The sequence below is a fragment of the Pseudarthrobacter sp. RHLT1-30-1 genome, from assembly GCF_059383415.1.
On sequence record NZ_JBWZCG010000015.1, the window covers coordinates 56,118 to 106,478 of the forward strand.

Annotated in this window: 51 protein-coding genes (1 of these 51 cut by a window edge); 31 read left to right on the forward strand and 20 right to left on the reverse strand. The window is 65.4% G+C overall.

Features of this window, described 5'->3' with window-relative positions; genetic code table 11:
- Positions 1-794 carry the 3' portion of a carbohydrate kinase family protein gene (locus tag AC50YM_RS12310; protein ID WP_494957235.1) on the forward strand. Its footprint begins 181 nt before the window's first position, so only the last 794 of its 975 coding nucleotides appear in the window; the start codon falls outside the window, past its left edge; it ends in the stop codon at positions 792-794.
- 73 nt (positions 795-867) lie between these two features.
- On the opposite strand, the gene AC50YM_RS12315 is transcribed toward AC50YM_RS12310, so the two are convergent.
- Together AC50YM_RS12315 and AC50YM_RS12320 are read right to left on the reverse strand one after the other, a co-directional pair.
- Complete coding sequence (locus tag AC50YM_RS12315; protein WP_494957236.1) at positions 868-1,071, reverse strand: hypothetical protein; 204 nt, start codon at positions 1,069-1,071, stop codon at positions 868-870.
- A 310-nt stretch (positions 1,072-1,381) separates the two neighbouring features.
- Positions 1,382-2,791, reverse strand: a complete 1,410-nt coding sequence (locus AC50YM_RS12320) for a trimethylamine monooxygenase (protein WP_494957237.1) — start codon at positions 2,789-2,791, stop codon at positions 1,382-1,384.
- Between the two features lie 508 nt (positions 2,792-3,299).
- Here AC50YM_RS12320 and AC50YM_RS12325 point away from each other — a divergent pair.
- The 3 genes from AC50YM_RS12325 to AC50YM_RS12335 all read left to right on the forward strand — a co-directional run bounded on the left by AC50YM_RS12325 (position 3,300) and on the right by AC50YM_RS12335 (position 5,844).
- Entirely contained in the window at positions 3,300-4,433 is a 1,134-nt protein-coding gene (locus AC50YM_RS12325) for an FtsX-like permease family protein (protein WP_494957238.1), read from the forward strand.
- Between the two features lie 140 nt (positions 4,434-4,573).
- Positions 4,574-5,305: an ABC transporter ATP-binding protein gene (locus AC50YM_RS12330; protein ID WP_494957239.1), complete on the forward strand. Its 732-nt coding sequence runs from the start codon at positions 4,574-4,576 to the stop codon at positions 5,303-5,305.
- 101 nt (positions 5,306-5,406) lie between these two features.
- Complete coding sequence (locus tag AC50YM_RS12335; protein WP_494957240.1) at positions 5,407-5,844, forward strand: DUF2871 domain-containing protein; 438 nt, start codon at positions 5,407-5,409, stop codon at positions 5,842-5,844.
- Between the two features lie 165 nt (positions 5,845-6,009).
- On the opposite strand, the gene AC50YM_RS12340 is transcribed toward AC50YM_RS12335, so the two are convergent.
- Positions 6,010-6,780: a DeoR/GlpR family DNA-binding transcription regulator gene (locus AC50YM_RS12340; RefSeq protein WP_494957241.1), complete on the reverse strand. Its 771-nt coding sequence runs from the start codon at positions 6,778-6,780 to the stop codon at positions 6,010-6,012.
- 191 nt (positions 6,781-6,971) lie between these two features.
- Here AC50YM_RS12340 and AC50YM_RS12345 point away from each other — a divergent pair, with 191 nt between their 5' ends.
- The 10 genes from AC50YM_RS12345 to AC50YM_RS12390 all read left to right on the forward strand — a co-directional run bounded on the left by AC50YM_RS12345 (position 6,972) and on the right by AC50YM_RS12390 (position 19,589).
- Positions 6,972-8,018 carry a substrate-binding domain-containing protein gene (locus tag AC50YM_RS12345; protein ID WP_494957242.1) on the forward strand — a complete coding sequence of 349 codons (1,047 nt, stop codon included), beginning with the start codon at positions 6,972-6,974 and terminating at the stop codon, positions 8,016-8,018.
- Positions 8,019-8,076: 58 nt separating this feature from the next.
- Positions 8,077-9,591 carry a sugar ABC transporter ATP-binding protein gene (locus tag AC50YM_RS12350; RefSeq protein WP_494957243.1) on the forward strand — a complete coding sequence of 505 codons (1,515 nt, stop codon included), beginning with the start codon at positions 8,077-8,079 and terminating at the stop codon, positions 9,589-9,591.
- Entirely contained in the window at positions 9,588-10,643 is a 1,056-nt protein-coding gene (locus AC50YM_RS12355; protein ID WP_494957244.1) for an ABC transporter permease, read from the forward strand. The genes AC50YM_RS12350 and AC50YM_RS12355 overlap by 4 nt, the downstream gene beginning before the upstream one ends.
- A complete protein-coding gene (locus tag AC50YM_RS12360; protein ID WP_494957245.1) occupies positions 10,640-11,713 on the forward strand; it encodes an ABC transporter permease in 1,074 nt (357 codons plus the stop codon). Before AC50YM_RS12355 ends, AC50YM_RS12360 begins: the two co-directional genes overlap by 4 nt.
- Positions 11,714-11,799: 86 nt before the next feature.
- The gene (locus tag AC50YM_RS12365; RefSeq protein ID WP_494957246.1) at positions 11,800-12,801 is read left to right on the forward strand and encodes a dihydroxyacetone kinase subunit DhaK; all 1,002 of its coding nucleotides are present in this window, start codon (positions 11,800-11,802) and stop codon (positions 12,799-12,801) included.
- Between the two features lie 3 nt (positions 12,802-12,804).
- Positions 12,805-13,428, forward strand: a complete 624-nt coding sequence (locus AC50YM_RS12370) for a dihydroxyacetone kinase subunit L (protein ID WP_494957247.1) — start codon at positions 12,805-12,807, stop codon at positions 13,426-13,428.
- Between the two features lie 146 nt (positions 13,429-13,574).
- A complete protein-coding gene (locus AC50YM_RS12375) occupies positions 13,575-14,459 on the forward strand; it encodes an NAD-dependent epimerase/dehydratase family protein (RefSeq protein ID WP_494957248.1) in 885 nt (294 codons plus the stop codon).
- A 108-nt stretch (positions 14,460-14,567) separates the two neighbouring features.
- The gene (locus AC50YM_RS12380; protein ID WP_494957249.1) at positions 14,568-16,046 is read left to right on the forward strand and encodes an FGGY-family carbohydrate kinase; all 1,479 of its coding nucleotides are present in this window, start codon (positions 14,568-14,570) and stop codon (positions 16,044-16,046) included.
- 359 nt (positions 16,047-16,405) lie between these two features.
- A complete protein-coding gene (gene galT, locus AC50YM_RS12385) occupies positions 16,406-17,569 on the forward strand; it encodes a galactose-1-phosphate uridylyltransferase (RefSeq protein WP_494957250.1) in 1,164 nt (387 codons plus the stop codon).
- 70 nt (positions 17,570-17,639) lie between these two features.
- Entirely contained in the window at positions 17,640-19,589 is a 1,950-nt protein-coding gene (locus AC50YM_RS12390; RefSeq protein WP_494957251.1) for an ATP-binding protein, read from the forward strand.
- Between the two features lie 17 nt (positions 19,590-19,606).
- On the opposite strand, the gene AC50YM_RS12395 is transcribed toward AC50YM_RS12390, so the two are convergent.
- From AC50YM_RS12395 to AC50YM_RS12405, 3 genes are all read right to left on the reverse strand, one after another.
- Entirely contained in the window at positions 19,607-19,930 is a 324-nt protein-coding gene (locus AC50YM_RS12395; RefSeq protein WP_494957252.1) for a DUF202 domain-containing protein, read from the reverse strand.
- 26 nt (positions 19,931-19,956) lie between these two features.
- Positions 19,957-20,433 (reverse strand): YidH family protein, encoded by a 477-nt coding sequence (locus AC50YM_RS12400; RefSeq protein ID WP_494957253.1) that lies wholly within the window; start codon positions 20,431-20,433, stop codon positions 19,957-19,959.
- 202 nt (positions 20,434-20,635) lie between these two features.
- Positions 20,636-21,199: a TetR family transcriptional regulator gene (locus AC50YM_RS12405; protein WP_494957254.1), complete on the reverse strand. Its 564-nt coding sequence runs from the start codon at positions 21,197-21,199 to the stop codon at positions 20,636-20,638.
- A 132-nt stretch (positions 21,200-21,331) separates the two neighbouring features.
- On the opposite strand from AC50YM_RS12405, the gene AC50YM_RS12410 reads away from it, so the two are divergent.
- The gene (locus AC50YM_RS12410; protein WP_494957255.1) at positions 21,332-22,111 is read left to right on the forward strand and encodes an SDR family NAD(P)-dependent oxidoreductase; all 780 of its coding nucleotides are present in this window, start codon (positions 21,332-21,334) and stop codon (positions 22,109-22,111) included.
- Positions 22,112-22,371: 260 nt separating this feature from the next.
- Here AC50YM_RS12410 and AC50YM_RS12415 read toward each other — a convergent pair whose 3' ends face one another.
- On the reverse strand, positions 22,372-23,715 hold the full coding sequence (locus AC50YM_RS12415; protein ID WP_494957256.1) for a hypothetical protein: 1,344 nt from the start codon (positions 23,713-23,715) through the stop codon (positions 22,372-22,374).
- Positions 23,716-24,374: 659 nt separating this feature from the next.
- A complete protein-coding gene (locus tag AC50YM_RS12420; RefSeq protein ID WP_494957286.1) occupies positions 24,375-24,521 on the reverse strand; it encodes a hypothetical protein in 147 nt (48 codons plus the stop codon).
- Here AC50YM_RS12420 and AC50YM_RS12425 point away from each other — a divergent pair.
- The 4 genes from AC50YM_RS12425 (at position 24,493) to AC50YM_RS12440 (ending at position 29,322) form a co-directional block, all read left to right on the forward strand.
- A complete protein-coding gene (locus AC50YM_RS12425; protein ID WP_494957257.1) occupies positions 24,493-25,245 on the forward strand; it encodes a glycosyltransferase family 2 protein in 753 nt (250 codons plus the stop codon). The two genes, AC50YM_RS12420 and AC50YM_RS12425, sit on opposite strands and share 29 nt — an antisense overlap.
- A gap of 1 nt (position 25,246) precedes the next feature.
- Positions 25,247-26,254, forward strand: a complete 1,008-nt coding sequence (locus tag AC50YM_RS12430) for a glycosyltransferase family 2 protein (protein ID WP_494957258.1) — start codon at positions 25,247-25,249, stop codon at positions 26,252-26,254.
- A gap of 486 nt (positions 26,255-26,740) precedes the next feature.
- Complete coding sequence (locus AC50YM_RS12435; RefSeq protein WP_494957259.1) at positions 26,741-28,429, forward strand: long-chain-fatty-acid--CoA ligase; 1,689 nt, start codon at positions 26,741-26,743, stop codon at positions 28,427-28,429.
- 260 nt (positions 28,430-28,689) lie between these two features.
- The gene (locus AC50YM_RS12440; protein WP_494957260.1) at positions 28,690-29,322 is read left to right on the forward strand and encodes a DnaJ family domain-containing protein; all 633 of its coding nucleotides are present in this window, start codon (positions 28,690-28,692) and stop codon (positions 29,320-29,322) included.
- 23 nt (positions 29,323-29,345) lie between these two features.
- Here the strand turns inward: AC50YM_RS12440 and AC50YM_RS12445 are convergent, their stop codons facing one another.
- The 3 genes from AC50YM_RS12445 to AC50YM_RS12455 form a co-directional block, all read right to left on the reverse strand.
- Positions 29,346-30,785: a S8 family peptidase gene (locus AC50YM_RS12445; protein WP_494957261.1), complete on the reverse strand. Its 1,440-nt coding sequence runs from the start codon at positions 30,783-30,785 to the stop codon at positions 29,346-29,348.
- A gap of 185 nt (positions 30,786-30,970) precedes the next feature.
- The gene (locus tag AC50YM_RS12450) at positions 30,971-31,288 is read right to left on the reverse strand and encodes a DUF6221 family protein (protein WP_494957262.1); all 318 of its coding nucleotides are present in this window, start codon (positions 31,286-31,288) and stop codon (positions 30,971-30,973) included.
- 65 nt (positions 31,289-31,353) lie between these two features.
- Positions 31,354-31,575, reverse strand: coding sequence for a hypothetical protein (locus tag AC50YM_RS12455; protein ID WP_494957263.1), 222 nt, complete (start codon positions 31,573-31,575; stop codon positions 31,354-31,356).
- Positions 31,576-31,783: 208 nt separating this feature from the next.
- Between AC50YM_RS12455 and AC50YM_RS12460 the strand changes: the two genes are divergently transcribed.
- Positions 31,784-32,536, forward strand: a complete 753-nt coding sequence (locus AC50YM_RS12460) for a GAF and ANTAR domain-containing protein (RefSeq protein WP_494957264.1) — start codon at positions 31,784-31,786, stop codon at positions 32,534-32,536.
- Positions 32,537-32,593: 57 nt separating this feature from the next.
- Here the strand turns inward: AC50YM_RS12460 and AC50YM_RS12465 are convergent, their stop codons facing one another.
- Positions 32,594-33,328 carry a GAF and ANTAR domain-containing protein gene (locus AC50YM_RS12465; RefSeq protein WP_494957265.1) on the reverse strand — a complete coding sequence of 245 codons (735 nt, stop codon included), beginning with the start codon at positions 33,326-33,328 and terminating at the stop codon, positions 32,594-32,596.
- A gap of 227 nt (positions 33,329-33,555) precedes the next feature.
- Between AC50YM_RS12465 and AC50YM_RS12470 the strand changes: the two genes are divergently transcribed.
- Positions 33,556-34,647 carry an LLM class flavin-dependent oxidoreductase gene (locus AC50YM_RS12470; protein ID WP_494957266.1) on the forward strand — a complete coding sequence of 364 codons (1,092 nt, stop codon included), beginning with the start codon at positions 33,556-33,558 and terminating at the stop codon, positions 34,645-34,647.
- Here AC50YM_RS12470 and AC50YM_RS12475 read toward each other — a convergent pair.
- Both AC50YM_RS12475 and AC50YM_RS12480 read right to left on the reverse strand, forming a co-directional pair.
- Complete coding sequence (locus AC50YM_RS12475; RefSeq protein WP_494957267.1) at positions 34,636-35,628, reverse strand: CapA family protein; 993 nt, start codon at positions 35,626-35,628, stop codon at positions 34,636-34,638. The genes AC50YM_RS12470 and AC50YM_RS12475 overlap by 12 nt on opposite strands.
- Before the next feature lie 51 nt (positions 35,629-35,679).
- Positions 35,680-35,931 (reverse strand): DUF2630 family protein, encoded by a 252-nt coding sequence (locus AC50YM_RS12480; protein ID WP_494957268.1) that lies wholly within the window; start codon positions 35,929-35,931, stop codon positions 35,680-35,682.
- 224 nt (positions 35,932-36,155) lie between these two features.
- Between AC50YM_RS12480 and AC50YM_RS12485 the strand changes: the two genes are divergently transcribed.
- Positions 36,156-36,722 carry a type 1 glutamine amidotransferase domain-containing protein gene (locus AC50YM_RS12485; protein WP_494957269.1) on the forward strand — a complete coding sequence of 189 codons (567 nt, stop codon included), beginning with the start codon at positions 36,156-36,158 and terminating at the stop codon, positions 36,720-36,722.
- Positions 36,723-36,922: 200 nt separating this feature from the next.
- Complete coding sequence (locus tag AC50YM_RS12490; protein WP_494957270.1) at positions 36,923-37,342, forward strand: VOC family protein; 420 nt, start codon at positions 36,923-36,925, stop codon at positions 37,340-37,342.
- Between the two features lie 126 nt (positions 37,343-37,468).
- Here the strand turns inward: AC50YM_RS12490 and AC50YM_RS12495 are convergent, their stop codons facing one another.
- Complete coding sequence (locus AC50YM_RS12495; protein ID WP_494957271.1) at positions 37,469-37,714, reverse strand: hypothetical protein; 246 nt, start codon at positions 37,712-37,714, stop codon at positions 37,469-37,471.
- Positions 37,715-37,996: 282 nt separating this feature from the next.
- Between AC50YM_RS12495 and AC50YM_RS12500 the strand changes: the two genes are divergently transcribed.
- From AC50YM_RS12500 to AC50YM_RS12525, 6 genes are all read left to right on the forward strand, one after another.
- Positions 37,997-38,206 carry a hypothetical protein gene (locus tag AC50YM_RS12500; protein WP_494957272.1) on the forward strand — a complete coding sequence of 70 codons (210 nt, stop codon included), beginning with the start codon at positions 37,997-37,999 and terminating at the stop codon, positions 38,204-38,206.
- Between the two features lie 78 nt (positions 38,207-38,284).
- Positions 38,285-39,085, forward strand: coding sequence for an alpha/beta fold hydrolase (locus tag AC50YM_RS12505; RefSeq protein WP_494957273.1), 801 nt, complete (start codon positions 38,285-38,287; stop codon positions 39,083-39,085).
- Complete coding sequence (locus AC50YM_RS12510; protein ID WP_494957274.1) at positions 39,082-39,801, forward strand: esterase/lipase family protein; 720 nt, start codon at positions 39,082-39,084, stop codon at positions 39,799-39,801. Before AC50YM_RS12505 ends, AC50YM_RS12510 begins: the two co-directional genes overlap by 4 nt.
- Before the next feature lie 30 nt (positions 39,802-39,831).
- Entirely contained in the window at positions 39,832-42,528 is a 2,697-nt protein-coding gene (gene mgtA / locus AC50YM_RS12515) for a magnesium-translocating P-type ATPase (RefSeq protein WP_494957275.1), read from the forward strand.
- Between the two features lie 127 nt (positions 42,529-42,655).
- Entirely contained in the window at positions 42,656-44,008 is a 1,353-nt protein-coding gene (locus tag AC50YM_RS12520; RefSeq protein ID WP_494957276.1) for a phosphoribosyltransferase family protein, read from the forward strand.
- Positions 44,009-44,012: 4 nt separating this feature from the next.
- Complete coding sequence (locus tag AC50YM_RS12525) at positions 44,013-44,426, forward strand: DUF302 domain-containing protein (RefSeq protein ID WP_494889460.1); 414 nt, start codon at positions 44,013-44,015, stop codon at positions 44,424-44,426.
- Between the two features lie 27 nt (positions 44,427-44,453).
- Here the strand turns inward: AC50YM_RS12525 and AC50YM_RS12530 are convergent, their stop codons facing one another.
- The 4 genes from AC50YM_RS12530 to AC50YM_RS12545 form a co-directional block, all read right to left on the reverse strand.
- Complete coding sequence (locus tag AC50YM_RS12530; RefSeq protein WP_494957277.1) at positions 44,454-45,191, reverse strand: hypothetical protein; 738 nt, start codon at positions 45,189-45,191, stop codon at positions 44,454-44,456.
- A 125-nt stretch (positions 45,192-45,316) separates the two neighbouring features.
- Positions 45,317-46,003: an SRPBCC family protein gene (locus tag AC50YM_RS12535; protein ID WP_494957278.1), complete on the reverse strand. Its 687-nt coding sequence runs from the start codon at positions 46,001-46,003 to the stop codon at positions 45,317-45,319.
- The gene (locus AC50YM_RS12540; RefSeq protein ID WP_494957279.1) at positions 46,000-46,479 is read right to left on the reverse strand and encodes a hypothetical protein; all 480 of its coding nucleotides are present in this window, start codon (positions 46,477-46,479) and stop codon (positions 46,000-46,002) included. The genes AC50YM_RS12535 and AC50YM_RS12540 overlap by 4 nt, the downstream gene beginning before the upstream one ends.
- Positions 46,480-46,507: 28 nt before the next feature.
- A complete protein-coding gene (locus AC50YM_RS12545; protein ID WP_494957280.1) occupies positions 46,508-46,972 on the reverse strand; it encodes a universal stress protein in 465 nt (154 codons plus the stop codon).
- Positions 46,973-47,110: 138 nt separating this feature from the next.
- Here AC50YM_RS12545 and AC50YM_RS12550 point away from each other — a divergent pair, with 138 nt between their 5' ends.
- The gene (locus tag AC50YM_RS12550; protein WP_494957281.1) at positions 47,111-47,983 is read left to right on the forward strand and encodes an NAD-dependent epimerase/dehydratase family protein; all 873 of its coding nucleotides are present in this window, start codon (positions 47,111-47,113) and stop codon (positions 47,981-47,983) included.
- Between the two features lie 79 nt (positions 47,984-48,062).
- Here AC50YM_RS12550 and AC50YM_RS12555 read toward each other — a convergent pair whose 3' ends face one another.
- Entirely contained in the window at positions 48,063-48,818 is a 756-nt protein-coding gene (locus AC50YM_RS12555) for a FadR/GntR family transcriptional regulator (RefSeq protein WP_494957282.1), read from the reverse strand.
- A gap of 139 nt (positions 48,819-48,957) precedes the next feature.
- Between AC50YM_RS12555 and AC50YM_RS12560 the strand changes: the two genes are divergently transcribed.
- A complete protein-coding gene (locus AC50YM_RS12560; RefSeq protein ID WP_494957283.1) occupies positions 48,958-50,253 on the forward strand; it encodes an ABC transporter substrate-binding protein in 1,296 nt (431 codons plus the stop codon).
- Positions 50,254-50,361 lie beyond the last annotated feature (108 nt).

Sequence of the window (50,361 nt, forward strand, 5' to 3'; positions counted from 1 at the left end):
GCACCAACCTCATCACCCACTTTGCCGAGGACGCGTACGGGCAGCTGATCGCCGACCATTTGCGGAGCAACGGTGTCGATGCCACGGCCGGCGGCTCCCGGCCGACCTCCACCGCGGTCGCGTCCCTGGATGCCGCCGGGGCCGCGGAATACACCTTCTCCATCAGCTGGGATCTCAACGGAGCGTCGATTCCCGCCCTGGCGGCGGTGGAGAGCTCACTGCATATCCACACCGGATCCATCGCGTCGGTGCTGTCGCCGGGCAGCGAGTCCGTGCGGCGGCTGATCGAGGCGGCACGTCCGCACGCCACCGTCAGCTTCGACCCCAACTGCCGGCCCGCCGTCAGCCCCGACGCGGCGGACGCCCGGGACCGGGTCGAGGATTTTGTTGCCGCCAGCGACATCGTCAAGGCCAGCGACGAGGATCTCCGGTGGCTCTACCCGGACAGGACGCCGGACGAGTCGATGGCAGCGTGGCTCGAGCTCGGACCGGCGTTCGTGGCGCTCACCCGCGGCGCGGCCGGGCCCCTGCTCCTGACCCGGCGGGGCCGGGCGGACCTGCCAGCGGAAGCCGTCACGGTGGCGGACACCGTCGGGGCGGGGGATTCGTTCATGGCGGCGCTGATCGCCGGACTCGCGCAGCTGGATGCGCTGGGCGCCAAGCAAGGTCGCGCCTGCAGAACCTCACGCCGGACGAGCTGCCCGCCCTGGCCGCCTATGCGAACCGGGCCGCCGCCATCACCTGTTCCCGGCCAGGCGCCAATCCGCCCACGTCGGCCGAGCTGGGGATCCTGACCGGCACCTGAAACACCACGACGACGGCGGGAAAGTCCCGCCGTCGTCGTGGTGTTGTGCTGATGCCGTGGAGTTAGGAGGCGGCCGAGTCGAGGTTGGCTGCTCCCTGGTTCAGGCTGAGCGTGAAGGTGTTGGGGCCGCTGGCGTGGACCGCGATGTTGCTCTTGGAGGTGTTGTGGCGCACCGAGTGGTCGTGGATCAGGGCGTCCAGCTCGTGGTGCATGTTGGAGCGGTCCCAGAGCTTGTGGGTGACAGAGGTGGCAGTTTCAAACGTCATTGTTCAGTGCTTCCATTCGTGGTTCCGGGGTCCGGCTGCCGCACCGATGCGGAGCCGCCGAGGGGCCAACCGGGAACGCCCGAGACCTTGGCCAGCTCTGCGAGCTCACCGGTATGGCCTCATTGCGTCCACCAGGATGGTAAATCTTTGCCTTTTCATAGTGCATGGAGCGGCGGCGGCGACTCAAGCTGATGTCGCATTTATTGCCCGTGAGACTCATCACAGGCAGTTCGGCCGCAACGGGGGACGACGGCGGATGATTCCCGCCGTCGTCCTCCGGATGGTTACCGCTGCAAGCGGAGGTCGGGGTCTACCCGTGCTGTCCCGCGGGAGCCGCCGCGGTGAGGGCGGCAAGGGCTCCGGTGTCCACATTCTCTGACGGGCCCTGGAGGTACCGCCCCAGGCTGTCATCCATGGCATTGATCCAGCGCGTGTGGTGCTTTGCAGCCATCGTGCCGGTCATCACCGAGCGGTGCACGTTGTCCCGGTACCCCAGGATGTTGTCCTGCTTGTCGCGCATCCACTGCTTCAGCAGCTCGGAAACGGTGTCCAGATCGAACTCGGGGTAGTCCGTCAGCGCGATCAGCCCGCGCAGATACTCCGTCTGGTAATCGGCCTCGGCATCGTGGTCCGCCAGGGCGGACTGCCGCTCCAGCCAGACCGCGATGTCGGCTGTCCGCGCCGCGGCATCCGGCAGCGCGATGCGGCCGAGCATCACGTCGCGGGCGAACCAGGCCTGCGCGTCGAACATGTTGAACGTGTAGTACTGGTCCTGCGCGCCGAGGTAGAACAGGTTGGTGTTGTCCTGCCACACCACGCCCTTGTAGAGGTGGTCCGGGTAGAGCACGTTGCGCGACTTCAGCGAGAGCTCGCTCGGCAGGAACGGGTATTTGTGCTGGTAACCCGTGCACAGGACGACGGCGTCGAAGTCTCCGCTGGTGCCGTCGCTGAACTGCGCCGTGCTGCCCTCGAAACGTGTCACCAGGGGGCGTTCGGTCGTGTTCTCGGGCCAGTCGAAGCCCATCGGGGCGCTGCGGTAACTGAACGTCACGGAGTGAGCGCCCATTTTGTGGGTCTGCATGCCTATGTCCTCGGCGGAGTAGCTGCTGCCGATCAGCAGGACGTTCTGGCCGGCGAACCGTTCGGCGCCGCGGAAATCGTGGGCATGCAGCACTTCGCCGGGGAAGCTGCCGATGCCTTCGAACTCGGGAACATTGGGGAAGGAGAAGTGACCGGTGGAGACCACCAGCTTGTCGAAGACGTGGGTCTCGGTCGTCTCGGTGATCAGATCCTCGACGGTTACGGTGAATTCCTGCGCCTGCGCGTCATACGAGACCCAGCGGGCGGCCGTGTTGAAACGCACGTATTTGCGCACGTCGGATTTTTCCACCCGGCCCTTGATGTAATCGAAGAGGACCTCGCGCGGGGGATAGGACGAGATCGCCCGGCCGAAATGCTCGTCGAAGGTGTAATCGGCGAACTCCAGGCACTCTTTCGGACCGTTGGACCACAGGTGCCGGTACATGCTGCTGTGGACGGGTTCACTGAACGCGTCCAGGCCGATCCGCCAGCTGTTGTTCCACTGGCCGCCCCAGTCATCCTGCTTTTCGAAGCACATGATCTCCGGGATGCTGGCTCCTGCCTGCCGTGCCGACTCAAATGCCCGCAGCTGTGCCATCCCGCTGGGGCCAGCCCCGATGATTCCGACTCGCATTGACATGCCTACTCCTGTTCGTTGGATCTTCTCCATCAGATTCGACGCCCGGAAGGCATGTGGCCGTGAGGCCTACCCGCCGCACCGCAGGCGGCGCAAGGCACACGGCGGGTGACGGCTTCTTCAATGACACACAGTCGGCGCGTCTGCGCGCCGGGCCTCGATTATCGATCCCTGCGGGCCTGTGCCTGCACCGGGAGAAGGGGCAATAGGTGTCTGCCGTCAGCAGGAAATTGTTCTGCATGGCTGTTCCGGGCGGTCCGCCTACGATCCAATAAGGTCGGCGGTCCTCTTGCATTATGCTCATCCGGGCTGTGGATAAGTCAAAAGGAGCTGGTGCAGACCGCGGGCGGTGCACCGTGGGGCAGGCGTGGTCAACCGATTGGTTGACCCGGGAGTCAGCCAATGTTCCGCGGCGTATCGACCGGCTGCGCGATGGCACCGGGGCCGGCCCGCGGAAGGGTGGACTTAGGGCCTTTCGGCCGCTGCGTCACCCACTGAAAGAAGAACAAACGTGTTTCTTGCAATCCGCGATATCCGCTTTGCCAAGGGCCGGTTCGCCCTGATGGGCGGCGTCGTTGCCCTGATCACCCTGCTGCTCGTGATGCTCTCGGGGCTGACGGCCGGGCTGGGGGACCAGTCGACGTCGGCCATCGACAAACTCGGTGCCGTCAATGGCAGCGGAGTCGGCGCCGAGGCGGTGGACAGCATCGTCTTCGGCGCCCCCGGGGCGAATGTCCCCAAGGCTTCCTTCACCGAAAGTGAGGTCACCGCAGCTCAGGTAGACAGCTGGAAGAACCGGGCCGGCGTACGCAACGCTGAGGCCTTGGGTATCAGCCAGACCCGCTTCCAGGGCGTGGCGGCGGATACCGGTTCAGGCACCGGCACCACCAACGTCGCCGTTTTCGGCGTCGCACCGGACGGCTCGCTGGCCCCGTCCGCGGTAACCGCCGACACTGTCGTGATCGGCAAATCTGTCGCTAAAGCCCTCTCCCTGGAGACCGGAGACAGGGCCAGCGCCGGAGGACTCGAGCTGACCGTCAGCGCCGTGGTCGAAGACCAGTGGTACTCCCACACCAGTGTGGTCTGGACCGCGCTTCCCACCTGGTCCAAACTCGCCCACCTGACCGACCCGGAGCAGCTCGGAACCGTCGCCGCCGTCACCTACAAGGACGGCGCCACCGTCGACGAAGCCGCCGCCAACATCGCTGCCCACACCGTGAGCGACTCACGCACCGGATCATTCCAGGCACTGGGCTCCTACAAGAGCGAAAACGGCTCACTGAACCTGATGCAGGCCTTCCTCTACGGCATCTCCGCCCTGGTCATCGTGGCCTTCCTGACCGTGTGGACCGTCCAGCGGACCCGCGACATCGCGGTCCTGAAGGCCATGGGCGGATCTAGCGGCTATATCCTGCGGGACGCCATCACCCAGGCCGCGGTCGTCCTGCTGGCCGGTGCCGGAATCGGCGGCGGGATCGGCATCCTCGGCGGCTTCGTCGCAGCCCAGGCAGCCCCCTTCCTGATCACCCCCGCCACAACACTCCTGCCCATCCTTGGAATCATCGCCCTCGGCTTGGCCGGCGCGGCACTGGCCGTCCGCCGCGTCACCAAGGTTGACGCCCTGATCGCCCTCGGCGGGAACTAAACCCTCCCCGGCCAACCGGCCGGTCAGCCCCGCGGGCCAGCCAACCTGCCAGCCAACCTCCCAGCCCGCCAACCCGCCAGCCCGCCACGTCCGTGGCCCCGCTGTAGATTCCGCCCGAGAACATTCTGAAGGAAGTACCCATGTCCTCCACGCCCAGCCCCCACGACCCCCGCACTGCCGCCCGCGGGTCCCTGAATCTCGTCAACGTCACGCTCGAATACCCTGACGGGGACGGAACCCTCAAAGCCCTGGACGCTGTGAACCTCACGGTGCCGGCCGGGCAGATGGTCTCCCTTGTCGGCCCGTCAGGGTCCGGAAAATCGAGTCTGCTGGCCGCCGCCGCCACCCTCGTCCGCCCCACCCATGGACTGGTGATCATCGACGGCACCGACGCCACCGGGCTGGGCGACAAGGACCTCACCGCGCTCCGGCGGGAGAAGATCGGCATCATCTTCCAGCAGCCCAACCTGCTGGCGTCCCTGACCGCTGCCGAACAACTCATCATCAGCGACCACCTGCGCGGGAAATCCGTCAAAGCCGCCCGGGCCAAAGCCGCAGAACTCCTCGACGTCGTCGGACTCAGCTCCAGCGCAGACAAGCGCCCGCACCAGCTCTCCGGCGGCCAGCGCCAGCGGGTCAACATCGCCCGTGCCCTGATGGGAGATCCCAAGGTCCTGCTTGTGGACGAGCCAACCGCCGCCTTGGACCATGAGCGCAGCGATTCCATCGTTCGGCTGCTGCGCCGAGTCACCAACGACTTCATGGTGGCCACCGTCATGGTGACCCATGACACCGAATTCGTCCCGCTGACCGACTCGGTCGCCACCATGCGCGACGGCAAACTCACCGCCCCCGTGCTGACGACGGTCTGATACCCACGCCCGGCCGGCGTCGTGCATGAGCGGACCCGGCCACCCGCGGCCAGTGGTTATGGCCTCCGACCTCCATCTCATCAATCCAAGGACCACCACTCATGAAAATGCTCTACTACGCTTCCCTCTCCTACCTGGCCGGCGGCCTCGCTTCCGGCTTGTTCTACCGTGAATTCACCAAAGCCAACGACTTCACCGGCGGCAGCCAGCTTTCCCTTGTGCACACTCATCTCCTGGCCCTGGGCATGCTGTTCTTCCTCGCCGTCCTGGCGCTGGACAAGCTCTTCAACCTCTCCGGCCAGCGCCTGTTCAACGTGTTCTTCTGGGTCTACAACGCCGGACTGGCGCTCACCGCGGCGATGATGGTGCTCAGCGGCGTCCTCACCGTCCAGGGTGTCACCCCGTCAGCCGCGGTCGCAGGCATCTCCGGGCTGGGGCACATCGGCCTCACCGCCGGCCTGATCCTTCTGTTCATCACCCTCGGCAAGCGCGTCTCCGGCAAAGAAACCGCTGAAGCCGAGCTCACCCGCGCCAACTGACCCCGCCGACCAGGCACCCCGTCTCGCACTAAAGTGACGACTTGAGGAGAAATAAGAGCATCGATCCAAGACGAGTTGTCGCGATCGCCGGAATGATCGGGCTGCTCGCGCTAGTCATGAGGCGGCTGGCCCTATGTCCCGGCGGATTCCGGGAGTGCGTGTCGGCTAGGCGCGCCGTTCCATGCCTGTGGCAGAGGGCTCATTCGTTGTACTGGCACGGATCAGGGGGATGGGCCAACGAGCCGCTCGAATCGGATCGATTCCGTCGTCAGTGATCCCCGCAGTGAAGTCCTCGAGCCCGAAGACCTTAAAAAGTGCCTCGCGACCGAATTTTGAGCTATCAGCTACAAAAAAGGCTTCTCCTGCCACGGAGCGCATCTTACGTTTGAGCTCAATCGAATAGCTGGAGCTGGCGTAGATCCCGTCGTCCATAACGGCTCCCGCTCCAAAAACAGCCACGTTGACCCGCATGTTTTCGAGTTGCTGCAGCGAAGCCGGGCCCCACATGGACGTCGTACCCGGAAGGAGTTCGCCGCCAATGAACACCAGATTGATGCGCGGTTTACGTGAAATCTCCATCCCTACCATCAGGTCGTGGGTAACCACGGTCAGGCGCGAATGATTAAGGTGCCGGGCCACTTCCAGACAAGTCGTGCCGCTATCAAGCAGCACCGTCTGGTTTTCAAGAATCCTGTCAGCGGTGGCTGCACCGATTGCCTCTTTTTCACGAGCCTGCGATTCTGTCGCGCGAGCGGCAGCAGAGGGCTCAGCAGGCGCGGCACCGCCGTGTGTGCGCCGGATCCTCTTCTCCTCGGCCAGTCGCTCCAGATCTCGCCGAATCGTGGACGCATCTACTCCATACTTCCGGGCAAGCGTAGTGACGCTCTGAAAGCCGTGCTCCTCTATAAGCTCGACAATCTCCTGGCGGCGCGACATTGGGCCCCTTTCTTCGGTATGAGCTAAAGGGTAGACGGATGCACGATTTCGCGCAATATTTGCACGAACTTTGGCAATTATGCGCGAAACCCTCGACACCTGCACGAAATTCACCTAGCGTATGCACAGATCGGAGAAACCGATGCGCGGATTCAGGCATCCGTATTGCGTGATCACAAAGGAGTGAATTGATGAAGCTTTTGCGTACATCAGCGTTTTTGGCCGCGGGTCTCTCAGCCGTCCTCATGACGGGTTGCGGCTCTGTCAACGACGGAGCTGCTGCTACGTCCGCACCGGGAGCCAGCGGAGACACCAAAGCCTCCGACATGACGATGGTGACCGTAGTCAAACTTAAGGGCATCGCATGGTTCGACCGCATGGACGAAGGTGTTCAGGCATACGGTAAGCGCACCGGCATCGACACACGCACCGAAGGCGGCGACGATGTCAGCCCGGAAAAGCAGATCAAGATCATCCAGGACTTGGTTGCGCAGAAGCCGACGGCGATCACTGTCGTACCGAACTCGCCGGAAGCCGTTGCAAACGTGCTGGCCCAAGCCAAGGCCAAGGGCATCATCACTGTGGCGCATGAGGCCACGGGCATCAAGAATGTTGACATCGACATTGAAGCCTTCGACAACGCCGTTTACGGCCAGAAGATCATGCAGAGCCTGGGTACGTGCATGGAGGGCAAGGGGGACTACGTCCAGTTTGTCGGGGGCCTCACGGCCAAGACCCACATGGAGTGGGTTGGGGCTGCTTACGACTACCAGAAGTCAAAATACCCCGACATGAAGCGTGTGGAGGACCCGATCGAAAGCACGGACAACGAAGCCGCTGCGTACCAAAAGGCCAAGGAAATCCTTGCGAAGCACCCGAATATAAAGGGATTTGAGGGCTCTGCTGGTAACGACGTTCCAGGCATTGCACGTGCGGTGGAAGAAGCCGGGAAAGCGAAGGACATCTGCGTCATGGGGACCTCCATTCCTTCCGCTGCCAGCAAGTACCTCGCCACCGGAGGCATTGACAAGATCTTCTTCTGGGACCCGGCCCTGGCCGGAGAGGCCCAGCTTGAGATTGCCCGCATCCTTGCCACCGGAGGAAAGATCGAAGCCGGCACAGATCTGGGTATTAAGGGCTACAACAGCTTGAAGAAGCTGGACGGCTACGACAACGTCTTCCTGGGCGATGCGTCCATCGAGGCGGACGCAGAATCGGCCAAGCAGTACAACTTCTGATAGTCCGGGGCGTGGGGCCAGCAACGTGTCGTCCCACGCCCTCCTGAAAGGTTCCGATATGACAAGCAACGCCCTCCAAGGGCCGCCTCCGCCTGTGCTTGAGGTGCGAAATATTGTCAAGACATTTGGTGGCGTTGCCGCACTGAGCGACGTCTCGCTAGACCTGTTTCCTGGTGAAGTGCTCTGCCTCGCCGGCGAGAATGGCTGCGGAAAGTCGACGCTGATCAAGATCATCTCGGGCGCCGAGAAGCCAGACTCGGGCGAGATACTCGTCGACGGCAGTAGTTATTCTTCGATGGACCCGACCATCGCGATTAAGAGCGGGATCCAGGTCATCTATCAGGACTTCTCCCTATTCCCCAACCTCACCGTGGCCGAGAACATCGTCCTGACTGCAGCAGTGGCAGGCCGTCGACGGCTTTACAGTGCGCGAGCGGCACGTCCTGCCGCCCAGGCAATCGTCGACGACCTCGGTTTGAATCTCGACCTCGACGCCGATGTTGAACAGCTCTCAGTCGCCGACAAGCAACTGACAGCGATCTGTCGTGCACTCGTCAGCGATGCCAGAGTGCTGATCATGGATGAACCAACTACTGCGCTGACGCATACCGAGGTGGACAGGCTATTCGTGATCGTTGAACGTCTGCGAGCCAAGGGCGTGGGCCTCATCTTTGTTTCGCACAAGCTGGATGAGGTTCTTAAGATTTCGCAGCGGGTTGCGATCCTGCGCTCCGGCAAGAATGTCGTCACGAGCCCTGCCGCAAAGCTGGACCGCAAGGCCATCGCATTTCACATGACGGGGCACGAATTGGACGAAACCCGGAACGTCAGCCAGCTGGATGTGGCGTCTGATGTGGTCCTGGAACTCGATGGTCTTGGGCTGAGGGGGGCGTACAAAGACGTCTCTTTCAGCCTCCGAAGCGGCGAGATTCTTGGATTGACCGGGCTCCTCGGCTCTGGACGCACAGAAATCGCCGAATCGCTGTTTGGCGCCGTGCCGCATGACTCTGGCTCGATAAAAATCAACGGCATAGAGGTTCCCATCCGCTCCATCAAGGACGCTCTGGAGGCGGGCATCGGATACGTCCCTGAGGACCGCCTGACCCAGGGTCTATTCATGGATAAGTCGATAGCCGACAACATCATCGCTGGCTCCCCGAACGAGCACACGACGCGAATCGGTACCTTGGATTTGCCGGCAGTCAGGCAGACAATCCAGCGCCTCTTCACCCGATTGCGCGTCAAGGCGCCGAACGTACAATCTCCGGTCCGAAGCCTTTCCGGCGGCAACGCCCAACGCGTGGTGCTCGCCAAGTGGTTGGCGCGACGTCCTCGCATTCTGATGCTGAACGGCCCGACTGTCGGCGTCGACATCGGATCGAAAGCCGAGATTCTGAGCATCCTTCGAGCCGAAGCAGCCCAGGGAATGGGCATCATCGTCATATCGGACGACGCACCCGAGTTGGTGGCCTGCTGCCACCGCGTTCTAGTCGTCCGCCATGGCAGGGTGGTTGAAATCCTCGAAGGCGACGACGTCACCGTGGACATTATCCGAGAGAAGGTGGCCGCATGAGTGGCAGCAGGCTGGATGCTTCGGCACGACTCCGACTGCTCCGTGGACCCAATAACGAAGGCATCCTCGCTGTCGTTCTCCTGGCCCTCATCGTGGCAATGTCTATCGCAAATCCCGTGTTCTTCACGCTTCCGACGGCCTTTAGCATTCTTCGCAGCTCGATCGTGCCTCTCATTTTTGCACTCGGCGTCCTTATGGTTATCATTTCCGGCGGCATCGACGTGTCGTTTGCCGCCATAGCCGTTTTCGCGGCCTACACCACCGTGCGTGCGCTTGAGACTGGGATACCGGACTTCGGACTTGTCGGAGCTTTCATTCTGGCACTGCTGATCGGAGCTTCACTGGGCGCTATTAACGGCTTCCTCATCGCGAAGTTCAGACTGCCCACCCTGATCGTCACTCTCGGCACCCAAGGAATATTCAAGGGTGCGCTGCTTACCTATGTTGGCTCACGTTATATCGCCGACCTGCCGGAGTCGATGGCCCAGATTTCCACGACAAACCTCTTCCAGGTCGAGACGTCTAGCGGAAGCGCATACCTGCACGTTCTAGTGGTCCCCGCGGTGCTCCTGGCGCTGGGACTCGCCTGGGTTCTGCGGAGCACTATGTTCGGAAGGAGCATCTACGCCATCGGAGGGGATGCTGAGGCCGCACGCAGGGCCGGTATCCGTGTTTTCCGAACTCAATTGTCTGTCTATGTCATTGCCGGAACCATGGCGGCGGTAGGCGGGATGATCTACGTCATCATGGGACGCAGCGCTAGCCCTCAGATTCTCGTTGGCAGCGAGCTGGACATCATCGCGGCCGTCATCCTGGGCGGAGCCTCTATCTTCGGGGGCCGAGGTTCTGTTCTGGGAACGACTCTCGGTGTCCTGCTGGTCCAGGTGATCTACAACAGCCTCATTCTGGCAGGCGTCCCCAGCGCTTGGCAGCGGACCGCCGTCGGTGTTCTCCTCATTGTCGGTGTTGGCATTCAGGCGGCGGCCTCCCGCCGGACCACCCAGGCCAGCATCCTCGACGAGGCTCCCCAGAAGCAGGAGGTTACAGCATGAAACGCGTCAAAACCGAGACCGGACCTCTGAGCAGGCTGAATGACTCTGTCGATTCTGCATGGACTCGCATACAGGGAAGAGTCAGCCTGCAAGGTGGCGTCAAACGGATGCTGATCTTGCTCGTCATTGCCTTCGTCATCTTCGCCGCGCTCAAGCCATCCGTGTTCCTCAGCGGAACCAACCTACGAAATATCGCCCTAAATTCGCCCGAAATCGGAGTGATAGCGATTGCCATGATGCTGGCAATGCTGACCGGAGGCATCGACTTGTCCCTGGTTGCCATGGCCAACCTCGCGGCCATCACAATGTCCACGATCTACACGGCCGTTGCCACCGGAAATCCGACCCTTGCCGAGCAAACTTTCCCGCTCATTGTCCTCGTCGGCATTGCCGTAGGCATCGTCGGTGGTGTCGTCAACGGTCTGCTTATCTCCGTCGTAGGCATAACGCCGATTCTTGCGACCCTGGGAACAATGCAGGTCTTCAACGGGATCGCTGTCGCCTGGACTGGCGGCAAAACACTGAACGGGACGCCCGCGGCCCTGAGCGCCATCGGGGCATCCACCCTCGGCGGGATTCCGACTCTCTTCTTCGTGTTCGTCCTCCTCGCCATTGCCATTGGCGTCGTCATCAATCGCACGCCCCTTGGTCTAAAAATTCAGTTACAGGGCGCCAACCCCACGGCGGCCCGGTATTCGGGTATCGCAAGCCGGAAGACCCTCATGAGCACCTATGTGATCACGGGCCTGCTGAGCGGATTCGCGGGCGTATTCTTCATCGCCCGCAACCCAACGGCCTCCGCAGACTACGGGGCTTCCTACGTTCTCCTCGTTATAGTCATCGCGGTCCTCGGTGGCACGAATCCAAACGGCGGATTCGCCACAGTCTTGGGCGTCGTTTTGGCGACGCTCACGCTCCAGATCGTTTCCAGCGGCTTCACTGCGCTGAGGCTCTCGTCCTACCAATACGCAATCGCGCAGGGCCTTATCCTCGTCGCGGCAATGGCGTTCGAACACGTCCGGTGGCGCCGCCGTCGGCGTCTGACAAAACCCGCGGTCCAGCCCAGCTAGATATGGTCTGGCTCAGGGCAGCCGCACGAGCTTCCTACACCGCCCCGGCAAAACAAACGTTCCCCTGCGCAAACAGAAAGAAAATCGTGAAGAAAATTATTAACAAGCCCGAGGATTTCGTCAACGAAATGATCGACGGAATTCTCCTCGCACACGCCGACAAGCTGAAGACACCCGGCGATGACCCCCGAATCCTCGTCCGCGCCGATGCACCCGTCGCCGGCAAAGTAGGAATCGTCACCGGTGGCGGTTCCGGGCATCTCCCGCTGTTCAAGGGTTACGTCGGGCAGGGACTTTGTTCCGGAGTGGCGATCGGTAATGTCTTCAGCTCGCCCAGCTCGCAGCAGTGCTTTGAAGCGACAATGGCCGTAAGTGGCGGCGCCGGCGTGCTCTATCTCTACGGGAATTACGGCGGTGACGTCTTCAACTTCGACCTCGCTGCCGACCTGGCAGAGCTTGAAGACATCGAGACCCGTACCGTGGTGGGGCGCGACGATGTCGCAAGCCAGCCCAAGGACAATCGCCTAGAACGCCGCGGTGTTGCCGGTTTGATCTTTGCCTACAAAGCGGCCGGAGCGGCCGCTGAGCGCGGGGACAGCCTCGAGGCGGTGGCTGCAGTGGCGGAGGACATTGTCGACAACACCGCGACGATGGGAATCGGGCTGTCGCCGACGATCCTTCCGACAACGGGTTCCATGAGCTTCGACCTGCCCGACGGAGAAATGGAAATCGGAATCGGGATCCACGGCGAACCCGGCATCCACCGCGGTCCGCTGGAGTCCGCGGACGCCATCACGGACCGGCTGGTTGACGCGCTTGTTGAGGATCTCGAGCTAGCTGAGGGCGACCGCGTTGCAGTACTCGTGAACGGAATGGGTGCGACGCCCTTGGAAGAGCTCTACGTTATGTATCGCCGAGTGCACCAGATCCTCTCCGAGCGGGGCGTTTCGATCAGCAAGAACTACATCGGCGAATACGCGACCAGTCTGGAGATGGCCGGCGCCTCCATCTCGCTTCTTAACCTCAACGACGACCGGCTGGCACTCCTTGAAGCACCGGCCTCCTCACCTTTCTTCATGGAGGTTTGAACCTTGCACTCGACACAGCTCATTGAACAGATCCAGCGAAGTCTCAAAGAGGTCGTTAAATACGCGGACGAGCTACGTGACCTGGACCAAGCGCTGGGGGACGGCGATCTCGGTATCACGATCACGCTCGGCGCCAGTGCAGTCGTCGACGCTCTGGCGGAACTGTCGGAAAGCGCCAGCCCGTCGGAAATCGCACGCGCTTGCGCCAAAGCCTTCGCCAACGCCAATCCTTCTACCATGGCTGCGCTGGTGGCTGGGGGATTGCTGGCGGGGTCCAAGGTTTGGAAGGACGTTGAGAATGTGGACATCGCGGCAGCGGCACGCTTTGTCCGCGCTGCTGGGGACAATATCGCCCAGCGCGGCAAGACACAGTTGGGGGACAAGACAATCGTCGATGCCATCATGCCCGCGGCCGACGCTCTCGACGCCAGCCTCAGCGCAGCTGGCGGGCTGGATGCTGCCATTACGGCGGCAGAGAAAGCAGTAATCGATACACGTTCGCTGCGCTCACGGCGGGGCCGCGCAGCTTGGCTCCAGGAAAGGAGTATCGGACTTCAGGACCCGGGAGCGACGGCGATGTGGCGTTTCCTGGAAGCCTGGCGCGAAGCCGCTGTGGCCTCCCACTAATAGATTTCAACGGGCTTCACCTCACCAGCTGATGGCCGCAGGACGTCGGCCCTCAAGGAGGTGACGCGGCGGCCCGCCTGGCCGGTCTTGCGGTGCCAGAACGGCCGCATTCCTCCGCCGGGTACGACAAACAAGGAGTAGCAAAGATGAAAGTTCTCGTAACAGGATCCCGGGGCAAGGTCGGCACCGCTGTGGTGCGGGCCCTCATATCCGCGGGACACGATGTCACCGGCTCGGACCTAGGGCGCCATACTTTTGACCGGATCCTTCCGGGTGAGCCCGACTACCAGCAGGCTGACCTGACGGATGCAGGTCAGGCCTACGGGATTGTTCGTGGCTTCGACGCGGTGGTCCATGCCGGCGCGATTCCCGAACCTACCCACAATCCTCCGCACGTTGTCTTTCAGAACAACATCATGGGAACCTTCAACATGATTGAGGCATCCCTGCGTGCGGGCGTCAAAGTCTTCGTCAACGTCTCCAGCGAGACCGTCCCCGGGTTCTTCTTCCCCGAGCGCCCTGTTCTTCCGGAATACGCACCTGTCGACGAGAACCACCCGATACGGCCACAGGACCCCTACGCCCTGTCAAAATTGTTCGGTGAAGAGCTATGCGACGCTGCGGTTCAGCGCAGTGATATGCGCTGCATTTCCATCCGCCCGAGTCACGTCCAGCACCCGGGAAACTATGAACGGAACCTGGGCGCCCAAGTCCGCGATGCCGGAAATCTGAGTCCAAACCTCTGGAGTTACGTTGATTCGGAGGATCTCGCGGATGCCATGGTGCTCGCAGTCGAGTCGGACATCCCCGGCCATGAGGTCTTCTACATTGCAAACCCGGACAACGTCGGTGGCCGCGACTTCGCCGCCGTGCTCAAGGAGTATTACGGTGACCAGATCGAGCTGCGGGACTTGGGTCGTGTCGATTCCTCGGGTATCTCATGCGCGAAGGCCGAACGTATGCTCGGCTGGAAAGCCAAGCGGTCCTGGCGTGATCACCTAGACACGGAGGGCCACGCGATCGAGGGATAGCCCATCGTGCATCTTTTCGAGCACAGCCAGGCGAATTTCTGCAGACGGCATGATCAATAGCCGGCCCGCCCTTTCAAGGGCGTGTCACGGACCTCAAGCGGTAGGGAAATGATGCAGGAAGTCGTTCTGGGCGTTGATATTGGCACGTCCAGCAGTAAGGGTGTTCTGGTGGATTTGGGCGGCAAAATCCATGCGGCTGCCGTACGAAATCATGAAGTGTCCAGACCTTCTCCGGGGCAAGTGGAAATGGACTCTGCAGTCTGGTGGCAGGAATTCATTGAGATCTCGCGGGAGCTGACTTCGGCGGGAAATTTCCGCGTGGTAGGGGTCGGGGTTAGTGGCATGGGCCCGTGCCTCCTCGTCACGGATGAGCATGCCAGGGCGCTCCGTGCCTCAATCCTCTACGGAGTCGACACTCGGGCAGTCGAGCAGATCGATGACATTAACAAGAGATTCGGGGAGCGATCCATCGTGGATCGGTGCGGATCGGCGCTGTCTACTCAATCTGTCGGACCTAAGCTGGCGTGGCTTGCCGACCATGAACCGGGCGTCGCGTCGAGGGCACGGATGCTCTTCATGCCAAGTTCCTGGCTGGCCTATCAGCTAACGGGTGAGTACGTTCTCGACCACCACTCGGCGAGCCAGTGCACTCCCCTCTATGACACTTCAGCCCACGAATGGTATGCCCCGTACGCTGACCCACTGATTCAATCCATCGACTTACCACGACTCGTCTGGCCCGGAGACATTGTCGGCCATGTGAATGAGGCGGCTTCAGACAGGACAGGGATTCCCAAAGGAGTTCCGGTCATCGGCGGAACAATCGATGCCTGGTCGGAGGCTGTGAGCGTGGGCGCCCAACGGCCAGGCGATTTGATGCTGATGTACGGCACAACCATGTTTCTGATAAATACGTTGCAGGCAAGAGCGACATCGTCATCGTTGTGGGGCACGGTCGGAGTTGTGCCCGGTACCTACAACCTGGCTGGCGGGATGGCAACGTCCGGTGCGATCACAGCCTGGCTTCGGAAGATGGTCGGTTCCCCTGACTTTTCGACCCTATTGTCTGAGGCGGATAAGTCGGGGGCCGGTGCAAATGGGTTGCTCATGCTCCCGTATTTTGCGGGGGAGCGCACCCCCGTGGCTGACCCCAACGCTCGCGGGCTCGTCGCAGGGCTCACTCTGGACCACAGCCGGGGCGACTTGTATCGGGCCACCCTAGAGGCGACCGCGTTTGGAGTCCGACACAACGTCGAGGCTTTGACAGATTTGGGCGGGGCGGTGACTCGCACGATTGCGGTTGGCGGCGGCACACAAGGTGGCCTGTGGACTCAGATCGTCTCAGATGTCACTGGTCTGGAACAGCAAATACCTTCTGTGACCATTGGGGCCAGTTTCGGAGCCGCCTATTTGGCCGCGGATGCGCTTGGCTCGGTAGCAATCGGAGACTGGAATCCAATCGTTTCAGTAACACGACCTCGCGAGGAAACTTCGTCCAGGTACGAAACTCTATACGGGCTGTACCGGGAACTTTACAGGTCCACGGCCTCGGTCACACACCGGCTCGTGGATCTAGCATCGAAGTAGGGACGCGCCCGTGTAACGGTGCGTCCGCCAGCCGCAGCCGCCCACTCCCTGGCCGGGGATCCCTCTGCCTCGCCGGGCAAGCCATCGTGGGTGATCAAACGGTCCGTCTCCTCCGGAGCGGCAATAGTGCTGATGCTAAATGTGCCCCACTTGTTGCAGTCGCCCAGCACCACCATCCGGTGGGCCTCCGCTACAAAAGCGCCGGTATGCACCGGCGTCCAGCACGTTCGGCGTCGTAAACCCAACCTCGGCGTCCATGCTGTGACCGCCCAGGAACAGCACATCCAGGTGCGGCTGCTTCAGGGCCGAGGCCAGTGCGCTCTTCTTTGAAAAAAGTTTCCTCGTGTACAACTGAAACCATGACGCGAACCACGATGTCCCGGCTGGCCGACGGCCGCGAGATCCTCTACTTTGACGACGCCGGCTCGGCGGACCGGCCCGCCGCCTCCCTCGTGGACCACCGTGACCTGCCCGCACGCCCCGAGCCCGGCCAGTTGCGCTTCGATGCGCTCAGCCGCGAATGGGTCGCCGTCGCCGCACACCGGCAGTCGCGGACCCACCTGCCGCCGGCGGACCAGTGCCCCATCTGCCCTACGACGCCGGCCAACCAGACTGAGATCCCGGCCCCGGACTACGACGTCGCCGTCTTCGAAAACCGTTTCCCCTCCCTCGGCCCGGACACGAGTGGGATCCCGGCGGCACCGGGCTGGGGCACCACCGCACCCGCGGTCGGCCGCTGCGAGGTGGTGGCCTTCACGCCGCAGCACACCGGATCCTTCGCTGGACTGGGCTGGCGCCGCACGCGCACGGTGATCGACGCCTGGGCCCACCGGACGGAAGCGCTGAGCGCGCTGCCCGGCATCCAGCAGGTCTTTCCGTTCGAAAACCGGGGCGCGGACATCGGCGTCACGCTGCACCACCCGCACGGGCAGATCTATGCCTACCCCTTCGTGACGCCCCGGGCAGCGGTCCTGGCCGCAGCGGCCGGCGAATATCTGGACGGATCGGACGGGACGGCGACGCTCACGTCCTCCCTGCTGCGGGCCGAACGCGGCGACGGCAGCCGCATGGTACTGGAGGGTGAACACTTCAGCGCCTACGTCCCCTTCGCGGCGCGGTGGCCGCTGGAAGTCCACCTCGTCCCGCACCGCCAGGTCCCGGACCTCGCCGCCCTGACCGGGGCCGAACGCGATGAGTTGGCGGAGCTCTACCCGGCGCTGCTGCAGCGCTTTGACGCCCTGTACCCGACGCCGACCCCCTACATCGCGGCCTGGCACCAGGCCCCGCTGGAACCGGTACTCCGCCGGGCCGGCCACCTGCATCTGCAACTGACTTCGCCCCGCCGCGCCGCGGACAAACTCAAGTACCTGGCGGGCTCCGAAGCCGCCATGGGAGCCTTCATCAGCGACACCACCCCCGAATCCGTGGCCGCCCGGCTGCGCGAAGTGGCCGGCGACATGATCCCCAAACCGGCCAGCAGCGCCGATTTCGCACACCCGCGCTACGATCCGCCAAACTGCTAGGCTCCAGCTAGCGGCACGGTCCGGCGCCGACAGCTGGAGCAACAGCGGAGTTGCGAGCGAGGGAGACGCCATGACGGTTGCCGAAATCCAGGTTGACCAGCGGGTGATCGGGATCGACTCCCGCCGGTTCGCTTCCGTGGAGAAGGCGCTGGTGGAGCTCATCACCAACAGCGACGACAGCTACGCCCGGCTGGAGAAAACCGGGGCGCCGGTGACCGGCAGAATCCACGTCGGCTACGAGCGGCACCACACCGGCGCGGTGCTCATGGTGACCGACCAGGCGGAGGGCATGTCCTTCGACGAAGCCGCCCGCATCCTCACCTGCGGCGGCGCGCACAGCCCGCTCTCCCGCGGTGAGGGCAACGGCCGCGGGTACTTCGGCCGCGGACTGAAGCAGGCGATCTTCGGCCTGGGCCACGGCTGGATCGAGACCGTCAAGGACGGCCGCTTCACCCGCATCGACGTCTTCCGCGGTGAGAACGGCGGTTACCTCTACGACGACGGCGAGGAGGACCGCCGGGCATTTCCCTACGCCCGGCTGGGATTTCCCGCCGGCGTCGGGCAGAGGGGCGCCCGGGTGACGATCGTCGTCGACAATCCCCACGTCACGATCACCCAGCACGCCACCCTGCTGCAGTCACTCTCCGACAACTACTACCTGCGTGACGTGCTGGAGCGCCGGACCGTGGAGCTGCTGCCTGGCCGGCCGGGCAGCGGACACCCGGGAACCGGGGACGGCGGCAGCGAAACGGTCCGCTTCGAGGAACCCCCGGCCATCCTCCTCCTCGGTCCGGAGCAGCCGGGCAGTTTCAGCCATGAGGGGCAGGAGTATCCCTTTACCCTCACGCTGAAGCGGGCCAAGGATGTGGAGCTGACGCTCAAGGGCGACGAACGCACCAACGGCCTGGTGGTCCTGTCCGGCATGGCGGTGCTCGATTGCACAATGTTCGAATACGAGAACCAGGTGGGAACGGAGTACCTCTTCGGCACGGTTCGCTGTGCGGCGCTGACCGAGATGCTGGGCCGTGGCAAGGCCGTCATCAGCGACGAGCGGGAGGGCCTTAACGTCAAGGATCCGTTCGTGGCAGCGTTTTACCGGGCCGTCAGCGCCATGATCGCCGGCGCCGTGCTAGCCGAGAAGGAAAAACTAACGCACCTGGAACGGGCCACCACCTCCGGGCGCACCGCCGAAATGATCGAGCGGCTGCTGCAGCACATGAGTGAGGCGGCCGTGGTGGACCTTGGTATCGAGTCATCCCCGGACGCCGCGGGCCCGACTCCGGCCCAGGCGGAACCGCCGGCCGCGCTGCGTTTCACCACACCGTTCTACTACCGGAAACCGGGGCACCCGTTCCATGTCGCCCTGTTGCTCGATCCGGGCCAGTTGCCCGACGGCGGACAGCTCACCTTCGAGCTCGACCTGCCGGAGTCGATGCGGATTGAACCGGAGCCTGTCGCCGTTCCGGTCGATTCCCTGGACGGAACCCGGCGGATCGAGTGGATGGTCACGGGGGAGGTGCCGGGGGAGCGGGGCGGGATCACTGTCCGGGCCGGCGCCTACTGGGCGTGGTGCGAGATCGTCGTGGCCGAGCAGGCCTCGCACCGCAGCGACGGCCAGCCCCCGCACGCTGCTGTTGTTCGACCCGCCGACCACCCCGCGGACCACCCTGTTGCGCACCGGGTGCCCCGGGACCACGGCAGGGATTTGTTTGTTGGCTATGAATTCCGGAGCCTGCACAACAGCGCGGACCGGGCCGTATACAGCGCAGCGGAGCGCAAGGTCATTATCAACACCGCTGCGCCCACGGTGCGGCTCTATGTCGACGGCCGCGGGCGCTTCCGGGACTCCGCGCGGCTGCTTCTCGCCGAGCTGTTTATGGATGTGATCGCCGACGAGCTGGCCCGGCGCGGCATCGAGCAGCATGGGCATGCGGGCGACCTTGAGGCCTTCCGCAGTGCCAAGCGGGACATCGTCCGCCGGTACGGCAGCGACATCCATCGGTCGTTCCTGGGCAGCTGAACCGACCGCGACCAACGCTACTGCTGCAGCGGCAGGTACAAAACCGTGTAAATGCCCAGTCCGGCGAGGACCACCACGCTGCCGGCGATGGCCGCCGTCGCCCTGACGTTTGCGGGCATCACCGCCCCGGCGATGCCGCTGGCGTGGTGGTGGTAGCGGCGCCGCTGCGTGAGGGCGATGCCCACGGCGACGACCAGTGAAGCCGCCACGAGGGTGCCCGCAAACCAGCCGTGGTGTGGCACCCAGCGCAGGAAGATGCAGGCCGCCGTGATCAGGGTCAATGCGGTCCGCCGCCAGGCGAGGTCCGTACGCTCGGGCTGGAGCCCCGGGTCGTTGTGCACGGCCGCGGGCCTGGGTTTCGCCATGGCTAGGCGGGCCGGCCGATCACAAATACGATCAGCACGGCCGCAACGAGGGCGCCGCCGGCTGCCAGGATCGGAGCGATCAAAGGCGCCGGGAGCGGAGCCTGGCGGCGCATGGCCCGTTCCACGTTGAGCCAGCGGAAGAACGAGCCGCCGGCCGTCACCAGCCCCAGCAGCAACAACAGCACGGACACGGTCTTGCGGAGCTCCGGGACAAACAGCTCCGAGGTGAAGGCCTCGACGGCGATGCCACCGGCCACCATCGCCAGCGAGGTCCGGATCCAGGCCAGGAACGTGCGCTCGTTGGCAAGTGTGAACCTCGCATCGGGGTCGGTCCCGCCGCCCAGGACCCAGTCCGAGATCCCGCCACGGCTCCGGTCTGTGCCCGGAACCGCGCCGGCAGCCGCCGCCCCGGTGCCGTTGGCGGCGGTGAAGCCGTCCGGCTCCGCCCCGCCGGCGGGTGCCTTGTTGTGCTCCGTCATTAGGCCTCTTCCCCGGCGCCGGCGGTGACCGAAAGCGCAGGAACGGCGGGGCGCCGGTGCCAATCAGCCGACCGCGCGGTCTTTGGTGACGCGGACGCGGCACAGGTTCAGGATGCCACCCCACGGAAAAATTCGATACTCGGCTGCCGGCCGGGCCGCTATCCTGACAAACTGCGGCGGCGTAACCCGCGCCGAAATCCCGTCAGGTCCCCGGCACCCGCAGCACCTCGACGGCGGCCAGCAGGTAGGGCACGGGATCGGGATCGCTGCCCGCGGCCCAGCGCATCCACGCTTCAAACGTGGCAGCAAGATAGGCCGCACACAGATAACCCGCTGTGGCCTCCGGAACGCCAAAATCCACAAGGTAGCGCCGCGCCCGATCGCGCTGGGGCGCCAGGGTGTCGTTGCTGCGGCTGGCAAGCTCGGGATGTGCGGCGATCAGGCGCAGCCGGCCCCGGGACACCGACAGGTCGGGAATCCCTGCCACTCCGGCGGTGGCCGCCGCCCGTAAGCCCGCCATGAGGCCGTCTGCACCGTCGCCACCGACGTGACTGTCCCGGGCCACCTCGAGGGCCACTCCGGATGCCTCGATCACCGGTTCCATGCCGCCCCAGACGAGATCGGCCTTGCTGGAGAAGTACCGGTACAGGCTTTTCCGCCCTATTCCCGCCGCGCCGGCGATGTCCTCCATCGAGGTCTTTTCATAGCCGTTTTCGGCGAAGAGACGTAAGGCGAGGTGGGCGATGGCCTCCGGATCGATCGACACGGGACGTCCCGCCGATCGCGTGCCGGGTCTGGGCTCTTGCTCGAACATCCCACCAGTATTCATCCCTTTCATAATGACACACCGTGTCATAAGGTGGGTGTGTCATCATTCGGAAACATTCGAAAGGTCATTATGGGCAACGAAGCTTCATGGCAGGAATCCATCAGCACGGGCCGCTTCGCCGGCAAGACGGTCATCGTCACGGGCGCCGGTTCGGGCATTGGGCTGGCCACGGCCCTGCGCGTTGCCAAGGAGGGTGGCAGGGTGATCGCCGCCGACATCAGCTCCGAGCGGCTGGATGAGCTCGTGGCCGGGAACCCCGGCCTGGACCTGGTCCCCGTGGCGGGTGACATCTCCGATGAGGAAACCGTCGCAGCCGTCGTCGCCGCCGCCGGCGGCCGGGTCGACGCACTCGCCAACGTCGCGGGCATCATGGACCACTTCGCCCCGATCCATGAGGTCGACGACGCCACCTGGGAACGGGTGTTCCGGATCAACGTCACCGCCCTCATGCGCCTGACCCGCGCCGTGGTGCCACAGATGCTGGAGGCAGGTTCCGGCTCCGTGGTCAACGTCTCTTCCGAGGCCGGGCTCCGCGGTTCCGCCGCCGGCGCCGCGTACACGGCGTCCAAGCACGCCGTCGTCGGACTGACCAAGAACTCCTCGGTGATGTACGGACCCAAGGGCCTGCGTTTCAACGCCGTGGCCCCGGGCGCCACCATCACCAATATCGAAGCTACCTGGGGTTCCCAGCTGGCCGCCGAACGCCTCGGCCCGCTGATGGGTGCGAACATTCCGGCCCCCGCCAGCGCAGCGCAGCTGGCCGCCTCGATTACTTTCCTGCTCAGCGACGACGGTACCAACGTCAACGGCGCGATCCTCGCCTCAGACGGCGGCTGGTCCGCGGTCTAGCCGGAAGCCCGGCACTACGATCGGGTCAATGACAGAGGGCGCCGGCGGAAGCTCCCGCCGTCGCCCTCTGTTTTCCCAACGGCCTGTCAGCCGGGCCTGTTGGATTCCCGGTGGCAAGCTGGCCGGCTTCCGCGTCGCCCAGTAGGCTGTGACGCCGCCGCTGATCGCGGGCTGCCACACCCGACGGTTTTCTTCAGCGAGACAGACGTTGTGGCCAGCGGGTTGTTCGTTGTGCTTGAACCAACGCCACTGATCGATGCCTACGGCGCCGGGTTGCCCGCGGTGAACGAGGCCGCCGGGGCGGCCGGAGGGGGAGTGCTTCGGCCCAGTGCCCGGTAGGAGAACCAGTAACGCTTGGTCACGTTGTTGCTGGCCAGCACCACCAGGCCGGTCGTGCTGTTCACGCTCTGCTTGCTAGTGGTCACGTCGTTCATTTTGGCTGACGCGCCGTCCTGGATGATCGGCGTCCCACGCCCGGGCGGGAAGACCGGATTATCCATGGACGCGGTCTTTTCATAGATCGCGCCGGGAGTGCCGGAGTAGGCGCAGCCTCTGACTCCAGTCCCGGGGGCTGTGAGGAAGGCGTGCACCGTGTTGTTCTGCGTATCCAGGATGATTTGCTGGCGGGACACGCAGTCCCAAATCGTGGCAATCGTTGATTGCGAGAATGTGCTCGTTCCGGGCTTGAAAACCACCAACTTCACCTGCGCCAGGCTCCGGTTGGTTGAACCGTCGTTGAGGCTGGTCTTGATCGCCGCGAATACACGGCCGGTGCTGTCGGATTGAAGGGTCTTGACGCTCAGATGGTCGTCGGCGAGTTTGATGCCCTTGACGGCGTCCCGCAGTCTCCAGGAGAAGATCGACTTGGCGCTGGTCCCATCGGTGTGGGTCGCCCAGCGCACTGCGCCGGCGCGCTGGTCGCTCCACATAACGCCAATCTTGTTGCCGCCGTAGGCCACGATTGCCGAAATGTCATCCGGTGCCGGGTTCGGGCTGAAAACAGGAATTACGAACGGGGAGGTCCAGCTGGTTCCGCCCACCGCGGAGCTGTTGACGTAGACGGTGTTGGTGTAGCCACTGGTTGAATTGCCGGAGACCTGGGTCCAGGTCGACCAAATGACGCCGGTGCTGTCTTTAGCGATCGTCATCGACTCGCTGCTGTTGTTCATGATGGTGGTCGGGAAGCCGCGGTCCAGAGTGAACTTTCCGCTGGCGTAGCTGTAGCGGTACAGCTTGGCCGGCTGTCCCGAAACGGATGCCTTATGGAAGGATTCAGTGGAGACGGTGACGACATGGGAGGCGATGTAGAGGTGGGTGCCGTCCCAGAGCGTGTCCGCCAGCGTGCTGCCGCGGGTGTCATTTGTGAGACCGGTGCTGACCCAGGTTTTGGTTGCGACGTTCAACCGGTAAATTTGCCAGCCGGTGCCGGTAGTCCACATGTCGGCCCACCACGCTCCGGCGTGGAACCAGAGCTTGCTCTGCGGCTTGTCCGATGTTGGCGGATTACTCACTCCGGAGTAGCTGATGCTGGGATAACCGTAAATTGTGGCTGCCGAGGCGCTGGTGGAGATTCCCAGCAGGCTTCCGGCTACAACTAATGCCATTACCAAGCCCGGGCTTAGCCAGCGGAATGTTCGTCTCACTTTGATCGCCGCTTCTTTCATGCGTTTGATCGGTTTTTCCACGGTGTATTTGCAGATGTCACCTAACAAGGGTGATGCTAACCAATCTCTGCGGAAGTGAAAAGCGTATTAACGTTGTTGATTTCCTTTGCCTTCCTGGCTGAGAAAGTGTTCATGGAATAAACCGATTATTTTCGCGGTGACACCGAAACTCCACCTCGGATCCCGCATCTCCCTGAAACCTTCAGCCTCCGGTCGACATCGCTTCTGGCTGCGGGGTACACCTGCACTAGACCATGCCATCCCGCTGGCGTACCGTTTCAGTATCGGGAAAAATTCCCTGAAACTCAACGGCAATTCGCCCTCTGCGCCCTGAGCAAGTACCCGTTTCAAGAATGACTCGGGCTTCCCGAGTAGCCGGCCCCGGAGACCCAAGTAGGGGCATGGGAACCGCGCACGAACGAGAACAGACAACCAAGTATTAGCCACTCGTGACTTAAATTTTCGTGAACTTTAGGCTCTAGGCAGGGCCACCGTCCAGTGGCAGTTGAGTCTGGGGTCGTACGTCAATTTGACGGATATCTCGAATCCGTCCTTAAGGTTCTCATTCGCCGATGGCATTGCCATCAGCACCGGAAATTTCATGGAGTGGTGAGGCATTTGTCTATTCCAAATTTAGTCCCGAATTCGCCGTCCGAGCGAATTGCTGCCTCGCCAAGGGCGTCGGTCAGTGTTGTCATCCCCACGCTGAACGAAGAAATGAATTTGCCTTGGGTTTTGCGGCGCATGCCTTCCTACGTGGACGAGGTCGTGATCGTGGACGGGCGCTCCCACGACCACACGATCGACGTCGCCCGGGCCCTCCGGGTCGACGTCGTGGTGGTGGCTGAACCCCGCAAGGGCAAAGGGATCGCCGTCCGCGCCGGCTTCGCGGCAGCTTCTGGGGACATCATCGTCATGCTGGACGCGGACGGGAGCATGGACCCCCAGGAAATCGGCTGGTTCGTTTCGCCCCTCCAGCACGACTACGACTTCGTCAAGGGCTCGCGCTACGTCACCGGCGGCGGGTCGGAGGATCTGACCCTGTTACGGAATGCCGGCAACCGGGTCCTGACCCTGCTCGCAAACACGGTACTGAGAAGCAACTATTCCGACCTCTGCTACGGCTACATCGCACTCCGCCGGGAATGCCTGGAGGTTCTTGAACTGGAGTCTGACGGCTTTGAGATCGAAACCGAGCTGATTGTCAGGGCAGCCCGGGCAGGTCTCCGCATTGCGGAAGTGCCGAGCTTCGAGCTTGACCGCATTTCCGGAGTCTCCAACCTGCAGACCTTCCGTGACGGATGGCGGGTCCTCCGCACGCTTGCCCGGGAGTGCACAAGCTGGGAAGCGCCAACTGCCGGGGCTAGGCCCGAAGCCCTCCGGCGGGTTAAGTACACGTACCCTAATGTCCGTTTTGCACGAACACCCACCGACCCGCAAAGCGTGCTCACCGTGGCGGAAGGAGCCTAAGGTGCTTGACTACAATTTCCGGCCGTCCGCGTCCGTTGTCATCTGCTCTTACACAGAGCAGCGCTGGGAACTGCTGATGGACGTCATTGACTCCGTTCACGCCCAGACCCTCCAGCCCAAGCAGGTGATCATAGTCGTTGACCACAACGAGGACCTGTACAAGCGGCTCGTGGCGGCCATGCAGGATGTCACCCTGGTGGAGAGCACCGGGCTCCAAGGGCTCTCCGGGGCGCGGAACACCGGTGTCGGACTGGCCACCTCGGAGATCGTGGCTTTTCTGGACGACGACGCCGTGGCAGCCCCGGACTGGCTCGAAAAGCTGACAGCCCTCTACGACGATTCCGACGTCCTGGCAGTCGGCGGCAAGGTCGAACCGGCGTGGGAAGCCGGCCGTCCCGGCCACTTCGGCCCGGAACTGGACTGGATCGTCGGCTGCAGCCACCGCGGCATGCCCAAGGTGGCTTCCGAAGTGCGCAATGTCATCGGCGCCAACATGTCCTTCCGGCTCCAGGTCCTCCAGCAGGTGGGAGGCTTCAACGTCGCCCTTGGCCGCCAGGGCACGAAACCGCTGGGATGCGAAGAGACCGAGATGTGCATCCGGGCTGCGATCGGCTCCCCGGGTTCGCGCATCGTTTATGAGCCCGCGGCCCTGGTGCGCCACCATGTTCCCGCCCAGCGGGGGACCTTCCGCTACATGCTGGAGCGTTCCTGGTCAGAGGGAATTTCCAAGGCGCAGGTCAGTCACATAGTGGGCCACAAACGGGCCCTGGGCCCGGAGCGGCGGTATGTGCGGAGCGTCCTGCCGAGGGCGGTCTTCTCAGCCCTGGCGGATTGGAGCCGTGGCGCTGATCCCCAGGGCTGGCGACGAGCCGGCGCCACCGTTGCCGTTCTGGCATTCACTGCCGCCGGATATGTCCGGGGACGCAGGGTCGCCCAAGGCTCCGGATCGCTTTTCGCCGGCGCTCCTGCTGCTCCTGATCCCAAACTTCCCTGGAGGGAAGCCACCTGATTGAAGTTGGAAACGAGATTCTTGTGGCACAGGATGATGCAGGCCTGGGTCACAGCACGGTCGATGGGAGCCAGGGCCGCTCCCGACTGGGCGGGAGCCCTTTAGATCGGCGCGATGGATCTTGATTCCCTAGCGGGTTTGCCCAGGGTGCAGCCTTCGACAAAGCCTTCTGACCCGCAGGCTGGGCACTGCCCCCCACCGCGCGCGTTTTTGCGGTCCAGGAACGTTGACCCCGGTTTGCTTCCGCTGTTGGTCGTGGCGACCTGGGCGCGCTCTGCTGCCGCCCTGGTATACCGGCCCCTTTCCGAGGACGTTCCGGCGCCCGGCTCTGCCCTGCTGCGGGGCCGCCATTCTGGACGACCGCGATTTCTGGCTGTGGCGGGACGTTGTAACGGCCGGACCGACCTGGCGGCTAAGTAGCGGGCGGCGAGCCCGGGAAGAACCGATAATTCGCTGTCGGAACGCTGTTCACGGCAAGATGTGATGATGGAGAACACGGACCAGCAACCCTGGGTGAAGAACTACCAGCCGGGCGTCCCTGCCCACATCGAGTTGCCCACGGAGTCGCTGGTCGCGATGCTGGAGCGGTCCGTCGCCGAGGCCGGCAGTGCACCGGCGCTGGAATTCTTCGGTCGCCGCACCAGCTACACCGAACTCGGCGAACAGGTCGATCGTGCCGCCGAGGGCCTGCGCCGGCTGGGGGTCCGCGCCGGCGACCGGGTGGCCCTGATCCTGCCCAACTGCCCGCAGCACGTCGTCGCCTTCTACGCGGTGCTGCGCATCGGCGCCGTCGTCGTCGAACACAACCCGCTGTACACCTCCCGGGAACTCCGCCACCAGTTCGAGGACCACCAGGCCCGCGTCGTGATCACCTGGGACAAAGCCGCGTCGGCCCTCCGCGAGTTCCCGTCCGACATCGAGATCGACCATGTCGTCTCCGTCAACCTGCTCGAGGCATTCCCAGCCGTCAAACGCCTCGCCCTGAACCTGCCACTGAAGAAACTGCGGGCGTCCCGCGAGGCGCTGACCGGAGCCGCCCCGGGAACCATCCCGTGGAAGGAACTCCTCAGCCACGGCCGCCTCAGTCCGGAACATCCCCGCCCGTCGGTGGATGACCTCGCCGCGATCCAGTACACCTCGGGAACCACCGGCCGGCCCAAGGGTGCCATGCTCACGCACTTCAACCTGTACTCCAACGCCTTGCAGGGCGAGGCCTGGATGCGGGGGGCCGAGTATCGCAAGGAAGTGTTCTACGCGATCCTGCCGATGTTCCATGCCTTCGGCATGACGCTGTACCTCACCTATGGCATCCGCAAGCAGGGCCTGCTGGTGCTCTTCCCGAAGTTCGATCCGGAGCTTGTGCTGGCCGCCATGAAGCATTCGCCCGCCACGGTCTACTGCGCGGTCCCGCCGATCTACGAGCGCACCGCCATGGCCGCGAGGGAGAAGGGCATTTCGCTGCGGTCCTGCAAGTACTGCATCTCCGGCGCCATGAACTTGCCGGACCATGTGGTGGAACTGTGGGAATCGGTCTCCGGCGGGCTGCTGGTGGAGGGCTACGGAATGACCGAGTCCTCGCCGGTCGCGCTGGGCAACCCCTTCCACCCCACCCGCCGGAACGGCACGATCGGTGTGCCATTCCCGTCGACCACGATGAAGGTCGTGGACCTGCACGATCCCTCGGTCGAGGTTGCGCCGGGCCAGCCGGGGGAGCTGCTGCTGAAAGGCCCGCAGGTGTTCCAGGGTTACTGGAACAATCCGGAGGAAACAGCGAAGACCCTCACCGCCGACGGCTGGCTGCGGACCGGCGACGTCGTGACGGTCGACGAGGACGGCTTCACCACGATCGTGGACCGGGCCAAGGAGCTGATCATCACCGGCGGCTTCAACGTCTCACCCACCGAAGTGGAGGCGGTGCTGCGCCTGCACCCGGACGTCAAGGACGCAGCCGTCGTGGGCAAGCCACTCGAGCGGGGCGGCGAGATGGTGATTGCCGCCGTCGAACTTGAGCCCAACACAACGCTGGACGAGGACGCCCTCCGCGGGCACTGCCGCGAGCACCTGGCCGGCTACAAGGTCCCGAAGCGGATCATTGCCGTCCCGGACCTGCCGCGGTCCATGCTCGGCAAAATCCTCCGCAGGCAGGTCCGCGAACAGGTGCTGCCGACGCTCTGAGCATGCGGGCCGTGGATCAGGGTGGCGTCGCTGGGCGCGGACACGCTGCCACGGAGGCTTCGGGGGTGTCACGTTCCTGCTTGCCCACACCACGCTTTCTGTAACCAACAGAAGCCTCATCGAACGACTGCACTGGACCCGCGGCTTTGGCGCCGGCGGCCGCCCGGCCATCTTCCTCCTGTCGCCCTTGGCCTGCGTGTCGCTGATTCGCATACTGGAATGAGACGGCAAATCCGCGCAGCCAGGAAAGCAGGGAATCCATGAGCGGATCAAACGGGTCGTTCCGGCGCCGGGTGGAGCGTGCCGCGGAACTCCGCGCCCTCAGGACCAGCGGAATGACGGTGCAGGAAGAGGCGGAGTTGGCCGCCGCCGAAGAGAGGGCACGGGAACTGCGCGCACGATTCGACGACGCCGCCCGGGCCGAGTACCTGATCCGCGATGCCATGGCGCAGGGCAAATTCGACCACCTCAAATACGCCGGGAAGCCGATACCCGGGCTGGACGGGAAGTACGACCCAGACTGGTGGGTCAAAGGCCTGCTAGAACGCGAGAACATTACCGGGATGGGGCCCAAGGCCATCATGCTCCGCGCCGAGGACTCCGGACTGAACGCCCGGATCGACGGGCTGACCGCCGAAAAGCAAGTCCGCGAGCTGCTGGAAAATTTCAACGCCCGCGTCATTGATGCCCGGCGGCAACTGCTCGGCGGACCGCCGGTGGTCACGAAGATCCGCGATGTCGAGGCCGAGGTGCGGAACTGGCGGGAACGCCGCGCGGCGCTCGCAGCATCGGCTGCGGAGCGGAACCGAGGGGAAGTCGCAGGCCAAGGACCAGGGCGGGCAACGGACCGGATCCGCCGTTCCTGGTGGCGGCGGATCCGGTCCGATTACTAGCTGGTTGGTTGGCCCGGACTTGGTCAATACCCTGCGATTTGGGCTAGGTAGCCGTAGTAGTGCCCCTTGATCGGGCGGAGCGGGTCGCCGTCGAAGCCGAAGTGCCAGTGCTTCTTGTTGTACGCCTTGGTGGCGTCCAGGAACTTTGACATTACGGCCTTGCCTGAGCCTTCACACTCTCCTTGGCTGATACACAGCGCCACGGAGCCGGCGACGGCGGGACTGGCGAAACTGGTTCCATGGGCCACGCCATAGCCTTCCGGCGTCGGGGACGTGGAGGTGATGCAGACACCCGGGGCGGCGACGGTGTGGTCCCTGTCCTCGGGCTTGGTGGCGAAATTCGAGAAGAAGGCCGGATGGTCGTCCAGTTGGCCGACCGAGGTCCAGTCGTCCTGCCCGCAGACCGGGGCTGCCAGGCCGTCTGGCTTGCCGTCGAAGTCCGCCATCGCCGTGGCGGTCAGCACCTCGTCATAGGTGGCGGGGACCGTATCGGCGAAGTCCCGGCCGTCATTGCCGGCAGCAACGGCGTAGGTGACCCCGGCCTTGACCGAACGGCAGATGGCGTAGTGCATCGGATCCGTGCCCTTGCCGCACTTGGCGGTATCGGCGCCCGGGCCGCCGATGCTGATGTTGGCTACCTCGATGTCGTTGTCCGGGTCCCCGTCCTTGTGCGTTCCGGTCACCCAGTCGATGGCGCAGATGAGCATTTCCTCCGTGATCAGGTCTGCGTCATTCACGACCCGCACCGACCACAGCGGGGTTCCCGGCGCCGCGCCGACCACGCCCTCGTGGTTGTCCTTGGCCCCGATCACTCCGGCCACGAAGGTCCCGTGGCCAACGTTGTCCGTGGGGGCCACCTCGACGGGCGACCCGGTGGAGCAATCGATGCCGCCGCGCACGTTCAGATCAGGATGGCTGGCGTCGATGCCGCTGTCGATCACTGCCACGTTGACGTCCACCGCCCGCTGGGCCCCATCCCTGTCCTTGGCGCGGGGACCGCCGATCCTCTTCTGCCAGTCCGGCGCTACCTGGCTGTTCGGGCCGGGCTCCTTGGGCAGCTGGAATTCCCTCGCCGCGGTGACAAAATCAACGCCCGGGTCAGCAGCGAGGCGGGCCGCGGCGGAAGCCGTCATCGTGGCGGCGTACCCGCTCACGGCAGAGCGGTAGACCGTGGAAACAGTCAGCCCATAAGTGCTTTGCTGGGCCCCAGCCGCAGCACCGGGGTCAACTGCGCCGTCCTTGAGCACCACAATGTAGCGATGTTCCCGTTCGGCGGCGGTTGCGGGGACGGCCGCGACGAAACCTCCGGCCACGGCCAGGCACAGCGCAGCGAGACCGCCGACGGCCCCCCGCAGCCGTGGCCCGGCAGACGGAGACGCGGCCGTCCCGGGATTCTGGGGTGCCCTGGCGGGCTGAAGCGCCGGTTCCCGTGTTGATCCCGGCCGGCGGAAGTGGCTGAACATAGTGGCCTCCATTAAGCGTCTTCGCTATTGAGCGGCCCCCCGCTGCTAAGCGTAAACCCGCAACTGTCTCTTGCACACGGACCTTTGGCATAACTTGGCCGGGAAGAGAGAAGGCCCAGCCGACGACGGCGCCCCTGCCCGCCGTCGGACGCGTGGCCCGGGCGGCGCGAGCTGGGCAGCGGGCACTACACGCGGAACCACTCCTGTTCGAAGTCCGGGTGGTCGTAGTAGGGGAGCGCCAGGGCATTAAGCGAGTGTTCCATCCACTCCAGGGACTGCGGGATCCAGCCCGCGTCCTGGCCGAGATCGCTGACCAGCGCCGTGAGGGCAGCCTGCCGGGCGGATTCCACGATGCGGATCAGGCGCCGCTTGGCCTCGCATTCGAGCAGCAGCCGCTGCTCGTACCAGGAGGCGGATTTCGACACCGTCCGGTCGCCGAGGAGGGTCCGGGCAACGGCTTCGTCCTCGCTGATCCGCTCGGACAGGAATTCGACAATGTCCACACGGTGAGATTACGCGTGGTCCCCGACCGGCAACCAGCCCCGGCCGTCGTCGCCCTGACGGGTTCTTAGCGGGCGGACAGGTTTTCCGCGTCCTCGGGACCGACGAAGTGGCACGATCCTCCGTGCCGCTCGGGCTGATCGCAGGTCCGGCCGGTATTCAAATGAACGTTGCCGCAGAGCCCGGTAATGGCCACATCCTCGCGGACATGCAGGCTGCTGAGGTCGGGTCGGTGCTGGCTTACCTCCTGAATTTGGCGGCCGGAGGCGTTGTGGTCGGGAAGATTCATGTCTGCGTGGCTCCTCGTAAGGTCTGCAATGCAGCAGGGCTGGCAGTCTCGATTGAGTCCGATGCCACAAGTCTCACACAGGGACGTGAAGGCCGTGCCACCTGCCCTTAGATATTTTTCTGCGGCCCGGTCCAGGCCCCTGCGGCAGGGGTATATTTCGAATAGAAGCAGCAGCGGGAATCAACCACGCAACGAATGAGGGGGGCTCATGATGGTGCCAAATTCCGCGAAGTCCGGCGAACGGACGAGGGGTGAGCAGGGCACTGAACCGATCGGTGCCGACGCCCTGGCCGTCCGGCTGGGCGACATTGCACGGGAACTCCAGCACGAAATGAACACTGAAACCATGCTGGAAGGCATAGTGCACGCCGCGCTGGAGCTCGTGCCACACGCTGCCGAGGCCTCGGTCAGCCTGATCACGGGGAACAGAACGATCGACTCGCGTGCCGCCTCCAGCGATCTCCCGCGCAAGGTGGATGCCCTCCAGAGCGAAACCGGACAGGGTCCCTGCCTGGACGCCTCCTATGAACAGCGTGTTGTCAGCGTCCCCGATCTCAGCACGGACGAGCGCTGGCCGGACTTCGCGCAGGCGGCCTACGGTCTCGGAGCGCGGAGCATGCTCTCCTTCCAGCTCTTCGTGGACGGGGAGCACCTTGGCGCCCTGAACCTCTTTGGGAATGACGTCGGGGCCTTCGACGCCGAATCGGAGCGGATCGGGGCGCTGGTGGCTGCCCACGCCGCCGTAGCCGTCGCCGGCAGCCAGCAGGTCAACCAGCTCACCAAGGCCTTGGATACCCGGGACCTGATCGGGCAGGCCAAAGGAATCCTGATGGAACGGTTCAAGATCACCCCCCAGCAGGCGTTCCTGCTGCTCTCCCGGGCCAGCTCCGAACTGAACATCAAGCTTCGCGACGTCGCGGAGCAGCTGACCGTCAGCGGGGAAATGGGCAAAAAGCGCTGACGCCGGACATACAAAAACCGCCGACGCCGGCGGTACTGGCGGGAACCAACGCGTGCGTCAGCCCCGGGCCGGCAGTCGCGGGCCGTCGGTCAGGTCGGAGCAGACCCGGGACAGCGGCCTCCCCTCGGCCCGGGCGCGACGCAGCAGCTCACGGAACGCTTCCTCTGCGGTCAAGCCGTGGCGTTCCATCAGGATCCCGCAGGCGCGGTTGGTGGTGTCCCGTCCGGCGAGCGCACCCTTGAACGGGCGGCTCAGATGCCGCGGCGTGTCCGGGCCCTGGACGTGGGCCATCAGAGTCGCGGCGGGAACGGCGAACTTCTCAAGCAGCAGCCCGGTCGCTGCCGTGAAAGCCGAAGGCAGGCCCGCGTAGATTTTCAGCGTTCCGATCGGGCCCCCGGTCGTGTCGAGCGGGGCGCTTACCAGGGAGCCGACCGGCAGCGATGCGACAGCCTGGCTCCAGAGCGGCCACCGGGCCTCCGCGGCGGCGTCCTGCACCAGGATGGTTTTGCCTGCCGTCCAGGCAGCGACGCACGGGCCCTGGCCCAAGTCATGCTGGGCGCCGTCCGCCAGCTCCACGAACCGGTCCGTCGCCGCGGCGCTGCTGCCGAGCCCCTGGGCGTCGAACAGGGAAATTCCGGCCCCGGTCGATCCCGGAATGGCATCCCTGACCGCCTGCACGAGCAGCTGCAGCGCCCGGTCCACCTTGTCCTCGGTCAGAAGCAGGCCTTTGATGCGCGCGAAGACGGCGGTCAGTTCATCGAGCGGGAGTGGATTGAATGGCTGGTTGAGCACTTTGGGGCCTTATGGCGGGAGGGTAAAGCTACCCTGCGTGTGCCCCCTGCTTGAGCCGGGACGCCTCTTACGGCTGTCCACTTAAAGCATAGCCCTGGTTGCTGCGTGGCGCGTAAATGATGACGGCGGCGGCAACCCTCCCGCCGCCGTCGTCGGCAATGTTGGATCGGCGTCCCTTGAAGGGCGCGGTGTGGAATGAAATCCAATGCTTGAATGTTCAATAAAGTATGGACTTCGGAATCTTTACCTTCGGCGAGCTTTCCCGCAACCTCAGCACCGGCAAGGCGCTGTCCCCGCAGCAGCGCCTCAAAGACATCATTGAACTCGCCAAGCTCGCGGACCAGGCGGGCCTGGGCTTCCTGGGCCTCGGTGAGCATCACCGGCGGGACTTCGCCGTGTCCGCCCCGGAAATCGTGCTGGCGGCCATCGCAAGGGAAACCACGAACCTGCGGCTCAGCACGGCCGTCACGGTGCTCTCCACCCAGGATCCGGTGCGGCTTTTCGAGCAGTTCGCCACGCTGGACCTGATCTCCGACGGCCGCGCGGAAATCATCGCCGGCCGTGGCGCCTTCATCGAGTCCTACCCACTCTTTGGCCACGAGCTGGAGGACTACGACGCGCTGTTCGAAGAGAAGCTGCAGCTGTTGCTGGAACTGCGGGACAACGCCGCCGTGACCTGGCAGGGGACTCTGACCCAGAGCATTCCCGGAATGGACATCGCGCCGCGCCCGGTCCAGGACAAGCTCCCCGTCTGGGTGGGCGTCGGCGGGACCCCGGCCAGTTTTGCGCGCGCCGGACGCCTGGGTCTGCCCCTCTTCGTCGCCCTGCTGTCCGGGCCCGCCCGGTTCCGCCGCCTGGTGGAGCTCTACCACCAGTCCGCCGCCGACGCCGGTCACGACCCGGCCACCCTACAGGTGGGGGTCGGCGGACACTTCTACGCGGCCCCGACATCGCAGCAGGCACGTGACACGTTCTACCCCTACTACCGCGCGTATTTTGAACAGAACATGCCCCGCCCGGTGGACCACTTCCCCCGCTCCACCTTCGATGACTGGACCGAACCCGGCGGCGGCCTCCTGGTTGGCAGCCCGCAGCAGGTCATCGAGAAACTGCTGGAAATCCAGGCGACCCTCGGCAACAGCCGCTACATGGCCCAGATCGGCCTCGGCGGGCTGCCGTTTGCCGAGACCGCCCGGTCCATCGAACTGCTCGCCACCGAGATTATGCCGGCCGTGAACCGGGAACTCGGAACGGCCCGGCCGGTGCCGGACGCCAGCCCAGCATCTGGCAGCACAGCCCGCGGAGCCTCAATCCGCTGAGTATTGAGTCCCGGCAGCCAGCGGTATCTCCAGGAATCCGCCGGCTGCGTCCCAGCTGCTCGTGGTGCCAAGGTGCCGGCTGAGCCGCTGCATCCGCTCGGCGATCTGCCGGGAACGCCCGCCCGCCAGGCGGGCCTGGAAATCAATGATCAGCGTCGGATACAGCCGCAGCGACAGCGGTGTGCCGGCGTCGGTGTCGAGCATGAAAATGAACGACTGGTCGTTGCGCTCCAGCGGATCCACCGCGTAGTCGTCCACGAAGTCCCCGGCGCTGTAGATGATCGGCCGGTTCCGGAACAGCTCGACGCCGCGGACGACGTGCGGCGAGTGCCCGTAGACGACGTCGGCCCCCGCCTCGACCAGGGCGCGACCCAGCTCGCGGTGCTCGGGCGGTGCCCCGGTGCCCCAGTTCGGCCCCCAGTGTGCCGAAACGATCAGGAGCTGGACGCGGGACCTCGTCCGCCGGACCAGGGCCAGCAGGTCAGCCACCCGGCGGTCGCTGTCCACCACCGGCACGTAGAAGACGCCCGGGCCGCGGCCAGCCTCCCAGTCCGGCTGGTTGTCGGTGAAGGCGATGAGCCCGACGGCGGTCCCGGGCGCGCGCCGCACCGCGGGCCGGCGGGCGGCTTCCCGATCCAGTCCGGCGCCGGCATACAGGACACCGGCCGCGTCGAGGGCAGGCAGCATCTCGCGGAAGGCACTTTCCCCGTAGTCCAGCACATGGTTGTTGGCCAGCGACACCATCCCGACGCCGGCGGATCGGAGGCACGCCACATTCGTCGGGTCGGCACGGAAATGGAAGACCTTCCCGGCCACCGGCTGCCCACCGGTGGCCAGGACGCATTCAAGGTTGGCGATCGTGAGGTCCGCTGTAGATAACACGGAACCCGTGTCCCCCCACGGGTAATCGGCGGCCACCCGCCGCAGCCGCTCGTTCACCAGCCGGCCGAGCATGACGTCGCCCAGCAACGCAATCAACATGGCACACGTGACCGTTTTAGTCCGCCGTCCGGCCGGGAGGTCGGCCGGAAGCTAGGACTCGTAGTTTTCGACCTGGCCCACCGGGCGGGGCTGCGCCTCATCCGGGTTTTCGCCGTACTGCCGCTTGGCCCGTCGCTGCCTGAGGAGATCCCAGCACTGGTCCAGGTCCTCTTCGATGCGCTTCAGCCGGGCGTGCTCCTGGCCGTGTTCGTAATCCGGCGAGGAGGACGGGGCCTTCTCCCGCAGCGACTGCTCTTCCTCGACCAGCGCCGATATGCGTTCCAGGATGTGTTGCTCGTCCATCGCTTCCTTCTTTCGGGTAGCAGTTCTCCCGCCAGACTAGCGACGCCGCGATGCGCTGGCCAGAGGACAATTTCACCGACTGCGCGGCCAGAGGGAGCATCGTCAGCTTGCTTATTATATAGCGGCTTCCTAGAGTAAATGCTGTAGGGCAGCACACTCACCGAGTGGAGGATCCGGCCGGTACATCGGCTGCGGGGGCCTCCCCGGACACCAGAGGAGGACGCATGTCAGAACACAATATTTCCGGTAAGAGAGTCGCCTTTCTGCTCACCGACGGCGTGGAGCAGGTGGAGCTGACCAGCCCCTGGAACGCCGTGAAGGAAGCTGGCGGAGAGCCCACGCTGGTGGCGCCCAGGCGCGGGAAGCTGCAAGGCTACAACGGGACCGAGAAGGGGGAGACCTTCGCCGTCGACCTCACCGCCGCGGAGGCGGACGCCGCCGACTTCCATGCCCTGGTGATCCCCGGCGGCGTGGTCAACGCCGATGATCTGCGCGTCGACAAGAACGCCCAGGCTCTCACCCGCGCCTTCTTCGAGCAGCACAAACCCGTGGCCTCGATTTGCCATGGGCCCTGGCTGCTGATCGACGCCGGCGTCATCAGCGGGCGGAACGTCACGTCCTACCACACGCTCCAGACCGACCTAAAGAACGCCGGCGCCAACTGGAGCGACCAGGAAGTCGTGGTCGACCAGGGTCTGGTGACCAGCCGTAACCCGCACGACCTTCCGGCCTTCAACGACAAGCTGCTGGAGGAAATCGAAGAAGGCGAGCACGCCGGACAGACGGCCTAAGCGGTCGGATCCATTCTTAACGGCAGCCGGACAATCGAACGTCGTCCGGCTGCGGAACGTACTGCCGCCGGTCCGTGCCCTGCCGCGGGCACCTACCCTGGACGGCCGATTTGCGGCAGGATATGCCTGTAAACGCGTGCCGGCCGCGGCCGCACCGCGGCACCCCCTGGCCGGCGCCCCAGCTTTAAGGAGTTCCGGATATGACCACGCTGAACCCGTACCTGAGTTTCCGCGACAACGCCAAGGATGCCATGACCTTTTACCAGGCGGTCTTCGGCGGTCAGCTGGCCCTGAGCACGTTTGGCGAATATCACGCCAGCGAGGATCCCGCCGAGCAGGACAAGATCATGCACGGCATGTTGACCGCGGCGAAAGGCATGGTGCTGATGGGCGCCGACACGCCCAACGGGATGGAGTACACGCCCGGCAGCAGCATTTCCGTGTCCCTGAGCGGCTCCGATGAGGCCGAGTTGCGCGGCTATTTCGACAAGCTCGCCGAAGGCGGAAAGATCACCGTGCCGATGGAGAAGGCCCCTTGGGGGGATATCTTCGGCATGTGCACCGACAAATTCGGGACTGACTGGCTGGTGAACGTCGGCCCCGAGCCGGGCCAGGCTTAGCGATCACCCGGCCTGGGCGCACAACCCGGCCGGGGTTGTGTTGACCTCGGGCAAGGTCCGGGCCTTATCCGGGTCCGGGCCTTGTTCGAGGTTAATCCGGGTTGGTTCCGCCGTTAGTCAGGGCCGTCAGTCCGGACTGGAATCCGTGGTGAGGCCGCGGTCGTCACCTGACTGTTCATCCTGCTCCTCGGCCGGACCCGCCGCCTCGTTGGCGGTTCTGGCCCCCGCCGCGGCGCTCGCCTCGGTGCCGCCAGTGCCCTTCGTGGCCGCCTCGGCGCCCTTCTCGCGGGCCACCGGCGCCTTCCCCGGGTGGCTTCCGCCCTCGACGCCGTCCTCGACGATGTCTTCCGGTTCCTTTGGCTCAGTACTCATCGGTTCCTCCCCTCGTAGTAGCAACGGGTTGCCGGGGATCCGGCGGCCCAACTGCGCTGACGGGGATCCGGACGGGTCCCGACCTGACCAAGATACCCCGCGGCATCTGTTGAATGTCGTGGGCCCGGGTGCGAAAGGATGTCCGCTGGCCCGCGCGTCGGGCGCGCGCCGGGGAGGCCCGTCTGCCGGACGTATTCCCCTTTTCAGTCGGACGCGGTTATTCTGAATGCGGCCGGGATACCGCATTATCGAGTCCACCCTCCCGGTCCAGAGAGGCGTGCCATGACCGAGAAGCTGCACCTCACGCCGGATGATGAGTTCCCCGAGGACCTCAGCGCGGTGGGGGACAAGGAGTTGCAGGTCCTGGACAGCCAGGTCCAGCGGCAACTTGACTATGAATATGTGGCCGACGGCGAACCCAATCCGGAGACCGAATTCAGGCACTACGACCTTGACGAGGAATTCAGCGAGCGGGACAAACGCGACAGCTGACCGGCGGGATTCCGTCAGTATGCTTACTGTACGCTGATCGCGGCGTAACAAGGAAGCACTGAACAGAAAAGAGCCACCATGAGCAGGCCCGAACGCTTCGAGATTGAGGCCGCAGGCCAGCTTGGCCATGTGTTCGTTACCAAGGGACCGTCCGGCCACGCGACGGCACGCCCCGCCGTCGTACTGGTCCACGGAATCGGCGTCTCGCACCGCTATTTCAGCAAGCTTCACGGGCGGCTGGCGGAATCCGTTGATACCTACTCAATCGACCTGCCCGGCTTCGGCGCCACACCCCGCCCGGAGGATACCCTCCCCGTCGCGGACCACGCCAGCTACCTTCTTGGTGCGCTGGAGCAGTTGGGCGTCCTGGAGTTCGTGCTTGTCGGGCACTCGATGGGAAGCCAGTTCGCGATCGAGGCCGCGCTGCAGCAGCCGGGCCGGGTATCCCGGCTGGTCCTGATGGGGCCGGTGGTCGACCCCCGGCGCCGTACCGTGGCGCAGCAGGCCCTTTCGCTCGGCCGGGACAGCCTGTTGTTCGAAAGCCCCTCCTCGAACGCCCTGGTCTTCACGGACTATTTGCGCTGCGGCCCGACCTGGTACCTGAAAACATTGCGCGTCATGATGGACTACCCCACCGAAGTGCGGATCACCGGAGTCACGGCGCCGGTCCTCGTCCTGCGCGGGGCCAACGACCCGGTAGCCTCCGCAGACTGGTGCCGCCGGTTGGCCGCACGGGCGGCGGACGGGCAGCTGCTCGAAGTCGAAGGAACCGGGCACGTGGTGCAGCACAACCGCTCCGAAGAAGTGGCCGGTGCCATCCTGGACTTCGCCGCCCTCCGCCCGGCGGCCAGCGGGACTCCGCAGGAGCGCCCGGCATGAGCGGGGTCCTGCAGTCCGCCGGCTGGTGGGTTCAGGATTACCTCTACGCCGCGGGCCGGCAGCTCCTCAGCGCCGTTTCCCGGACCAGCCCGGACGATTTCCTCGTCGGCACCGGCCGGCCCGTCGTCGTCATTCCCGGAGTCTACGAGGATTGGCGTTTTATGCTGCCGCTGGTCCGGCGGCTTCATGCGGCAGGCCATCCGGTGCACGTGCTCTCGCTGCTGGGGCGGAACCGGCTCGCTGCCCCCAAGGCTGCGGATCTTATTGCCGCCTACATCCGGGAGCGGGACCTTTCGGACACGGTGATCGTCGCCCACAGCAAGGGCGGGCTGATCGGCAAATTCGTGATGATGCAACTGGACCGGGAACGCCGCATCGCGGGCATGGTCGCGGTCTGCTCACCGTTCTCCGGCTCCCGCTATGCCTCGTTTATGCTGCTACCGAGCCTGCGCGCGTTTTCGCCCCGGAGCGCCGTGACCATGCAGCTCGCCCGGGAGGAACGTGTCAACGAGCGCATCACGTCGGTCTACGGGCTTTTTGACCCGCATATCCCCGAGGGCAGCGCACTGCCGGGCGCCCGGAATGTCCAGCTGGACACCGCCGGACACTTCCGGATTCTGGCCCACGAGGACACGATTCGAACCATCCTGGCGGCAACCGCCGGGATGCCGGCCGTGACCACACCGGCCGCCTCTCCTGCCGGTCCGCCGGCCTAGGACGCAACTCCACGATCGAACGGATCCTGCATGCCAGAGCTTGAGGTCCAGAGAGCGCCCGCACTGCCCCTGACGATCGCCGACGCTGCCCACCTGCCGGCGGGAGAAGTCGCGGCACGGCTTGGCTCCGGGGCGGAGGGCCTGAGCAGCGGCGAGGCAGCCCGGCGCCTCGCCGAGCTGGGACCGAATGCGCTCCGCACCCATCAGGCCAGCGGATGGTCGGTGCTGGGACGGCAACTGCGCAGCCCCATCCTGATCCTGTTGCTCGTCACGGCCGGGCTCTCGCTCTTCCTCGGCGATGCCACGAACTCAATCGTGATCGGCGTGATCCTGCTGGTCAGCGTCGGACTCGGCTTCAGCAACGAATTCCGTGCAGAACGCGCCGCCGAGGCGCTGCATTCGCGCGTTACCCACCGCGCCGTCGTGATCCGCGACGGAACCCCACAGGAAGCCGACGTCACCGCCCTGGTGCCGGGCGACGTCGTGCAGCTGTCCATCGGCGCGATCATCCCCGCCGATCTGCGGCTGCTGAGTGCGAAGGACCTGCTCTGCGACGAAAGCATCCTCACCGGGGAATCCATGCCGGCCGGCAAGGACCCCGCCCCGATCGCCGGCGCAGCGGCACTGGCGGATCTGGCGTCGTGCCTGTTCATGGGCACCGTGATCCAGGCCGGCAACTGCACCGGCGTGGTGGTCGCCACCGGCGGGCGGGCCGAATTCGGGCGGATTGCCCTGGGCCTTGGCGAGCGCCAGCCCCAGACCGAATTCCAGCTGGGCCTCCAACGCTTCTCCTACCTGCTGCTCCAGGTGGCGATCGGCCTCACGTCCCTGATCTTCATCGCCAATCTGTTGCTGCAGCGGCCCGTGATCGAGTCGCTGCTGTTCTCGCTCGCAATCGCCGTCGGGATCACACCGCAGCTGCTGCCCGCCATCGTCAGCACGAGCCTGGCCACCGGAACCCGTCAGCTGGCCCGGCGGAAGGTTCTGGTCAAACGGCTCGTCTGCATCGAAGACCTCGGCGACATGGACGTTTTGGTGACCGATAAGACCGGAACGCTGACGGAGGGCCGGATCAGCTTCACCTCCGCGCTGCCCGCCTCTGCCGGAATTTCCGCCGCCGAACTGCTCACTCTGGGACTGCTGGCCACCGAGGCCGGTTACGCGGAGTCCCAGAAATCCCCGCTGGGACAGAACCCCCTGGATGCCGCACTGTGGGCCTCCGCCGGCGCCGCAGCCTTCCAGCCCTCCCGGTACGAGCGGCTCGACGTCATCGACTTCGATCACCTGCGGCGCCGGACCAGTGTGCTGGTCAGCGAAGCGGGGGCGCCGGTCCGCATCGTGACGAAAGGCGCGCCGGAGGACCTCCTGGCGATCTGCCGTGACACGCCGGCCGGCGTCCAGGCGATGCTGGACGAACAGTTCGACGCCGGATCCCGCGTCGTTGCCGTCGCCACCCGGGCGGCCGACGGCATGACCGCGATCGGACCCGACGACGAAACGGACCTGGTCCTCGCCGGATTCCTCATCTTCCTGGACCGGCCCAAGGCCAACGCGCGCGCCTCCCTGGACCGGCTCGAGGAGCTCGGCATCACCGTCAAGATCGCCACCGGAGACAATGCGAAGGTGGCCGAAAAGGTCTGCGACGACCTCGGTGTGCTCTCCGGCGGGACGCTGACCGGCGCCGCGGTCGAGGCCATGTCCGACCCGGAACTGGCTGCCGCCGCACGTGAGGCGAGCATCTTCGCCCGCGTCTCGCCGGAGCAGAAGGCCCGGATCATCAGGCTGTTGCGGCAAAGCGGCGGGTCCGTCGGATTCATGGGGGACGGCGTCAACGACGCGCTCGCGCTGCACGCCGCGGATATCGGCATTTCCGTCGACAGCGCCACCGACGTTGCCAAGGATGCCGCCGACGTCGTGCTGCTGGACAAGGACCTGGGCGTCCTCGCCGAAGGCGTGATGGAGGGCCGGCGGATCTTCGCCAACACCATCAAGTACGTTCTGATGGGCACCTCCAGCAATTTCGGCAACATGTTCAGCGCCGCCACGGCCTCCGTAGTGCTGAGCTTCCTGCCGATGCTGCCGGGGCAGATCCTGCTCAACAACCTGCTCTACGACGCCGGCCAGCTCGCCATCCCGGGCGACCGGGTGGACAAGGAACAACTACTCGCCCCCTCGCACTGGGACATCGGCTTCATCCGGCGCTTTATGTTCCTTTTCGGCCCGATCAGCTCTCTGTTCGATTTCGCCACGTTCGCCCTGATGCTGTTCGTCTTCGACGCTGTTCCCGGGGAATTCCGGGCCGGCTGGTTCATCGAATCAATCGTCACCCAGACGCTGATTATCTTCGTCATCCGGACCCGGCGGGTGCCCTTCTTCCGTAGCAGGCCGTCGCTGGGCCTGGCCGGGGCCTCCCTGGCCGTTGTGGCCGTGGGCGTCTACCTTCCGCTCTCGCCACTGGCCGGTGTGCTGGGCTTCGATCCGCTGCCCGTCCCGTTCTTCCTCGCCCTGCTGGGGATGGCTGCGGTGTACCTGGTGCTGGTCGAACTGGCGAAGCTCTGGTTCTACGCGCGGGCCGCACAGCAGCCGGTGCCGCTGCGGCCCCGGGCGATCCCGCGGCGCGGCGGGACCCACCATATCGCACGCCGGGCCGCGCGGTTCAGCACCGCGCAGGCCGGTCACATGCTTCATCACCGACCGGCGCGGAAGCGTCGGCCAAACCGGGCATAAAGGCCCTCACCTCCGGAGGGTTCCGGGCAGATAGTGGGAAGAAAAGGTCAGCTGGTCATTTTCCCAGCCTGCGGAGGGCACGCCTGGATGAGGCCGCGGCCGACACCTCGATGGGAAAGCCGTACCGATGAGCATTTTCGAAGACAGGGTTGACGCCGGCCGGCAACTCGGGAGGCGGCTCGCGGAACTGCGGGGCCAGGACATTGTGGTCCTGGGTCTGCCCCGCGGCGGCGTCCCGGTCGCCTTCGAAGTTGCCGCGGCCCTCGACGCCCCGCTGGACGTGATTGTGGTGCGGAAGCTCGGCCTTCCGTACCAACCGGAGCTGGCGATGGGAGCGATCGGCGAGGGCGGGGCCCGGGTGCTGGAGGAACACGTGCTGGCCCATGCCCGGGTCAGTGACGCGGAGTTGCAGGCCGTCGAAGACCACGAACGTGCCGTGCTCGAGAACCGGGTGGCCCGTTTCCGGAAGGGCAGGGTGCGCCAGGACCTGACCGGGCGGATCGCTGTGATCGTCGACGACGGCATCGCCACCGGCTCCACCGCCAGGGTCGCCTGCCGGATAGCCCGGAAGCTAGGCGCCGCCCGGGTCATCCTGGCGGTACCGGTCGCCCCCGCCGACACCCTCAGTAACCTGACCGAGCCCGACGAGGTCGTCTGCCTCGCCACCCCGCACCACTTCTCCGCGGTCGGCTACCACTACCGCGATTTCTCCCCCACTGATGACGACGAAGTGGTGCAACTGCTCGACGCCGCGGCGAAGCGACTGCAGCACTCGTCGCCGGAGTCCCGGACGCCGGGCGCATCCGGGAACCAGGATGCCGTGGACTTCGATGGGGAAGTCGAAATCCCGTCGCGCGCGGTCCGCCTCCAGGGCCAGCTGCACCTGCCGGACCCTGTCCGGGGCGTGGTGCTGTTCGCCCACGGCAGCGGCAGCAGCCGGCACAGCCCGCGGAACCGGTATGTGGCTGGGGTGCTGCAGCAGGCCGGGCTCGGCACCCTGCTGCTGGACCTGCTGACCCCGGCCGAAGAACGCAACCGTGCCAACGTCTTCGACATTGAACTGCTCGCCCGCCGGCTCTCCTCGGCCACTGACTGGCTCACCGCCCGGCCGGACACGGACGCCTGCACGTTTGGCTATTTCGGAGCCAGCACGGGTGCCGGGGCCGCGCTCTGGGCCGCTTCCGAACCGACAGCGAGGATCGGCGCAGTCGTCTCCCGCGGCGGCCGCCCCGACCTGGCCGGACCGAGGCTGTCCGCCGTCCGGGCGCCGACGCTGCTCATCGTGGGCAGCTACGACTCTGAAGTGCTCGAACTCAACCGCAAGGCTAAGTCCATGATGCGCTGCCCCAACCAGCTGGCCGTGGTCCAGGGCGCCACCCATCTCTTTGAAGAACCCGGTACGCTGGCGGCGGCAGCCATCCTTGCCCGGGACTGGTTCGTCGACTATCTGTTGCCCGCCAAGACCACTTCCCAGGAGTAACCGCATGAGCTACACCTACACCGCCGTCGTTCCGCTGAGCTGGGACGACGCCGTCGAAAAAACGCGTACAGCGCTCGCCGCCCAGGGTTTCGGAATCCTCTCGGAAATCGATGTGCGTGCCACCTTCGCCGCCAAACTCGGCGAGGACGCCGCGGAAGCCCTGGGGGACTACGTCATCCTCGGTGCCTGCAATCCGATGCTCGCCAGCCGGGCGCTGGCCGCAGAGCCGGAAATGGGGGCCCTCCTGCCCTGCAACGTCGTGGTGCGCCGTGAAACCGGGGCGACCGCGACGACAGTCAACGCCATCGATCCGCAAACCATGGTGCAGCTCAGCAGTGCCCCCGCCGTCCGCGAGGTGGCGGAGGACGCCGGCACGCGACTGCGCGCGGCGATGGCCGAACTGGCTGCCGACGCCTGACCCCTCAGGCAGCCGACGCCTGACCCCTCAGACCCCGTGCACGTTCTGGTGCCCGCCGGCCCGGTGGCGGTAGGCGTAGACCAGCAGCGCAACGCCGGCGAGCACCAGAAGCAGCGGGACCAGGAATTCGCTCGCGGTGACCAGCACCGTGGCCTGCACGGCGAAAATCAGCCCCAGCACGGCCAGGACTGCTGCCGGGATCAGCGGCCACTTCATCCTTGGCGGGTGCGAAGACGCCGGGTAAGCGGCCTCTGGCGGTAAAACCCCGGGCCGGGGGCCGGGGCTGGGGTGGACACGAACCAGGGACAGCGCCGCGAAGGTGGCGGCGAGCCCCAGGAACAGGACTGCGGCGATCGGCATGCCTTCCCAGGTCTGCGGAAGCGCAACGACGAGGGCGAGCGTCAGCATCACGCCGCAGGGGATCAGCGCCCACCAGTTGGAACGTTCGCGCAGGTAGACGGCACCGAAGCCGGCGGCCATGAACAGGAACAGGAATGCGCCGGCCCAGTCCTCCGCCGAGCGCGGCCAGAGCAGCGTGCTCAGGATGACCGCCGCCAGGCCCAGGAACACCGAGCCGGGGATGGCAGCCCACCAGTTCTCCTGGCTGCGGAGGAACAGCGTCAGGAAGACGGTCCCGACTGCTCCGAACAGCAGCGGCCACACAAGGGCTGCGCTGTCGAGGATCCCGAGCAGATCCAGCAGCAACAGGACGCCGGCGGCCATCAATGCGATGCCGGCGATGATGCTTGTTCGGGCGGAGTTCACCGTTTGCCTCCCGGGTCGGCGGGGCGGCCGCGCACCGCCCTGCAACTTCAGGTTATTCCTGTGGGGTTGGACGGCGTAGGGCCCAAGGTCATGGGCGCCGCGGTGCCCGGCCCGGGACCGACCGGCTAGCTGCCGCGGCGCTCCGCCCGGGCCTTGATGCCCAGCAGCATGCGCCGTTCCATCATGAACTGCAGCGGTTCCAGCACGGGGCGGAGGACCAGCCCCACTGCCAGCGGTGAATAGTCGTACCTCGTGCGGGACAGCAGCCGCGTGGTGCGCCCGTTGACAGGCTGCAGCACAAAGGTCCAGCCGAGCTCCAGCCGCGGTCCTGCGGGGCCCCCGCCGGACGCGGTGATCCTCCCGGTCCGCGGATCCATGCTCCCGCCGAGAGCCAGCACGGACCCCGGGTCCAGTCGCCGGACCGGGATCCCGACGTCGGGGCCCAACGGGATGACATCGCCGACGTCGAGCTGCTGGTACTCCGGAAGGATCCGGTCCGTGCTGTGCATGCCGAGCCCGGCGGCGTTCTCCAGCAGGTCATAGCTGTACATTCCGCCGCGTCCGGCGCCGAGCTGGACGAGCCAGGGCCAGACGTCGGCGGCCTGCGCCTTGATGGTGACGGCGCGGGTGCTCTGCATCCGCGGGGTCCGAACCAGTTCGTCGCCGGGAAGCGGGCCGGCGGCTTCCTGTGCGGTGGCACCCCAGTTCAGCAGCCGCGGCCGGACGGCAAGAACGTAACCGGCGGCGGCGGCCGCCGCCGCAACGGCAGCCAGCGGACCGCGGAGCCGGGAGGATGCGGTGGACCGGCTCATACGGTTCGGCCCCTCTCCTGTGGCTTTTTCGCGTCCGGATGTTGCGCTACTTCCGCTACCTGATGCTGCCTGCGGCGGTGCGCGATGGCCGACGGGACCAGGAACGCCAGCGCCGGAACACACCACAACCAGAATCCCCAGCCGAACAACATCAGCGCCAGATGGAACGCGACCACCCCGGCCCAGCCCGCGGTGGCCCGTGCTCCGCCGCTGAGCAGCAGCACGCCCAGGCCAACCTCGCCCCCGGAAACGGCCAGACCCCAAAGCGCGGGAGCGGCCATGAAGACATCGCACCAGGCAGCGGTGACAAACGGCAGGAGCGCCTCATCGGCGAAATGCCGGTAGAACTCCGTGCCCGCGGCCACAATTCCGGCGTGGATGCCGCCGGTGAACAGGAAGAAGCAGCCCACGATCTTTCCGGACCGCACGTCCTGCCCCGACTGCCGGGTCCGGGCCGGCGCCTGCAGCTGTGCCATGGCTCCTAGCCTTCCGGTCCGGCGCCGTTCATCCGCTCGCCTGGGCCTGGCCCGTGTCGTCTCCGACCACCAGCACCGGGCAATGGGCATGTGCCGCACAGGCACCGCTGACCGACCCCATGATCTGTGCGAGGAACCCGCCGCGGCCGCGCCTGCCGACCACCAGCAGCTGGGCGTCCCGGCTCTCCTCCACCAGGACCTTGGCCGGCGGACCGAACTTCACGGTCCGGGTCAGTCCCTCCGGGACGTCGCCGCCGAAGGCGCGTTCCAGGGATTCGCTGACGAGCCGTTTGGCCGTCTCCTCCAGCTGGGTCGTGGTGGGCGAGCGCTCTTCGGGCAGGTGCGAGGCCAGGAAAAGATCCGAGGTGCCGAGGCAGGTCACAACCTCCAGCGGCGCCCCCAGGCTCTTGGCCATCCGCCCGGCGAGCCGAAGCGCCGTCGTCGAGAAATCCGAACCGTCCACGCCCACGACTATCCGCTGATCAGCGTTCATGGCCCCCAGACTGCCCGGTCCGCCCGGCACTGCCTAGGGCCGAAAGTCACGCGGGGCCGCCTCCGGCCAGCCCGGGGGTAGGCCCCCGGCCCGGCCGGCCCTAGGGTGGAACAAATCCCCACGACCCGAGGAGTCCTGATGCGAGTTGTCATTACCGGCGGAAGCGGAAAGCTTGGCCGGAGCGTCGTCCGGCGGCTGGACGGTGACGGCCACAAAGTCATCAACTTTGACCGCACCGGCACGCGTGGGCGGGGTTACACCGACGTGGAGCTGCGCAACTACGGGCACGTGGTGGATGCGCTGCTGGGTCTGGACGACCGGCACGAAGGCGTCGACGCGGTGGTGCACCTGGCCGCGGTCCCGGCCCCCGGGCACGCCCCGGACGCCGCGACGTTCGAGAACAACATGCTGGCCACGTACAACGTGTTCCAGGCGTCCCGCCGGGCCGGGATCAAGAAGATTGTCTACGCGTCCAGTGAGACGGTGCTGGGTCTGCCGTTCGACGTCGACCCGCTCTACCTTCCGGTCGACGAGGAATACCCGGCCCGGCCGGAAAGCACATACTCGCTGGTGAAACACCTTGAGGAACAGATGGCGGTCCAGCTGACCCGCTGGGATCCTGAGTTGAGCATCACCGGTCTGCGCTTTTCCAATGTGATGGACCCGGAGGACTACGAGGAGTTCCCCGGCTTCGACGCCGACGCGACACTGCGCAAGTTTAACCTCTGGGGCTACATCGACGGCAGGGACGGTGCGCAGGCCGTGGCCCGCGCCCTCGAGCACGGCACCCCGGGGTTCGAGGCGTTCATCATCGCCAATGCCGACACCGTGATGAGCCGCAGCAGCGCCGGCCTCGCCGCGGAGGTGTTCCCGAACGTGCCGGTGGTCAAGGGGCTCGGCGAGCACGAGACCCTGCTCTCGATCGACAAGGCCAAACGGCTGCTCGGCTACGCGCCCGAGCACAGCTGGCGGAACTACCACCCGCTGCGCACCACCCCCACCGAGGACTGACCACACCCCCAACGCGGGGTCACTTCGCGCCCATTCCGGCGGCCCGGACCGGCGCGAAGTGACCCCGCGTTGGGGTGGGCTAGGGGGTGGGGGCGGGCTCAGGGGCGGCCGGCCGGCTGCGGCTGGACCAGATGTTGCCCATCTCTTCGGAGGACTGCTCCACGATCCGGCTCATCGCGGCATGCGCTGCGTTCGCCTCGCCGCGCTGGATGGCGCTGGCGACTTCCACGTGCAGCTGCAGCGCCTCGTGGTGCGGCAGATGCGGCATCAGCCCGTGCTCGGTCCGCCCGGTCAGGACTTCAGTGACCAGGTTATGCAGCTGGGAAAACATGGGGTTGCCGGAGGCCTTGAGCACCGTGGCGTGGAATTCGATGTCCAGCCGCAGGAACTCGTCGTTGTCCCCGCGCTGGCCTGCGGCCCAGAGCCGGGCAGCCTGCGAGACCAGATCGCTGCCGGCATCCCAGGAGGCCCGCTCGGCGGCGAACCGGGCGGCCTGCGGCTCGATTGCACCCCGGAGTTCGTTCAGCGCCTTCAGTTGTTCCAGCCGTCGGGAGGAGGCCAGCCGCCAGCGGATCACCTGCGGGTCGTAGGCGTTCCAGCTGTCTTCGGGCTGCACCACGGTGCCCAGCCGCCGTCGTGATTCCAGCATGCCCTTGGAGGAGAGCACCCGGGTGGCCTCGCGGACCACCGAGCGGGACACCTTGTACTGTGCCTCAAGCTCGTCCAGGCGCAGAATGGAGTGCGGCGCGAGGGTCCCCTCGGCAATAGCGAGTCCCAGCTTGTGGACCAGCAGGGAATGCAGGTCAGCTGAGGACTCCGCCTTTGGGGTTGTCATAAATAAATCATACGGGTTGTCCGCAAGGGGTTGTTTAAGTCTGCCTTATTTATCTATGATCGCTTCCAGAGCAGATGTAAAGATGCATCCGCAGCCGGCTGGACGTGACATCCAGCCCCTAAGGAACCAAGGAGTCGTAATGAAGCGACGTTCGATCATGCAGTACGCGGCCGTCGCCGCGGCCCTGTCGCTGGGGCTCACGGCCTGCAGCGGCGGCAGCGGCAGCGGTGATGCGAAGGCCGCCGGCACCGTCCGGGTTACGCTGGCCAACCACGTCTGGACTGAAGGCATCAAGGCCGCCATTCCGGAATTCGAGAAGTCCAGCGGCCTCAAGGTCGAGCTGACCCAGCTCGGCGAGGACCAGCTCTCGGACCAGTACAACGTCAAGCTCAACGCGGGCAGCGACGAGATCGACGTCATGATGTACCGCCCGCTGCAGGAGGGCAAGGCGTTCGCCAAGAACGGCTACCTCGCCGACCTGACGTCCAAGGTGTCCTCGGACGCCAGCTGGGACTGGAAGGACTACCAGGAGGGCCCGGTCAAGGCCACCACGGCGGACGGCAAGGTGGTCGGCGTCCCGATCATCACCGAACGCGAAGTGCTCTACTACCGTAAGGACCTGCTGCAGGCCGCCGGCCTCGAGGTTCCCAAGACCATGGAAGAGCTCGAGGCTGCCGCCAAGGCCATCAAGGCGTCCAACCCGGACACCGCGGGCTTCGTGGCCCGTACCGGCAAGTCCGCCGCTGTCACCCAGTTCTCCAGCTTCCTGTACAGCTTCGGCGGCGACTTCACCGACGCCAGCGGCAAGTCCGCGGTCAACTCCGACGCCGCCAAGCAGGCCTACGCGTACTACGGCGGCCTGATCCGCAACTACGGTCCGGCCAACGTCAGCACGGACATGAGCTGGCCCGAGGCGATGGCTATCTTCACCCAGGGCAAGGCCGCCTTCTACACCGAGGCCGACTCGCTCTACAAGAACGCCACTGACCCGGCCAAGTCCAAGGTCGCCGACACGGTCGGCTTCGCCGCGCTGCCCGCCGGCCCCGCAGGATCCAAGCCGTACAACATCCCCTCGTGGGGCCTTGCCGTGAACCAGGCTTCGGGCAACCAGGACAACGCCTGGAAGTTCATCCAGTGGGCCACCAGCAAGGAACGCACCCTGGCTGCCCAGAAGGCCGGCGTCCCCGGACCCCGCACTTCCGTCTGGGCCGATCCCGCCGGTACCTCCACCTACCCGAAGGATCTGGCCGAGGCCATCGCCGCCAGCGCCGAGAACGGCGTCGGCCACGACCGTCCCGAGGTTGTCACCGTCGGAAAGGCCCGCGAAATCGTGGGCGGCCCGATCGTAGCCACCATCACCGGCGCGGACGCCTCCGCCGCTGCTGACACGGCCCACGAGGACTTTCAGAAGTTCCTGGACAGCGAAAAGAAATAACGCCCCCGCGCCCCTCGCGCTACGCGCCGGAGTGCACACCAGCCCGGGGGGGGGGGGGGGGGGGGGGGGGGGGGGGGGGGGGGGGGGGGGGGGGGGGGAGTGCAAAAT

What these genes read in the sequence shown, in the direction of transcription:
- AC50YM_RS12360 (WP_494957245.1), top strand. Translation starts at nt 10,640, where the DNA reads ATGAAACGCGTCAAAACCGAGACCGGACCTCTGAGCAGGCTGAATGAC.
- AC50YM_RS12355 (WP_494957244.1), top strand. Translation starts at nt 9,588, where the DNA reads ATGAGTGGCAGCAGGCTGGATGCTTCGGCACGACTCCGACTGCTCCGT.
- AC50YM_RS12340 (WP_494957241.1), bottom strand. Translation starts at nt 6,780, where the DNA reads ATGTCGCGCCGCCAGGAGATTGTCGAGCTTATAGAGGAGCACGGCTTT.
- AC50YM_RS12315 (WP_494957236.1), bottom strand. Translation starts at nt 1,071, where the DNA reads ATGACGTTTGAAACTGCCACCTCTGTCACCCACAAGCTCTGGGACCGC.
- AC50YM_RS12500 (WP_494957272.1), top strand. Translation starts at nt 37,997, where the DNA reads ATGACCGAGAAGCTGCACCTCACGCCGGATGATGAGTTCCCCGAGGAC.
- AC50YM_RS12545 (WP_494957280.1), bottom strand. Translation starts at nt 46,972, where the DNA reads ATGAACGCTGATCAGCGGATAGTCGTGGGCGTGGACGGTTCGGATTTC.
- AC50YM_RS12455 (WP_494957263.1), bottom strand. Translation starts at nt 31,575, where the DNA reads ATGAATCTTCCCGACCACAACGCCTCCGGCCGCCAAATTCAGGAGGTA.
- AC50YM_RS12510 (WP_494957274.1), top strand. Translation starts at nt 39,082, where the DNA reads ATGAGCGGGGTCCTGCAGTCCGCCGGCTGGTGGGTTCAGGATTACCTC.
- AC50YM_RS12345 (WP_494957242.1), top strand. Translation starts at nt 6,972, where the DNA reads ATGAAGCTTTTGCGTACATCAGCGTTTTTGGCCGCGGGTCTCTCAGCC.
- AC50YM_RS12330 (WP_494957239.1), top strand. Translation starts at nt 4,574, where the DNA reads ATGTCCTCCACGCCCAGCCCCCACGACCCCCGCACTGCCGCCCGCGGG.
- AC50YM_RS12475 (WP_494957267.1), bottom strand. Translation starts at nt 35,628, where the DNA reads ATGTTGATTGCGTTGCTGGGCGACGTCATGCTCGGCCGGCTGGTGAAC.
- AC50YM_RS12375 (WP_494957248.1), top strand. Translation starts at nt 13,575, where the DNA reads ATGAAAGTTCTCGTAACAGGATCCCGGGGCAAGGTCGGCACCGCTGTG.
- AC50YM_RS12550 (WP_494957281.1), top strand. Translation starts at nt 47,111, where the DNA reads ATGCGAGTTGTCATTACCGGCGGAAGCGGAAAGCTTGGCCGGAGCGTC.
- AC50YM_RS12560 (WP_494957283.1), top strand. Translation starts at nt 48,958, where the DNA reads ATGAAGCGACGTTCGATCATGCAGTACGCGGCCGTCGCCGCGGCCCTG.
- AC50YM_RS12410 (WP_494957255.1), top strand. Translation starts at nt 21,332, where the DNA reads ATGGGCAACGAAGCTTCATGGCAGGAATCCATCAGCACGGGCCGCTTC.
- AC50YM_RS12525 (WP_494889460.1), top strand. Translation starts at nt 44,013, where the DNA reads ATGAGCTACACCTACACCGCCGTCGTTCCGCTGAGCTGGGACGACGCC.
- AC50YM_RS12425 (WP_494957257.1), top strand. Translation starts at nt 24,493, where the DNA reads ATGAATTTGCCTTGGGTTTTGCGGCGCATGCCTTCCTACGTGGACGAG.
- AC50YM_RS12485 (WP_494957269.1), top strand. Translation starts at nt 36,156, where the DNA reads ATGTCAGAACACAATATTTCCGGTAAGAGAGTCGCCTTTCTGCTCACC.
- galT (WP_494957250.1), top strand. Translation starts at nt 16,406, where the DNA reads ATGACGCGAACCACGATGTCCCGGCTGGCCGACGGCCGCGAGATCCTC.
- AC50YM_RS12535 (WP_494957278.1), bottom strand. Translation starts at nt 46,003, where the DNA reads ATGAGCCGGTCCACCGCATCCTCCCGGCTCCGCGGTCCGCTGGCTGCC.
- AC50YM_RS12470 (WP_494957266.1), top strand. Translation starts at nt 33,556, where the DNA reads ATGGACTTCGGAATCTTTACCTTCGGCGAGCTTTCCCGCAACCTCAGC.
- AC50YM_RS12350 (WP_494957243.1), top strand. Translation starts at nt 8,077, where the DNA reads ATGACAAGCAACGCCCTCCAAGGGCCGCCTCCGCCTGTGCTTGAGGTG.
- AC50YM_RS12495 (WP_494957271.1), bottom strand. Translation starts at nt 37,714, where the DNA reads ATGAGTACTGAGCCAAAGGAACCGGAAGACATCGTCGAGGACGGCGTC.
- AC50YM_RS12390 (WP_494957251.1), top strand. Translation starts at nt 17,640, where the DNA reads ATGACGGTTGCCGAAATCCAGGTTGACCAGCGGGTGATCGGGATCGAC.
- AC50YM_RS12480 (WP_494957268.1), bottom strand. Translation starts at nt 35,931, where the DNA reads ATGGACGAGCAACACATCCTGGAACGCATATCGGCGCTGGTCGAGGAA.
- AC50YM_RS12520 (WP_494957276.1), top strand. Translation starts at nt 42,656, where the DNA reads ATGAGCATTTTCGAAGACAGGGTTGACGCCGGCCGGCAACTCGGGAGG.
- AC50YM_RS12420 (WP_494957286.1), bottom strand. Translation starts at nt 24,521, where the DNA reads ATGCGCCGCAAAACCCAAGGCAAATTCATTTCTTCGTTCAGCGTGGGG.
- AC50YM_RS12555 (WP_494957282.1), bottom strand. Translation starts at nt 48,818, where the DNA reads ATGACAACCCCAAAGGCGGAGTCCTCAGCTGACCTGCATTCCCTGCTG.
- AC50YM_RS12400 (WP_494957253.1), bottom strand. Translation starts at nt 20,433, where the DNA reads ATGACGGAGCACAACAAGGCACCCGCCGGCGGGGCGGAGCCGGACGGC.
- AC50YM_RS12440 (WP_494957260.1), top strand. Translation starts at nt 28,690, where the DNA reads ATGAGCGGATCAAACGGGTCGTTCCGGCGCCGGGTGGAGCGTGCCGCG.
- AC50YM_RS12415 (WP_494957256.1), bottom strand. Translation starts at nt 23,715, where the DNA reads ATGGCATTAGTTGTAGCCGGAAGCCTGCTGGGAATCTCCACCAGCGCC.
- AC50YM_RS12335 (WP_494957240.1), top strand. Translation starts at nt 5,407, where the DNA reads ATGAAAATGCTCTACTACGCTTCCCTCTCCTACCTGGCCGGCGGCCTC.
- AC50YM_RS12445 (WP_494957261.1), bottom strand. Translation starts at nt 30,785, where the DNA reads ATGTTCAGCCACTTCCGCCGGCCGGGATCAACACGGGAACCGGCGCTT.
- mgtA (WP_494957275.1), top strand. Translation starts at nt 39,832, where the DNA reads ATGCCAGAGCTTGAGGTCCAGAGAGCGCCCGCACTGCCCCTGACGATC.
- AC50YM_RS12540 (WP_494957279.1), bottom strand. Translation starts at nt 46,479, where the DNA reads ATGGCACAGCTGCAGGCGCCGGCCCGGACCCGGCAGTCGGGGCAGGAC.
- AC50YM_RS12505 (WP_494957273.1), top strand. Translation starts at nt 38,285, where the DNA reads ATGAGCAGGCCCGAACGCTTCGAGATTGAGGCCGCAGGCCAGCTTGGC.
- AC50YM_RS12380 (WP_494957249.1), top strand. Translation starts at nt 14,568, where the DNA reads ATGATGCAGGAAGTCGTTCTGGGCGTTGATATTGGCACGTCCAGCAGT.
- AC50YM_RS12320 (WP_494957237.1), bottom strand. Translation starts at nt 2,791, where the DNA reads ATGTCAATGCGAGTCGGAATCATCGGGGCTGGCCCCAGCGGGATGGCA.
- AC50YM_RS12490 (WP_494957270.1), top strand. Translation starts at nt 36,923, where the DNA reads ATGACCACGCTGAACCCGTACCTGAGTTTCCGCGACAACGCCAAGGAT.
- AC50YM_RS12460 (WP_494957264.1), top strand. Translation starts at nt 31,784, where the DNA reads ATGATGGTGCCAAATTCCGCGAAGTCCGGCGAACGGACGAGGGGTGAG.
- AC50YM_RS12435 (WP_494957259.1), top strand. Translation starts at nt 26,741, where the DNA reads ATGGAGAACACGGACCAGCAACCCTGGGTGAAGAACTACCAGCCGGGC.